51 protein-coding genes (1 of these 51 only partly in view) are annotated in these 56,754 nt (G+C 74.2%); 31 read left to right on the top strand and 20 right to left on the bottom strand.

The window, feature by feature from the left end:
* The 5 genes from AB0J08_RS21090 to AB0J08_RS21070 all read left to right on the top strand — a co-directional run.
* Positions 1-161, top strand: partial view of a hypothetical protein gene (locus AB0J08_RS21090; RefSeq protein ID WP_360636135.1) — the final stretch only. 397 nt of this gene lie to the left of the window's left edge; 161 of the gene's 558 nt are visible here — the last part of the coding sequence; the start codon falls outside the window, past its left edge; it ends in the stop codon at positions 159-161.
* Positions 148-1,041: a class F sortase gene (locus AB0J08_RS21085; RefSeq protein WP_360636132.1), complete on the top strand. Its 894-nt coding sequence runs from the start codon at positions 148-150 to the stop codon at positions 1,039-1,041. The genes AB0J08_RS21090 and AB0J08_RS21085 overlap by 14 nt, the downstream gene beginning before the upstream one ends.
* 178 nt (positions 1,042-1,219) lie before the next feature.
* Positions 1,220-2,086 carry a hypothetical protein gene (locus AB0J08_RS21080; RefSeq protein ID WP_360636129.1) on the top strand — a complete coding sequence of 289 codons (867 nt, stop codon included), beginning with the start codon at positions 1,220-1,222 and terminating at the stop codon, positions 2,084-2,086.
* Positions 2,083-2,919, top strand: coding sequence for a response regulator (locus tag AB0J08_RS21075; protein ID WP_360636126.1), 837 nt, complete (start codon positions 2,083-2,085; stop codon positions 2,917-2,919). Before AB0J08_RS21080 ends, AB0J08_RS21075 begins: the two co-directional genes overlap by 4 nt.
* Positions 2,916-4,262, top strand: a complete 1,347-nt coding sequence (locus tag AB0J08_RS21070; protein ID WP_360636123.1) for a HAMP domain-containing sensor histidine kinase — start codon at positions 2,916-2,918, stop codon at positions 4,260-4,262. Before AB0J08_RS21075 ends, AB0J08_RS21070 begins: the two co-directional genes overlap by 4 nt.
* A gap of 243 nt (positions 4,263-4,505) precedes the next feature.
* Here AB0J08_RS21070 and AB0J08_RS21065 read toward each other — a convergent pair whose 3' ends face one another.
* The gene (locus tag AB0J08_RS21065) at positions 4,506-4,712 is read right to left on the bottom strand and encodes a hypothetical protein (protein WP_360636120.1); all 207 of its coding nucleotides are present in this window, start codon (positions 4,710-4,712) and stop codon (positions 4,506-4,508) included.
* A gap of 344 nt (positions 4,713-5,056) precedes the next feature.
* Between AB0J08_RS21065 and AB0J08_RS21060 the strand changes: the two genes are divergently transcribed.
* Positions 5,057-5,980, top strand: a complete 924-nt coding sequence (locus tag AB0J08_RS21060; protein WP_360636117.1) for an alpha/beta hydrolase — start codon at positions 5,057-5,059, stop codon at positions 5,978-5,980.
* Positions 5,981-6,151: 171 nt separating this feature from the next.
* Here the strand turns inward: AB0J08_RS21060 and AB0J08_RS21055 are convergent, their stop codons facing one another.
* The 3 genes from AB0J08_RS21055 to AB0J08_RS21045 form a co-directional block, all read right to left on the bottom strand.
* Positions 6,152-6,877 carry a DUF2071 domain-containing protein gene (locus AB0J08_RS21055; protein WP_360636114.1) on the bottom strand — a complete coding sequence of 242 codons (726 nt, stop codon included), beginning with the start codon at positions 6,875-6,877 and terminating at the stop codon, positions 6,152-6,154.
* Positions 6,874-7,206, bottom strand: a complete 333-nt coding sequence (locus AB0J08_RS21050; protein WP_360636111.1) for a metalloregulator ArsR/SmtB family transcription factor — start codon at positions 7,204-7,206, stop codon at positions 6,874-6,876. The genes AB0J08_RS21055 and AB0J08_RS21050 overlap by 4 nt, the downstream gene beginning before the upstream one ends.
* A gap of 350 nt (positions 7,207-7,556) precedes the next feature.
* Positions 7,557-7,985 (bottom strand): hypothetical protein, encoded by a 429-nt coding sequence (locus tag AB0J08_RS21045; RefSeq protein WP_360636108.1) that lies wholly within the window; start codon positions 7,983-7,985, stop codon positions 7,557-7,559.
* A gap of 475 nt (positions 7,986-8,460) precedes the next feature.
* On the opposite strand from AB0J08_RS21045, the gene AB0J08_RS21040 reads away from it, so the two are divergent.
* The 10 genes from AB0J08_RS21040 to AB0J08_RS20995 all read left to right on the top strand — a co-directional run bounded on the left by AB0J08_RS21040 (position 8,461) and on the right by AB0J08_RS20995 (position 21,016).
* On the top strand, positions 8,461-10,122 hold the full coding sequence (locus AB0J08_RS21040) for an AMP-binding protein (protein WP_360636273.1): 1,662 nt from the start codon (positions 8,461-8,463) through the stop codon (positions 10,120-10,122).
* Complete coding sequence (locus AB0J08_RS21035; RefSeq protein ID WP_360636105.1) at positions 10,119-10,433, top strand: acyl carrier protein; 315 nt, start codon at positions 10,119-10,121, stop codon at positions 10,431-10,433. Before AB0J08_RS21040 ends, AB0J08_RS21035 begins: the two co-directional genes overlap by 4 nt.
* A 95-nt stretch (positions 10,434-10,528) precedes the next feature.
* Positions 10,529-11,836: an FAD-dependent oxidoreductase gene (locus tag AB0J08_RS21030; RefSeq protein ID WP_360636102.1), complete on the top strand. Its 1,308-nt coding sequence runs from the start codon at positions 10,529-10,531 to the stop codon at positions 11,834-11,836.
* 195 nt (positions 11,837-12,031) lie between these two features.
* A complete protein-coding gene (locus tag AB0J08_RS21025; protein ID WP_360636099.1) occupies positions 12,032-13,738 on the top strand; it encodes a class I adenylate-forming enzyme family protein in 1,707 nt (568 codons plus the stop codon).
* Positions 13,739-13,744: 6 nt separating this feature from the next.
* Positions 13,745-15,163: a lysine 2,3-aminomutase gene (locus AB0J08_RS21020; RefSeq protein ID WP_360636096.1), complete on the top strand. Its 1,419-nt coding sequence runs from the start codon at positions 13,745-13,747 to the stop codon at positions 15,161-15,163.
* Positions 15,160-16,242 carry a hypothetical protein gene (locus AB0J08_RS21015; RefSeq protein WP_360636093.1) on the top strand — a complete coding sequence of 361 codons (1,083 nt, stop codon included), beginning with the start codon at positions 15,160-15,162 and terminating at the stop codon, positions 16,240-16,242. The genes AB0J08_RS21020 and AB0J08_RS21015 overlap by 4 nt, the downstream gene beginning before the upstream one ends.
* Positions 16,239-17,471 carry an AMP-binding protein gene (locus tag AB0J08_RS21010; RefSeq protein ID WP_360636090.1) on the top strand — a complete coding sequence of 411 codons (1,233 nt, stop codon included), beginning with the start codon at positions 16,239-16,241 and terminating at the stop codon, positions 17,469-17,471. The genes AB0J08_RS21015 and AB0J08_RS21010 overlap by 4 nt, the downstream gene beginning before the upstream one ends.
* Positions 17,468-18,817, top strand: a complete 1,350-nt coding sequence (locus tag AB0J08_RS21005; protein ID WP_360636087.1) for an MFS transporter — start codon at positions 17,468-17,470, stop codon at positions 18,815-18,817. Before AB0J08_RS21010 ends, AB0J08_RS21005 begins: the two co-directional genes overlap by 4 nt.
* Positions 18,814-19,683: an SDR family NAD(P)-dependent oxidoreductase gene (locus AB0J08_RS21000; protein WP_360636084.1), complete on the top strand. Its 870-nt coding sequence runs from the start codon at positions 18,814-18,816 to the stop codon at positions 19,681-19,683. The genes AB0J08_RS21005 and AB0J08_RS21000 overlap by 4 nt, the downstream gene beginning before the upstream one ends.
* Positions 19,684-19,750: 67 nt before the next feature.
* A complete protein-coding gene (locus AB0J08_RS20995; protein ID WP_360636081.1) occupies positions 19,751-21,016 on the top strand; it encodes a phenylacetate--CoA ligase family protein in 1,266 nt (421 codons plus the stop codon).
* Positions 21,017-21,110: 94 nt separating this feature from the next.
* Here the strand turns inward: AB0J08_RS20995 and paaI are convergent, their stop codons facing one another.
* Positions 21,111-21,548: a hydroxyphenylacetyl-CoA thioesterase PaaI gene (gene paaI / locus AB0J08_RS20990; protein WP_360636078.1), complete on the bottom strand. Its 438-nt coding sequence runs from the start codon at positions 21,546-21,548 to the stop codon at positions 21,111-21,113.
* Between the two features lie 279 nt (positions 21,549-21,827).
* Between paaI and AB0J08_RS20985 the strand changes: the two genes are divergently transcribed.
* The 5 genes from AB0J08_RS20985 (at position 21,828) to AB0J08_RS20965 (ending at position 26,131) form a co-directional block, all read left to right on the top strand.
* Positions 21,828-22,202 carry a hypothetical protein gene (locus AB0J08_RS20985; protein ID WP_360636075.1) on the top strand — a complete coding sequence of 125 codons (375 nt, stop codon included), beginning with the start codon at positions 21,828-21,830 and terminating at the stop codon, positions 22,200-22,202.
* 234 nt (positions 22,203-22,436) lie between these two features.
* Positions 22,437-22,877 (top strand): SH3 domain-containing protein, encoded by a 441-nt coding sequence (locus tag AB0J08_RS20980; RefSeq protein WP_360636072.1) that lies wholly within the window; start codon positions 22,437-22,439, stop codon positions 22,875-22,877.
* Positions 22,878-23,211: 334 nt separating this feature from the next.
* Positions 23,212-23,949, top strand: a complete 738-nt coding sequence (locus tag AB0J08_RS20975; protein ID WP_360636069.1) for a DUF4232 domain-containing protein — start codon at positions 23,212-23,214, stop codon at positions 23,947-23,949.
* A gap of 115 nt (positions 23,950-24,064) precedes the next feature.
* Positions 24,065-25,012, top strand: a complete 948-nt coding sequence (locus tag AB0J08_RS20970) for an MBL fold metallo-hydrolase (protein ID WP_360636066.1) — start codon at positions 24,065-24,067, stop codon at positions 25,010-25,012.
* A 192-nt stretch (positions 25,013-25,204) separates the two neighbouring features.
* A complete protein-coding gene (locus tag AB0J08_RS20965; RefSeq protein WP_360636063.1) occupies positions 25,205-26,131 on the top strand; it encodes a hypothetical protein in 927 nt (308 codons plus the stop codon).
* Positions 26,132-26,208: 77 nt separating this feature from the next.
* On the opposite strand, the gene AB0J08_RS20960 is transcribed toward AB0J08_RS20965, so the two are convergent.
* From AB0J08_RS20960 to AB0J08_RS20940, 5 genes are all read right to left on the bottom strand, one after another.
* A complete protein-coding gene (locus tag AB0J08_RS20960; protein WP_360636060.1) occupies positions 26,209-26,931 on the bottom strand; it encodes an AIM24 family protein in 723 nt (240 codons plus the stop codon).
* Positions 26,932-26,961: 30 nt separating this feature from the next.
* Entirely contained in the window at positions 26,962-27,654 is a 693-nt protein-coding gene (locus AB0J08_RS20955) for an AIM24 family protein (protein ID WP_360636057.1), read from the bottom strand.
* Positions 27,655-27,687: 33 nt separating this feature from the next.
* Positions 27,688-29,022 carry a TerD family protein gene (locus AB0J08_RS20950; RefSeq protein WP_360636053.1) on the bottom strand — a complete coding sequence of 445 codons (1,335 nt, stop codon included), beginning with the start codon at positions 29,020-29,022 and terminating at the stop codon, positions 27,688-27,690.
* Between the two features lie 198 nt (positions 29,023-29,220).
* The gene (locus AB0J08_RS20945) at positions 29,221-30,585 is read right to left on the bottom strand and encodes an FAD-dependent oxidoreductase (protein WP_360636050.1); all 1,365 of its coding nucleotides are present in this window, start codon (positions 30,583-30,585) and stop codon (positions 29,221-29,223) included.
* Positions 30,586-30,742: 157 nt separating this feature from the next.
* On the bottom strand, positions 30,743-31,243 hold the full coding sequence (locus AB0J08_RS20940) for a MarR family transcriptional regulator (RefSeq protein ID WP_360636047.1): 501 nt from the start codon (positions 31,241-31,243) through the stop codon (positions 30,743-30,745).
* Positions 31,244-31,357: 114 nt separating this feature from the next.
* Here AB0J08_RS20940 and AB0J08_RS20935 point away from each other — a divergent pair, with 114 nt between their 5' ends.
* Positions 31,358-32,599 (top strand): alpha/beta hydrolase, encoded by a 1,242-nt coding sequence (locus AB0J08_RS20935; RefSeq protein ID WP_360636044.1) that lies wholly within the window; start codon positions 31,358-31,360, stop codon positions 32,597-32,599.
* Between the two features lie 53 nt (positions 32,600-32,652).
* On the opposite strand, the gene AB0J08_RS20930 is transcribed toward AB0J08_RS20935, so the two are convergent.
* Positions 32,653-33,132: a hypothetical protein gene (locus AB0J08_RS20930; protein WP_360636041.1), complete on the bottom strand. Its 480-nt coding sequence runs from the start codon at positions 33,130-33,132 to the stop codon at positions 32,653-32,655.
* Between the two features lie 327 nt (positions 33,133-33,459).
* Between AB0J08_RS20930 and AB0J08_RS20925 the strand changes: the two genes are divergently transcribed.
* Complete coding sequence (locus AB0J08_RS20925; protein ID WP_360636038.1) at positions 33,460-34,506, top strand: histidine kinase; 1,047 nt, start codon at positions 33,460-33,462, stop codon at positions 34,504-34,506.
* A gap of 525 nt (positions 34,507-35,031) precedes the next feature.
* A complete protein-coding gene (locus AB0J08_RS20920; protein ID WP_360636035.1) occupies positions 35,032-37,383 on the top strand; it encodes an ATP-binding domain-containing protein in 2,352 nt (783 codons plus the stop codon).
* Between the two features lie 113 nt (positions 37,384-37,496).
* Here AB0J08_RS20920 and AB0J08_RS20915 read toward each other — a convergent pair whose 3' ends face one another.
* Positions 37,497-38,480 carry an aldo/keto reductase gene (locus AB0J08_RS20915; protein ID WP_360636032.1) on the bottom strand — a complete coding sequence of 328 codons (984 nt, stop codon included), beginning with the start codon at positions 38,478-38,480 and terminating at the stop codon, positions 37,497-37,499.
* 102 nt (positions 38,481-38,582) lie between these two features.
* Positions 38,583-39,518, bottom strand: coding sequence for an NADP-dependent oxidoreductase (locus tag AB0J08_RS20910; RefSeq protein WP_360636270.1), 936 nt, complete (start codon positions 39,516-39,518; stop codon positions 38,583-38,585).
* A gap of 80 nt (positions 39,519-39,598) precedes the next feature.
* On the opposite strand from AB0J08_RS20910, the gene AB0J08_RS20905 reads away from it, so the two are divergent.
* Complete coding sequence (locus tag AB0J08_RS20905; protein WP_360636029.1) at positions 39,599-40,555, top strand: helix-turn-helix domain-containing protein; 957 nt, start codon at positions 39,599-39,601, stop codon at positions 40,553-40,555.
* On the opposite strand, the gene AB0J08_RS20900 is transcribed toward AB0J08_RS20905, so the two are convergent.
* The gene (locus tag AB0J08_RS20900; protein WP_360636026.1) at positions 40,531-40,821 is read right to left on the bottom strand and encodes a WhiB family transcriptional regulator; all 291 of its coding nucleotides are present in this window, start codon (positions 40,819-40,821) and stop codon (positions 40,531-40,533) included. The two genes, AB0J08_RS20905 and AB0J08_RS20900, sit on opposite strands and share 25 nt — an antisense overlap.
* A 164-nt stretch (positions 40,822-40,985) precedes the next feature.
* Complete coding sequence (locus AB0J08_RS20895) at positions 40,986-42,614, bottom strand: AMP-binding protein (protein ID WP_360636023.1); 1,629 nt, start codon at positions 42,612-42,614, stop codon at positions 40,986-40,988.
* Positions 42,615-42,950: 336 nt separating this feature from the next.
* Here AB0J08_RS20895 and AB0J08_RS20890 point away from each other — a divergent pair, with 336 nt between their 5' ends.
* The 4 genes from AB0J08_RS20890 (at position 42,951) to AB0J08_RS20875 (ending at position 49,051) form a co-directional block, all read left to right on the top strand.
* Positions 42,951-44,111 (top strand): peptidoglycan recognition family protein, encoded by a 1,161-nt coding sequence (locus tag AB0J08_RS20890; RefSeq protein WP_360636020.1) that lies wholly within the window; start codon positions 42,951-42,953, stop codon positions 44,109-44,111.
* A 94-nt stretch (positions 44,112-44,205) separates the two neighbouring features.
* A complete protein-coding gene (locus AB0J08_RS20885) occupies positions 44,206-45,078 on the top strand; it encodes an NAD-dependent protein deacetylase (RefSeq protein WP_360636267.1) in 873 nt (290 codons plus the stop codon).
* 641 nt (positions 45,079-45,719) lie between these two features.
* Positions 45,720-46,217, top strand: a complete 498-nt coding sequence (locus AB0J08_RS20880; RefSeq protein ID WP_360636017.1) for a hypothetical protein — start codon at positions 45,720-45,722, stop codon at positions 46,215-46,217.
* The gene (locus AB0J08_RS20875) at positions 46,214-49,051 is read left to right on the top strand and encodes a M56 family metallopeptidase (protein ID WP_360636014.1); all 2,838 of its coding nucleotides are present in this window, start codon (positions 46,214-46,216) and stop codon (positions 49,049-49,051) included. The genes AB0J08_RS20880 and AB0J08_RS20875 overlap by 4 nt, the downstream gene beginning before the upstream one ends.
* A 307-nt stretch (positions 49,052-49,358) precedes the next feature.
* On the opposite strand, the gene AB0J08_RS20870 is transcribed toward AB0J08_RS20875, so the two are convergent.
* The gene (locus AB0J08_RS20870) at positions 49,359-50,270 is read right to left on the bottom strand and encodes a glutaminase (protein WP_360636264.1); all 912 of its coding nucleotides are present in this window, start codon (positions 50,268-50,270) and stop codon (positions 49,359-49,361) included.
* Positions 50,271-50,357: 87 nt separating this feature from the next.
* Complete coding sequence (locus AB0J08_RS20865; protein ID WP_360636261.1) at positions 50,358-50,912, bottom strand: MBL fold metallo-hydrolase; 555 nt, start codon at positions 50,910-50,912, stop codon at positions 50,358-50,360.
* A 145-nt stretch (positions 50,913-51,057) separates the two neighbouring features.
* On the opposite strand from AB0J08_RS20865, the gene AB0J08_RS20860 reads away from it, so the two are divergent.
* Positions 51,058-51,966 carry a helix-turn-helix domain-containing protein gene (locus AB0J08_RS20860; protein WP_360636258.1) on the top strand — a complete coding sequence of 303 codons (909 nt, stop codon included), beginning with the start codon at positions 51,058-51,060 and terminating at the stop codon, positions 51,964-51,966.
* A 22-nt stretch (positions 51,967-51,988) separates the two neighbouring features.
* Here the strand turns inward: AB0J08_RS20860 and AB0J08_RS20855 are convergent, their stop codons facing one another.
* Positions 51,989-53,047 carry an NAD(P)-dependent oxidoreductase gene (locus AB0J08_RS20855; RefSeq protein ID WP_360636011.1) on the bottom strand — a complete coding sequence of 353 codons (1,059 nt, stop codon included), beginning with the start codon at positions 53,045-53,047 and terminating at the stop codon, positions 51,989-51,991.
* 93 nt (positions 53,048-53,140) lie between these two features.
* On the opposite strand from AB0J08_RS20855, the gene AB0J08_RS20850 reads away from it, so the two are divergent.
* Positions 53,141-53,977 carry a DUF1963 domain-containing protein gene (locus tag AB0J08_RS20850; protein WP_360636008.1) on the top strand — a complete coding sequence of 279 codons (837 nt, stop codon included), beginning with the start codon at positions 53,141-53,143 and terminating at the stop codon, positions 53,975-53,977.
* 43 nt (positions 53,978-54,020) lie between these two features.
* Here AB0J08_RS20850 and AB0J08_RS20845 read toward each other — a convergent pair whose 3' ends face one another.
* Both AB0J08_RS20845 and AB0J08_RS20840 read right to left on the bottom strand, forming a co-directional pair.
* On the bottom strand, positions 54,021-55,028 hold the full coding sequence (locus AB0J08_RS20845; protein WP_360636255.1) for an MsnO8 family LLM class oxidoreductase: 1,008 nt from the start codon (positions 55,026-55,028) through the stop codon (positions 54,021-54,023).
* 152 nt (positions 55,029-55,180) lie between these two features.
* Positions 55,181-56,632, bottom strand: coding sequence for a GH1 family beta-glucosidase (locus tag AB0J08_RS20840; protein WP_360636005.1), 1,452 nt, complete (start codon positions 56,630-56,632; stop codon positions 55,181-55,183).
* Between the last annotated feature and the right edge of the window lie 122 nt (positions 56,633-56,754).

Raw genomic sequence — 56,754 nt, 5'->3', positions numbered from 1 at the left:
AGGTCACGACCGTGCCCCAGGGCGCCGCCCAGGCCGGAGACGGCAGCGGCACCCTCGACGACGCCGGCACCAGGCTGATCGGCGGCAGCGCTGCGGCCGCCGTCGGCGCGGGTGCGCTCGGCTTCGCCCTGCTGCGCCGCCGGTCCGGTGCGCGCGGCTGATCCCGGTTCCGGGCACCGCGACGGCTCGGCGGCGGCAGCCGCTCCCGCCGGGTCCCCCGTCGTCCGGCCCGCGTACGACGCCGTACGCGGGCCGGGCGACGGTCCCGGCCGGGCCGGAGCCGGGCCCGGAACCGACCACGAGACGCGGCCGACCGCCGACCGCCGACGGCCGCTGCGGGCCGTCGGCTCCGGGGCGGCCGGCGTGCGCCGGGCCGCTCTCGGCGCCGGTGGCGTGCTCTGCCTCGTCCTCGGCGCCTCGGTGGCACTGTCCGGCGGGCAGAGCCCGGTGGTGCGCATCCAGCCGTCCGTGAACCACGCGGACCCGGCCGGCTCGGCAGCCGCCCCGGCCGCCGACCGGACCGGCGGGTCGGCTGCGGCCACCGGGGCGGCCACCCCGGCGGCGCGGCCCTTCGCCGCGTCGGCGCCGACCAGACTGCTCATCCCTTCGGCCGGGGTGGACGCCCCGGTCTCCGGGCTGGGGCTGAACCCGGACGGCACGGTCGAGGTGCCGTCCTCCGACCGGGCCGGCGAGGTCGGCTGGTACCGCAACGGGCCCACGCCCGGGGAGACCGGACCGGCCGTCCTGATCGGGCACTACGACACCGCGCACGGCCCGGCGGTCTTCGCCGGGCTGCCGAAGCTCCGCCCGGGCGACCTCGTCCGCGTGCAGCGAGCCGACGGCAGCACGGTGGAGTTCAAGGTCCGCGCCCTGCTCCAGGCGGGCAAGGACCGGTTCCCGACCGAGACGGTATACGGCAACACGGCCGCCCCCGAGCTCCGGCTGATCACCTGCGGGGGCCGGATCGGCGCGGACGGGCACTGGACGGACAACATCATCGTCCTGGCCGACCTGGTCGCCCCGGGCGGCCCGACCGGCTGAACGGACCGGCTGAACGGGGTCGCCGTCGCGCACAACACGTGACGGCGGCCCCGCCCGGCCGGGGCGCGTTGCGCGCAGCCGGCCGGTGCTCCGGCGGAACCACCCGGTACCGTTCGAGCGACCTACCACCCGTGGCCGGAGCGGCGCATCACCGCAGACCAGGAGGAGAACGAGCACCGTGGCAGCAGCACTCCCACCCCGCCGAGGGCCGGCGGCGGCGCGCGGATCCGCCGTCGCCCTCCTGGGCCTGCTCGTGGCGCTGGCCGGGTGCGCGTCCCCCGGGGAGCTGCGGGACGGCGGGGCGGCCCGGGCGGTGACGCCGCCACCCGTGCCGCAGCCGCTCTGGCCGGGCCTGGCCGCCGCCCCGTCACCGACCTCCCCGGCCACGGCGACGGCCGGCCGCACCGAGCCGCCACCGACGCCGGTACCGGACGTCGCCGTCCCCGGCCCGGACCTCACCTCGGTGGACCTGCGCGGCCTCCTGGCCAAGGACCCGGCCGTGACCGCGGACGAGCGACGCGCGCTGGCCGGCTGCCCGGACTGCGAGGTCCGCAGCCCCGAGTTCCGCGACCTCACCGGTGACGGCCGCGCCGAGCTGCTCGCCGCGGTCGTCACGGGCGGCTCGGTGGTCCTGCACGTCTACACCCTCGGCGGCGGCGGGGTGGTGCCCGTCCTGCGGGTGGCCGTGCTGACGGGCTTCAGCGCCGAGACCGTCGCCGGCGACCTCTGGCTGCACGAGCAGAGCACCGTGTTGTCCCGCAAGAGCAGCCACTACCGCTGGGACGGCGCCCGGCTCTCCCTGCTGGAGCAGCGGGTCCAGGCCATCGGACCGATCGCGGAGCCCGGTCAGGGCGTCGCCGCGACCGCCGATCCGACGATCACCGCCCGGCCGAGCTCCGGACCGGCCCCGGCCAAACCCGCCGTCTCGCCGCCGACCGAGGCCGTCACGCCCCGTCGCACCGGCGAACCGCAGTCCGTCCCCCGTCCTCCCGCGGCGGCCCCGACCGCGGCGACCCCGACCGCGATCCCGGAACCGAGGCCATGACCGCCGCCGCCCCCACCCACCCGCACATACTGATCGTCGAGGACGACGAGGTGATCCGTGAGGCCACCCGGATGGCCCTGGAACGCTACGGGTTCCCCGTCAGCACGGCCGCCGACGGGCTGGAGGGACTGGAGGCGTTCCACACCGCCCGACCCGACCTGATCCTGCTCGACGTGATGCTGCCGCTCCTCGACGGCGTCGGCCTCTGCCGGCGCATCCGCGAGGAGAGCCAGCTGCCGATCCTGATGATGTCGGCGCGCACCGATCCCGTCGACGTCGTGTCGGGGCTGGAGGCCGGTGCGGACGACTACGTCGTCAAACCGTTCGAGAGCGCGGTGCTGGTGGCCCGGATCCGTACGGTGCTGCGCCGGGTCCGGGTGGTGCCGGCCACCGAGGCGACCACCACCGGCGCACCGACCGCGCCCAGCCCCACCACCGGCGCACCGACCGCACCGACCGCACCCACCGGCACGCTGGCCGCGGGCGCCGGGGGGCCGGTGGTGGCCACGGCGGCGGAGCCCGGGCCGACGCCGGCCGCCCGCGCGGTGCGCGCCATCGACGGCCTGGAGGTGGACACCGACAGCATGGAGGTCCGGGTGGACGGCCGCCTCGTTCCGCTCACCCCGACCGAACTGCGGCTGCTGCTGGAGTTCACCGCCGCGCCCGGCACCGTGCTGGAACGCTCCGTTCTCCTCGAACGGGTCTGGGACTACGACTGGGGCGCCGACACCCGGGTGGTCGACGTCCATGTCCAGCGGCTGCGCGCCAAGATCGGCTCCGGCCGGATCGAGACCGTGCGCGGCTTCGGCTACAAGCTGCGGCGCCCGGCATGACCCTGCGCCGCCAGATCGCCACCGCCGTCGCCGCCATCTCCGTCCTGGTCGCGCTGAGCGTCGGCCTGCTGGTCCACCAGGCGATGGTGCGCCAGCACGTCGACCAGGCCCGCCGGTCGGCACTCGGCGCGCTCGACTCCGCCCTCGCCTCCTACGGCCGCAGTGGCGAGGTCGCCCGCCAGGGCTCCGCGCTCGACGACCCGGCGCTGCCGTCCCGGCTGCGCGCGCTCGCGGCGCAGGGCCGCCAGGGTTCCGTCCTGGCCACCGGGCCGCAGGGCGAGGCGATGTGGGCGGCCGGGCCCGTCGAGGGCGCGGTGCTCTCCGTCCGGGTGGACTTCACCGCGGACCGCAGTGCCATCGCCGACCTCGACCGGATCATCCTGATCGCCGTCACCGCCTCGGTCTTCACCACCGTCCTGGCCGGCGTGCTGGTCGCCGACCGGATCAGCCGCAGGCTGCGCACCGCCGCGACGGCCGCCCGCGAGATCGCCGCCGGACGGACGGACACCCGGATCGGCGAGCTGGGCGACGGCCGGGACGAGGTCGCCGACCTCGCCGCCGCCGTCGACTCGATGTCCCAGGCGCTGCACCGCCGGCTGGAGAACGAGCAGCGGTTCACCGCGGACGTCGCCCACGAGCTGCGCACCCCGCTCACCGGGCTGGTCACGGCCGCCGAACTGCTCCCGCCCGGGCGGCCCACCCAACTGGTCCGCAACCGCGTCCAGGCGCTGCGCTCCCTGGTGGAGGACCTGCTGGAGGTCTCCCGGCTGGACGCGGACGCGGAGACGCCGTACCTGTCGGCCGTGCCGCTCGACCGGGCCGTCCGGCGGACGGTCGGGATCACCGGCCTGACCGTCACCCTGTCCGTGCGGGCCGGGGGCGACGCCCCGACCGGCCGGCTGACCGGGCCGGGCGGCCGTCCCGAGGCCGGCGCCGGTGGACCGGTGGTGCGGACCGACCTGCGCCGGCTGGACCGGATCCTGGCCAACCTGCTGGTCAACGCCGACCGCCACGGCCACGGCCCGGTCCTGCTGAGCGTGGACGGGCTGCGGATCACCGTCCGCGACCACGGCCCCGGCTATCCCGACGACCTGCTGCAGCACGGCCCGCAGCGCTTTCGCACCAGCGTGCGCGAGCGCGGGCGCGGGCACGGTCTCGGCCTCACCATCGCCGAGGGCCACGCCCGGGTGATCGGCGCGGAACTGACCTTCGCCAACCACCCGGACGGCGGCGCGGTGGCGACCCTCGTCCTCCCGCCCGGCACCGACGCCGAGCACACCGACGCCGAGTGCGCCGACGACGCCTCCGACGGTCTCGGCCTGCCGGACGGCGCGCACCCCTAGGCGCCGACGGGTCCCGTCGCACGGCGTTCGGCGCCGGCCGGCCAGCGGTGGCGGCATGGGCGGCCGCCGGTGGCGAGGTGGTGCCGGTGGAGCACCCCGCTACTCGGCGCTCCTCGGCATGACAACGGGCAGGCCGCGCACCGCGGTTCCCCCTACCGCGGGATCCGCCGACCGGCGGACACGACACCGGGCACCCCGGCCGCTCGGCGCGGTCGAGGTGCCCGGGAGTCGGGAAGCCGTCGGTCAGCCGTTGCTCTTGCTGAACGCCTCCAGCCAGGCGAGCTTCGGGCCGAAGAGACCGACCGAGGCCTGGCCCGACGAAAGACCGGACTGCGACGAAGGCTGCGGGCTCTCGCCGTGCGCCAGCGCCACGGTCGGCACGGCGACTACGGCCGCGGCCGCCAGAACCGCGGTGACGGCGAACTTGCCAAGGTTTCCACGAACGGACATCTCACGCCTTCCAGGCCATCTGCTCTCAACCCGCCCTCGTGGCCGGGCCGGGCCCGGAACGGGCCCCGGAGACGCCCGGTGAGGGGCACCCGGCAAACGTTTGTACACGAACGCGGGGCGTCCGCCCGATTTGCCACCCGAGCGGTACGAACGGGTGACAGACATGCCCCGGGCGGGTGAGGAGGACGGGCGAACGGCCCAGTCGGGTCGGGGGCCGGCCACCGGCGACCCGCCGCCCGTCCTTCCGGTCCCCGGGAGGAGCCGAACTCCCGTTGTGCTCGTCGCCGGCGTCCTGCCAGGATCGGATCAACCCGACCCGGGTCCACTTCAGGGGGATTACCGTCATGGCAGCATCATCCGCAACCGCACTTCCCACCCCCGGGCACGGCCCGGCCGCCGTACCGGAGCTCCCGCAGATCAGGCACCGCTTCGCCGAGGTCGACGGCCTGCGGATCTTCTACCGGGAGACCGGCCCGGCGGACGCACCCGTTCTCCTGCTGCTGCACGGATTCCCCTCCGCCTCGCACCAGTTCCGCCGCCTGTTCGACGCGCTCGGCTCCCGCTACCGCCTGATCGCCCCCGACTACCCCGGCTTCGGGCACAGCGACAGCCCCGCGCCCGGCGACTTCAGCTACCGCTTCGACACGTTGGCCGACGTCGTGGAGGGCTTCTGCCAGGCCCTCGCCCTCGACCGGTTCGCGCTCTACGTCTTCGACTTCGGCGCCCCGGTCGGCCTGCGGCTGGCCACCCGCCACCCCGAGTGGATCACCGGCCTGGTGGTCCAGAACGGCAACGCCTACGAGGACGGACTCTCCGACCTGGCCCGGGAGTTCATCGCCAACCGGCACGGCGTCGAGGGCGCCGCCGAGCGCGCCCGCGCGATCCTCACCCTGGAGATGACCCGCGGCCAGTACGAGGGCGGCACCGGCGACCCGGAGCTGGTCTCCCCGGACGGCTGGACGCTCGACCAGCACTTCCTCGACCTGCCCGGCCGCAAGGACATCCAGGTCGAACTCGCCCTCGACTACCACAGCAACGTCGCCCACTACCCCGCCTGGCAGGAGTGGCTGCGCACCCACCGGCCGCCCACGCTCGTCCTCTGGGGCCGCAACGACGCGTTCTTCACCGAGCCCGGCGCCCGCGCCTTCCTGCGCGACGTACCGGAGGCCGAGCTCCACGTGCTGGACACCGGGCACTTCGCGCTGGAGGAGCTGTTGCCCGCCATCGCCCCGCTGATCGACGACTTCCTCGCCCGCACCCAGAAGTAGCGCGCCCACCGCGGGAAGCCGGGAGGCCGGGAGCGCGGGAGCCCGCCTGTCGTGGGGCCGGGGCGGCCGCCGGCCCGCCCCTCCCCGCCGACCACCCGAACCACCGGAGGGCGCGGGCATCCGCCCCGCGCCCTCCGGCCGCCAGGTCGGCGGGCCTGCGGATCACCGGGCTCAGGCGACGGCCAGGGCCGGGAGCGGGCGCCAGCCGACGGGGACGTTCCGCATCACCAGGGCGCAGTCCAGGGTGGCACTCCCCGGCGGAAAGCGGTCCGGGTCGTCGAAGAAGGAGGACGTGGCAGAGCTGATCAAGCCGGCCTCCACGTGCCAGGCGGTGCTGTGCAGTTGCATCCCGTCCAGGTGGCGGCCGGCCCCGGTGGCCGAGTAGCCCTTGGCCCCCTCCCGGAAGAAACGGGAGGCCTCGGCGAGGTCGGCGAAGAGGCCGCTGCCCCGCAGTTCGTCGGCCAGGTCGACGGTGACCTCGACACGGGCTTCGCCGTCCCGCGTCGCGTAGGCGACGTGCAGACGGTCGGGTGTCTCCCGGACGTCGAAGTCGGCGCGACCGTGCTCACCGGGGAAGAGCCGGCCGCCGGCCCAGGCGGTGACCCGCGACCCGGTGTCCCGCCGGGGGATGTAGACGCCGGTCTCGACGCCGTCCGGGCCGTCCCACTCCACGGCGATCCGGTGCGCCGCGTTCTCGCTCCGCAGCCCGAACGCCCCGGGCAGCCCGGTCGGCCGCACGCGCCCCAGCCGCAGCAGGCAGACGCCGGCGACCGCGTGGCCACGGACGAGCTGCGGCCGCAGCGGCGCGGGGAGCAGACGCCGCGCGATGTCCGGGTCGACCCGGTAGTTCACCAGCAGCCGCCGTTCGACGACGCTGGAGAGCCGTGGCTGTCTCATGAGTCCTCCTGCTGTCCGGCGGGGCGCCAGGCGGTGTGGCGCAGCACGATCTGTTCGGGGCAGACGGCGCTGAGGAAGCGGCCGACGCCGATCGCCAGACGCTCCTGCACCAGTGAGTAGAGGATCCGGTTGCCGTCACGGCGTTCGGTGACCAGCCCGGCGCCCTTGAGCACGCCGAGATGGCGGGAGATCGAGGGTGCGCTGATCGCGAACCGGCCCGCGATCTCACCGGCCGCGAGTTCGCCGGCCCGGAGGTCCTCCAGGATCTGGCGCCTCGTCGGGTCGGCGAGCGCACGGAAGAGTCCCGACTCACCTTGGGTGTCTGTCACACGCCATATTTAGCATCTTGGCTAAGTGCCTAACAAGTGGCGACCGAGGATCGGGGCGATCACGACACTGCCGAGCCGGTCGCTCCGATCGCCGCCCCGGCCCGGGTCACGGCCCAGCGCTCCGCCCACCGGGCCCAGGCGCCGCGATCCCCGGCGCCTCGGCCCTCCGCACCGTCAGGAGTTGGAGTCCGGCAGCCCCTCCGATCCGCGCGCGGCATCCCCTGCGGTTCGGCCGCGCAGCGGCCACGGCCCGTGCCGTCGAAGACCGTCGCCGTCCGCCGCCCGCCGCCCGCGCGCCTGTCCGCCTGTCCGCCCGCCCGCCCGCCCGCCGAGCTCGGCTCCGGGCGGCCTCAGGCGTGCGGTTCGGCCGGGCGGCCCGGCGCGCGGGCCGGGCCGAGCGGGGCCAGGACGGTCGCGGCCGCAGTCACCGCCTCCGCGACGATCGCCGCGGTCCGGGCCGCCTCGTAGAGGTGCTCCCTCGCATCGCGCGCGGCCCGCAGGGCGTCATGGGCCCGCTCGCCGTCGAGCCCTTCGCCCCGGGCCGGGCCGATGCGCCCCGCCGCCTGTTCGCTGCTGAGGAAGGAGGCCAGCTGGTCGAGGAGTTCGGGCAGTCGCGCGGTCACACCGGCCAGCGCCGCCACGGCCTCCGCCGCGTCCACGGGGAGCACCAGGCCGGGTACTCCCCCGGGGGCACCGCTGTGCACGGCGGCGGTGAGCAACTCCGCGGCTCCCGAGGACAGTTCGGCAACGGACAGTGAGGGCTTCAGGGGATCACTCACGGCGGTTCCTCCCTCGTGATCGACGACCGGGTACGGTCGGCGCCCGGTTCGTCTCGCGCGTTCGTCTGCCCCGCGGGCGCGAGGTCAGGCCTCCGTCGGCCGACCGTGGCAGGAACCGGTCAGCACCGGCCCTCGGGCGGCAGCGCGACCGCCGACCGGACCGCCGGACCTCCCCGTCCTCCCCACCCTCCCGGAAAGGACCGCTGCCGGTGTGACCGCCGCGCGCGCTGCGGCGGTCACACCGGCAGCCGGTGCGGCTCCGCCGGCACCGGGCACCAAGGGCCGGCCGCCGTTCACCGGGCATGGCTCGGCGCCATTCTTTCCCACCGCCACCGATGTCAATCCGGCCGCGGCGGACATTCTTCGGCAGCGCGGTACCCGTTCACCATTCAGCCACACCATCGCGCCGCAATATCCTCAACATCCATTGTGGCACCGCAAGTTCGAAGGTAGAGTCCCGGTCCGCCGAGCGCGAATGAGCGCTTGCGGCCATTCATTTGGGGCGGGCATGTCACACGACAACGGCACCACTGGAGTTACTTCCGACTTACTTGACGCGTTCACGGAAGCCGTCTCTCGCTTTCCGGAACGTCCGGCGATTGTCCGGCACGGGCGGGCCCTGAGTTACGACCGGCTGCACGCGGCGGCGAACGACCTGGCCAGGCGCCTGGGGACCAGTCCGGGCGTGGTCGCCGTGCAGGCGGGCCACCATCCGGAAACGGTCGTCGGGCTGCTCGGCGTCCTCGCTGCCGGAGGGGTCTACTGCCCCGCCGATCCGGCATTCCCGGAGCAGCGGTTACGGGCGATGCTCTCAGTGGTGGAGTGCCGCACAATGGTCGCGGCCGATGCCGCATCGGCACACCGGCTCGGCCTGGAATGCGTCCCGCCGACCCCCCTGCCGGAATTCGCCGCGAATCCGGCGACAAGCGCCCGGAGCGGCCCGCCCGAATCACCGGATGCCACGGCCGACCCCCCGTCAGCCACTCCTCGGCAACCGGGGTCCCCGGTCCTCGGCCGGAACGGCTGCGACGCCGAGGATCCGGCCTACGTTCTCTTCACCTCCGGCTCCACCGGGCAGCCGAAACCCGTACTCACTCCCCGTCGGGCCCTGACGGCCGTGGTGCCCGCGCTGCGCGAGCTGTTCGGCCTGACACCCGAGGACCGCGTGCTGCAGTTCGCCTCCCTCAACTGGGACACCTGTTTCGAGGAGATCCTGCCGACGCTCGCCACGGGCGCCGCCCTGGTCTTCGACGACGCGGCGCACAGCGGGTCGTTCCCCCGCTTCCTGCGGATGGTCGAGCGCGAGCGGATCACCGTCCTCGACCTGCCCACCGCCTTCTGGCACGAACTGGTACTCCACCTCGCCGAGGACCGGACACCCCTGCCCGGCTGCGTCCGGGTCCTGGTGATCGGCGGCGAGCCGGCGAGCGCGGCCCGGCTGGCCGACTGGGCCGCGCTGGACACCGGGCGGATCCGCCTGATCAACACCTACGGCTGCACCGAGACCACCCTGATCACCCACGCCGTCGACCTGCACGGCCCGCAGGCGCCCCCGACCGGCTGGGACCGGCCCGGCGGCGTTCGAGCCCCGATCGGCCGAGCCCTCCCCCATGTCGTCCAACTCATCAGCGAAGCAGGCGAGTTGCTGATCGGAGGACCATCGGTCGCGCTGGGCTACCTCGGTCTGCCCGAGGCCACCGCCGCCAGGTTCGCCGTCGTCGACGGCAAGCGCTGCTTCCGCACCGGCGACCTCGTGAGCAGCTCGCCGGACGGCCTCCTCACCCACCGGGGCCGGCTGGACGGCGAGACCAAGGTCCGGGGCGTCCGGGTCGATCCGGCCGAGGTCGAGGCACACATCGCGGGCCACCCCGGGGTGCACGCGGCGGCCGTGGCCGCGGTGACGCTCGCCGGCCGGTCCGCCCTGGTCGCCTACGTGGTGGCGCGGGCGGGCGCGGAGGCCGAGGCACTGGACACCGACGTCCTGACGTACCTGCGCGGAAGGGTCCCCGAGCACCTCGTGCCCAGCCGGATCACCGTCGTCCCCGCACTGGTGCTCACCGCGAGCGGAAAGGTCGACCGAGCCGGCTCGCACCGGCGGCACGCAGCCCATGACCAGGTCGAAGGAGACCCTCGTTGAGCGTTGACACCACCTCCGCCGCCCACCCCGTCCCGTCCGGCCCCGACCCGTCCGGCCCCATCCCCTCCGCCGCCCACCCCGTCCCGTCGGGCGCCGCGACCGACAGCCTGGTGGCAGTCTTCCGCCGGGTGCTGGAGACCCCGGAGGTCGCGGCTGACTCCGACTTCTTCCGGCTCGGCGGCGATTCGCTGATCGCCACCCGGGTGCTCAGCGCGATCGCCCGTGACCACGGCGTGGAGCTGTCCTTCGACGACTTCCTGCTCGCGCCGACCCCCCGGGCGCTCGCCGAGAAGATCGCGGCGGGCAGATGACCGGCCCGGACCATTCCACGGCGCCCCCCGACCCCTGCGCCACGGCATCGGGAACACCCGCGGCAGCCCGGGCCGGCCGCGTCAGCACCGCCGTCGTGGTCGGGGCCGGGCTCGCCGGGCTCACCGCCGCGACCGGGCTGGCCGCCCGGGGCATCGACGTCACCGTGCTGGAGGCCCGCACGCGGGTCGGCGGCCGCACCCACGGGCTGCTGGTCGCACCCGGCCGTCAGGTCGACGCCGGAGCCGCCTACCTGGGCGAGCGCCACACCGAACTCCTCTCCCTCGTCGAGGAACTGGGGCTCGACACCACGCCGACCGCGATGCACGGCGCCAGCCGGTTCGTCCTCGGCCCCGAGGGCACCACCCGGGACGGCCGGTTCCCACCGCTGAACGCCGTGGCCCTCGGCGACCTCTTCGAGCTGCTGGACGAGCTCACCGCGGCCGTCCGGCCCGACGCGCCGTGGCTCACCCCGGACGCCGCCCGGCTGGACACCCTCACCGCCGCCGACTGGGCCGAGCAGACGCTGACCCACCCGGACGCCCGGCTCTTCTTCCCGCTCTTCCTCGGCGAGATGATGGCCGCCGACCCGGCCGACATCTCCGTCCTGCACATGGCGTTCTACCTCCGCTCCGGCGGCGGCCTCCGCTATCTCAACGCCTTCGAGGGCGGCGCCCAGCAGGACCGGATCGCCGGCGGCGCCCACCAGGTGTGCGAACGGCTGGCCGGGCGGCTGGGCGCGCGGGTGCGGCTCGGCGAGGCCGTCCGGGCGGTCCACCAGGACGACGACGGGGTCACCGTCCACTCGACGGCCGGCGCGTACCGGGCGGACGTCGCGGTGATGGCGCTGCCGCCGCTGCTGGCCGATACCGTCGAGTACCGACCGTGGCTGCCGGTGCGCCGGGCCGGCGACCGGACGGCCCGCGGCTGCGCCGTCAAGGCGACCCTGGTCTACCCCGAGCCGCTCTGGCGCGAGCACGGGCTCTCGGGCTGGTCCGTGAACGCCGAGGGCCCTCTGCTGTCGACGGTGGACGACTCGCCGGCCGAGGGCGGGGTCGGCGTCCTGACCGGCTTCGTCACGGGGCGCGAGGCCCGGCGGTTCGGCGCGCTCGACCCGGGACGCCGGCGCGCGGCCGTGGTCGAGCAGGCCGCGCGGGTGTTCCCGATGCTCCCCCCACCGACCGGCCTGCACATCACCGACTGGGTCAACGAGCAGTACAGCCAGGGCTGTTACGCAGCACTCCGGGGGCCCGGCGACTGGCTGCGGCACGGCCCGACACTGACCGCACCGCACCGGCGGGTGCACTGGGCCGGCACCGAGACGAGCACCGAGTACTTCGGGCTGATGGAGGGCGCCGTCCGCTCCGGCCACCGGGTCGTCGCCGAGATCCTCGCCCGGGGCTGACCCCGGCACCACCGACGGGCCCGCCCCGGCCGGGCCGCCGCACCCCGAGCCACCGGTCCTCTCGCACACCGCACACCGCACACCGCACACCGCACACCGCACACCGCACACCGATCCACCCGTACCGCCGTCCCCGCCCCAAGCCCTGCCCGGTTCCACAAGAACCCCGCCGGGCCACCCCCTCAGGAGACCGCCATGAGCGACCGGAGTCCCATCGCGCCCCTCGCCGCCAGAGAGCGGCTGATGACCGAACCCGCCCTGGGCGCAGGCAACTTCCTTGACCACGCCCTCGCGGTCAACCCGAACCGCGCGGTCCCGTTCGCCTACAGCCACCACACCGACCACCGCGGCGCCGTCGTCCTGCGCGGCCACAGCCTGCTCGACCTCGCCGCGCTGCGCGACCGCTACGCGACCTGGTACCGGGCCAACGGCGTGCGCCCCGGCGAGCCGGTCGGCGTCGTCGTCGGCGAGGGGCTGGAGCCGCTGCTGCACTTCCTGGCGCTCACCGCCCTCGGCGCCGTCCCCGCCCTGGTCAACGACGCCATGCGGCACGACGTCATGGTCCGCTACCTCAACCACGTGGGTGTGGTCGGCATCGTCGCGGACGACCCCACCCGGCTCGCCTCGGCCTACCGCGAGGACCCGCGGCACCGCCCCCGGTTCATCGCGATGGCGGCCGAGATCCAGGCCTTCGACGCATCGGCGGCCCGGCTCCCCGACGACTACCCGTACCGGCACGCCGACGACGACGTGGTCGCCCTGATCCACTCCTCCGGCACCACCGGGACGCCGAAGTCCACGATTCTGGCGCACCGTCAGTTCTGGGACGGCAAGCAGCCGCGGATGGTGCGCTTCCCCGCGGAGCCGTCCGACCGGCTGATGTCGATGATGCCGCACACCCACGCGGGCGGTCTCAGCTACTTCCTCACCGCCACCCTGCTCGGCCTGCCGACGGTGGTGATGTCCGACTGGCGGCGCGCCGCCGTGGAGCCGGTGATGGAGGCCTTCCGGCCGACCATGGTGGCCTCCTTCCCGCGCACCTTCGTCGAGCTGGCCACCGGCGAACCGCCGACCCGGGGCGCGGCCGAGGTGCATTCCTGGTTCAACACCGGTGACAGCGCTCACTACGGGCACATCCGGCGGCTGGTACGGCTCGGCCGGCGGCCGGCCGGGCTGATCAGACCCTGGCTGCTGCCGCAGCAGCAGGACGAGCAACCCGACCTGCCCGGTTCGCAGTTCATCGACGGCCTGGGCTCGTCCGAAATGGGCATGGCACTGTTCGGCCAGGTGACGACACCGGAGAGCACCCGTGACGACCGCTGCGTCGGCAAGCCGCTGGACGTCGTCCGGCGGGCCGCGGTGCTGAGCGAGGACGGCGAGGAACTCCCGGACGGCACCGTGGGGTTGCTCGGCGTCGTCAGCCCGTCCCGGACTCCGGGCTACTGGAACGACCGCCGGCTCACCGCCACCTTCGAGCTGGCCGGCTACTGGCTCACCGGTGACGTGGCCCGCCGCGACACCGAGGGCAACTTCTACCACCTCGACCGGACGGTGGACGTCATCGACACCCTGGACGGCCCCGTCTACAGCCTGCCGATCGAGGAGGTCCTGCTGGCCGACTGCGGCGACCTCGTCCAGGACTGCTCGGTGATCGGGGTGCCCGGGGCGCCCGGCGAGGGCCAACGGCCCCTCGCCGTCGTCCGGTTGCAGGCCCACGCCGGCGACCCGACCGCCGAGGAGGTCCGGGAGGCCGCCAACAAGGCGCTGGCCGGCGCCGGACTGTCCGCGCTCGCCGCGGTGAGCATCGCCCGCACACCGGAGGACTTCCCGCTCGGGCCGACCGGCAAGGTGCTCAAGCGCGAGCTGCGCACCCGCTTCGCCACCCTCTTCACCGGCCAGTAGCACCCGATGGACCCCCACCCGACCCGGCAGCCGTACCAGTACGTCCGGACTCCGCTCGCCGAGCCCGACTGGCGCCGGCTGCCGGGCTGGCGCCACGTCACCACGGCCCAGTGGCGGGACGCCCAGTGGCAGCGGGCGCACTGCGTGCGCAACCCCCGGCAGCTGCGGGCCGTCACCGAAGCACTGCTCACCGACCGGTTCTTCGCCGAACTCGCCGCCGACCAGCAGCAGTTCGCCACCATGTCGATGCTGCTGCCGCCGCAGATGCTGAACACCATGGCGCCGCACGCAGCAACCGGGCCGGCGGCCTTCACCGAGGCGTTCCTGGCCGATCCGGTCCGCCGCTACATGCTGCCCGTGCGCGCGGACCGCCACCCGCGGTGGCCGAGCCACCCCAAGGCCGAGCGCGACTCGTTGCACGAGGCCGAGATGTGGGTGGTGGAGGGCCTCACCCACCGCTATCCCACCAAGGTGCTGGCCGAGTTGACCGCGACCTGCCCGCAGTACTGCGGCCACTGCACCAGGATGGACCTGGTCGGCAACTCCACGCCCCAGGTCACCAAGACCAGGCTGGCGCTGCGACCGGTGGACCGGCAGGAGCAGATCCTCGACCACCTCAAGCGGACCCCGTCGGTGCGTGACGTGGTGGTCTCCGGGGGCGACCTCGCCAACGTGCCCTGGCCGCAGCTGGAGACGTTCCTGCTGCGGCTGCTGGAGCTGGAGTCGGTGCGCGACATCCGGCTGGCCAGCAAGGCGGTTGTCGGCCTGCCGCAGCACTGGCTCCAGCGCCGGATCGTCGAGGGGCTGGGCCGGGTGGCCGCCGTCGCGGCCCGCCGCTCGGTCAGTCTCGCCGTGCACACCCACGCCAACCACGTGCAGTCGGTGACGCCCCTGGTCGCCGAGGCGGCGCGGGCGCTGCTGGACGCGGGGGTCCGGGACGTCCGCAACCAGGGCGTGCTGCTGCGCGGCGTCAACGCCACCCCGGAGGACCTCCTGGACCTCTGCTTCGCGCTCCAGGGCGAGGCGAACATCCTCCCCTACTACTTCTACCTCTGCGACATGATCCCCGGCGCCGAGCACTGGCGCACACCCGTGCACCAGGCCCAGCGGCTGCAGGAGGCGATCATGGGTTACCTGCCCGGCTACGCCACCCCGCGGATCGTCTGCGACGTCCCCCAGGTCGGCAAGCGCTGGGTGCACCAGGCGGTGGCCTACGACCGCGAACGCGGCATCTCCTCCTGGACGAAGGACTACCGCACCGCACCGGAGGCCCGCGAGAGCGGCGGCGCCGACCTGGACACCGTGCTCGGCCGGCGCCACCTGTTCTACGACCCGGTGGACACCCTCCCGGAGCCCGGCCGCCGCTGGTGGTCGGAGCAGCCCGGCGGCCCCGCGTCCCCACCCCCTCGGAAGGACTCGCCGTGACCCCACCCTGTACGACGGCCGGCCCCGCCGACCTCCCCGCGGACCTCCCCGCGGGCGGCGGCGGACCGCTGCGCCGGATGTGCTGGATCTTCCCCGACCGGGAGTCGACCAGGATGGCGGCGATCTGGCACCCCTTCTTCTGGGACCTCTACGAGGAGGTCGCCGAGAGCCTGGGGATGAGCTGGACCAGGCACGCCCCCGAGGCGGTCACGGTCGACGGCACCGTCCGCGGGCGGCCGGTGGTCTACGTGGACGACGAACCGGTCTCGCCGCAGGACACCCTCTTCGTCACCGCGCTCTACTCGCTCCCCTACCAGTCGATGGACGTCTTCAACCAGTACGCGCTCTACGCCGTGCTCGAACAGGCCGGCTTCTACCTGCCCTTCCCCCCGCAGATGTCGCTCATCGGCAACGACAAGCTGGCCACCCTGCTGCACCTCGCCGGCTCCCCCGTCCCGCCGATCCCGTCGGTCCGGATCGGCACCGGCCGCGACATCGCCAAGCACCAGTACGAGGTGGCGCTGGGCAACATGACGTACCCGGCCATCGTGAAACCGGCCGGGTGGTGCGGCGGCGGCGGGATCAACCTGGCGCGCGGCGCCGAGGACCTCCGGGGCCTGGCCAGCCTGGCGCAGGGCGGGGACACCACGCTCGTGGTCCAGCCCTACCTCGGCGACGGGACGGTCGACTACCGGGTGTACGTCGTCGCCGGCGAACCGTACGCCGTGATGAAGCGGATCCCGGAGCCGGGCTCGCCGGTGGCCAACGCCAGCCGGGGCGGCGCCATGGAGTTCCCCCCGGTTCCGGCCGAACTCGCGGCTGCCACAGCCTGGTTCGCCGAGCGGCTGCCGATTCCTTTCTTCTGCGTCGACTTCCTCTTCGACGGGGAGCGGTTCTGGTTCTCCGAGCTCGAACCGGACGGGGTGATCGCCCCGGACCTGGACGACCCGCAGCGCACGCTCCAACGGGACGTCACCCGCGCCCGGTTCACCGCGTACCGGGACGCCCACGCCAGGTGGCTCGCCGACGGCGGCGCCCCCGCCACGTCCCCCTCGGAAACGGAGCACCGGACACGATGACGGACTTGTTCTCGCTGCCCGCGGCAACGGCGGGGCCGCAGCTGCACGTTGCCCGGCGCACGTTCGAACGGCTGCGGAGCGTACCGGAGTTGGCGCGCCGCTACGCGGACTGCGGCGCGCCCCGCTCGCTCGACGACCTCGCCGCGCTCCCGCCGCTGGACAAGGACGCTCTCAACACCGCCCTGGCCCATCTGGAACCCCGGGCCGAGCGGGGCGCCGGCGCGACCTGGCTCTTCCAGAGCGGCGGCAGCACCGGAGCACCCAAGGTCGGCCACGCCCCCACCGGCTTCTACATGACGGGGGTGCACGCGCAGTGGCAGCCGCTGGACCACGACGACGTCTTCGTCAACGCCTGGGGCGCCGGCCGGATGTGGGGCGCACACTTCCTGGCCGCCGCGCTGGCCGACCTCTCCGGGTGCCGGATCCTCGCGGTGGGCTCGGTCACCACGGACGAGTACGCCGACTGGCTGACGTTCTTCGCCGCAGCCGGGGTCACCGCGATCGGCGGGACCCCGAGCGTGCTCCGGCTCTGGTTCGCCCACGCCCGGGCCGCCGGACTTCAGCTGCCGGCCCTGCGCAAGGTGCTCTGGCTCGGCGAGGCCTGGCAACCCCAGCTGGCGGCGGACCTCGCCGCGGTCGCGCCGCGGGCCCGCCGCTGGGGCATGTTCGGCAGCACGGAGACCTGGGTGGTCGGGACCAACACCCCGGACTGTCCGGCCGACACCTTCCACCCGCTGCCCGAGCAACTGGTGCACGTCGGCGCGGAGGACCTGCTGGACTTCACCACGCTCAACCCGGACATGCTCAACCCGGTGCTGCGCTACCGAACGGGAGACGCCGGCACGCTGCTGGCCTGCCCGTGCGGCCGGCCGGGGCCCGCGATGCGGGTGCTGGGCCGGCGGGACAGCGTGGTGCAGGTGCGCGGGCTCGGGCTGCACGTGGACGAGCTCATCGCGCGGGCCGAGCGCGAGCCGGGGGTGAACCGGGCCCAGGTCCTGATCACCGAGCAGCGCGGCCGGGCCGCGACGGTCGAGTTGCTGCTGCTCACGGGCCCGGACGGCCCTGCGGACGTCGAGCGGCTGCGCCGGGACCTGCTGTCCGCGACCTTCACGCTCAGCACCGCCTTCCAGCACGACCCGGAGTCCTTCCGGGTACGCCCGGTCGACGAACTGATCAGCAACGACCGGACCGGCAAGACCGCCGGCCTCGTCGTCCGGGAGGGGTCGTGAAGCTTCGACGACCCGTCTCCCTCGGGCGGGGGTTCAACCTGTTCTGGGCCGGCCAGACGGTCAGCACCGTCGGCGACCGGGTCACCGTGTTCGTCGTCCCGACCCTGATGATCTTCGTGCTGCACGCGAGCGCCCTCCAGGTCGGCGTCGTGGCGATGGCCCAGTACCTGGGCATCCCGCTGCTCGGCCCGGTCGCCGGGGTCCTGGTCGACCGCTGGGACAAGCGCCGGACGATGCTGGTCTGCGACCTCGTCCGGCTGCTGGCCGTGGCCGCCATCCCGCTGGCGTACTGGCAGGACCGGTTGTCCACGCCACTGCTGGTGGGCTGCGTGGCGGTGATCAGCGGCGCGACGATCTTCTTCAACGTCGGCTATCTCGTCGCCGTCCCGGCCGTCGCGCCGAAGGACGGACTCGTCCGGGCCTACTCCCGACTGGAGGGCAGCGGCTCGGTGTCCGAGGTGGCCGGGCCCTCGATCGCGGCCGGCCTCTACAGCGCGCTGGGCGTCGCCGCCCTGCTCGTCGACGCGGCCAGCTACCTGGTCTCCGCCGCCTGCTTCCGCCGCATGCGGCCCTGGGGCGAGCGGACGATCGCCGCCGGGTCCGTCCGGGAGCGGCTGACGGCGGGGTTCCGCCTCAACTGGGCCGACCCGGTGCTGCGGCGCGTGGTGGTCGCCGCGGTGACGCTCAACTGCGGCGGACCGGTCTTCGTCACCGTCCTGCCCGTGCTCGCCTACCGGGGCCTCGACGTCTCGGTCGGCGCCTTCGGTGCGGCCATGTCGGTCGCCGCGGTGGGTGCGCTGACCGGCGCGGTGGTCGCCCCGAGGATCAGTGAACGGCTGGGCCTGGGAAGGACGCTGGCCTGGGCGCTGCTGCTGCACTGCCTGGTCGGGCTCGGCGTGCTCGCCGCGCCCGCGCTGCCGGCCGGGCCGGTGATCGCCGTCACGATGGGCTGCTACGGCTTCTTCATGTCGTGCATCAACGTCTGCAGCGCCCCCACCCGGCAGTCCCGGATGCCGGAGCGGAACCAGGGCGTGATGCACGCCGCCTTCCGAACCGTCACCTGGGGAGTGATCCCGCTCGCCGCCCTGGTCGGCGGCCTGGCCGTCTCGCTGCTGACCGAGCCGCTGGGGATCCTGGACGCGGCACGTACGGTGATGGCCGGCGGCACCCTGCTGGCGGCGCTCTCCTTCCTGCCGGCGCTGGGGATCCAGCCGCTGCTCGACACCGCCGAGCGGGACTGGGCACGGTCGGACGGCGGCGAGCCGGCGACGGGCGAGCCGGTCGCCGGAGCCCCGTCGGCCCCGGGCGAACCGGTCGCCGGAGCCCCGGCGGAGAGCGCCTCATGACGCCGGACCGGGGTGTCGTGCTGGTGACCGGGGCGTCCTCCGGCATCGGGCTGGCCGTGGCGGTCACCGCGGCCCGGGCCGGCTTCACGACGGTGGCGACCATGCGCGAGCCCGGCCGGGCCGACGCCCTGCGCGAGGCCGCGGACCGCGCGGGCGTCAGGGTGGACGTCCGCCCCCTCGACGTGACCGACGCCGGCTCCGTCGCCGCCTGCCTCGACGGCGTACGAGGCGCGTACGGGCGGCTGGACGCGGTGGTCAACAACGCCGGCGTCTCTAACTCCGATCCCACCATGGAGATGTCGACCATGGCCGCGCTGCGGGCCACTGTCGAGGTGAACTTCTTCGGCGTCGTCGCGGTCAGCCGGGCCGCGATGCCGCTGCTGCGGGCCGCCCGCGGGCGCCTGGTGACGATCGGCAGCGTGCACGGGGTCGTCGGCCAGCCGTTCAACGAGGCGTACTGCGCGGCGAAGTTCGCCGTCGAGGGGTTCATGGAGAGCCTGGCCCCGGTCGCCGCGGCGCACGGCGTCCGGGTGTCGGTCGTCGTGCCGGGCTTCGTCCCGGACACCTCGTTCGGCGTCTTCCCGGACATCGACCGCTCGACCATCCGGGCCGCCTCCGGACCGTACGCGGACACCTTCGCCGACTACCTCGACCGGATCGGCGTCCAGGGCTGGGAGACGGCCGGTCAACCGGCCCAGGAGGTGGCCGAGGTCGTCGTCCGGACGCTGCTCGCCGAGCGGCCGCCCTTCCGCGTCCCCACCAACCGGTGGGCCGCCGCGTACCTGGACCGGAAGCTGGCCGACCGGGACGGCTCGACCGTCCAGACGCTCGCCCACACCTGGATCGGGCGCCCGGACCTCTCCTGAGCCGAACTCCACGGAACAGGAACGGAATCGACGCCCATCACCGCACGACCGACCGACAGGAGACACAGTGCCCGCGAAATCGCTTCAGGAGCTCGTCGACTTCGCCCGCAGCCACTCGCCGTTCTACGCGCAGGCGTACCGCGACGTACCACGGACGATCTCGCACCTCACCGAACTCCCGCTCATCGACCAGGGCGCGTTCTGGGCCGCGAACACCTGGCCGGACAACCGCCTGCTGACCGGCCCGCTCACCGACGCGGGCGTCTACAAGACCGGCGGCACCACCGGCGTCCCCAAGTTCTCCCCCTGGTCGCGCACCGAGCACGCCGACTCGGTCACCGCGTTCGGCGCGGGCATGGTCCGGGCCGGGCTGAAGCCCGGCCACCGGGTGGCCAACCTGTTCTGCGCCGGCGAACTCTACGGCGGCTTCCTCTACATCGAGAACGCCCTGCACCACGCACCGGTGGAGAACGTCCGCCTGCCGGTCGGCTGCGCCGCACCCGACGACTACGTCGTCGACCTGATCACCGGCTTCGGCGTCCACGTCCTCGCGGGCGAGCCGATGAAGCTCAGCGCGGTGGCCGAGTGCCTGCTCCGGCGGGGGCGGAGCGCCGACTCCGTGGAGCTGCTGCTCTTCGGCGGCGACCTGCTCTTCGCCGACCTGCGGCCGATCCTGTCGCAGGCCTTCCCGAAGGCCGCCGTCTCCTCGCTCGGGTACGCCTCGAACGACGCGGGCCTGGTCGGCTCGCCGGTGCCGGGCGACGACGTCCGCGTCCACGAGGCCTTCCCCGAACGCACGGTGGTGGAGCTGGTCGACGAGGTGACGGGGGAGCCGATCACGGCTGCCGGCGTGCCCGGCCGGGTCGTGGTCACCAACCTGTTCCGCACCCTGATGCCGATCCTCCGGTACCCGACCGGGGACCGCGCCGAGTGGGTGGACCCGGGGTTCGGGCGGTTCCGGCTGGTCGGCCGGTCCAGCGAGGGCGCGCGCGTCGGCACGGTCGCCATGCCGACCGAGGAGATCCGCGCGGTACTGCTCGCAGCCGACCCGGACGGCGCCATCTCCGGCCTGCAGATGGTGCAGCGCCGCTGGGAGGGACGGGACGGCCTCGTCCTGCGCCTCGGGTACAGCGGGCAGCCGCCGGCCGAACCGGACGCACGGGGCGAACGGCTCGTCGCCGCCGTGTACGCCGCCCTCCCGCTCTATCCGGCCGAGGTGGCCGCCGGTGCCATCCACCACCTCGCCGTCGAGTGGGTGCCCCGGTCCGAGCTGGCCACGAACCCCCGGACGGGCAAACTCCGGCAGGTGGTGGACGAGCGACCCCGGGACTGACCCCCTCCGGCCGGACGGGCGGGGGCGGGCAGCCGGCCGACCACGGGCCGGTCAGCCGGACTGCGGGCGGCCGGTCTGCGGTCAGCCGGGCCGGTCAGCCGGACTGCGGGCGGCCGGCGAGCACGAAGCTCTGCCCGCGGAACTCCGCGACGACCCTCCCCGCCGCCTGCCGGACGGTCACGTCGTAGATCCCCTGCCGCCCGGAGCGGGTCCGCTCCACCGCCTCGGCGACCAGCTCGTCGCCGACCTCGGCCGGGGCGAGGAAGGTGACCTGTGCGGCCTGGGCGACCGTCACCGGTCCGTGGCTGTTGCAGGCGTAGGAGAACGCGGCGTCGGCGAGCAGGAACAGGAATCCGCCGTGCGCCGTCCCATGGCCGTTCACCATGGAATCGGCCACCCGCATGCGCATCACCGCCCGACCGGCGGACACCTCGTCCAGCGTGATGCCCAGCGCATGGCTGGCCCGGTCGCGCGCGTACAGCGCGGCGATCGCCGATCCTCCGGCCGGGCCCGGTCCGGTCTCCGCGTCCACGACGTCCCGCCTTTCCGGGAGCGGCCGCACGGACCGGTCGTCCCGCTGCCGCCCCTGTCTTCCCGCGCACCGGATTACACCGAGTCGCGCCACCGCCTGTCAATGACCTCCCGCAGGCCGCCGCCGGGCCGGGCCCCGGGTCCCGGGCGCGGTCGGGCGACGGTCCCGGCCGGGCCGGGCGCGCCTTCCCGCTCGAACGACGGGACGCTACTGTTCGGTAACCATGGCCGGACACGGCCCGCCGTACCCGCCGTACGACATTGCCCCCCAGGAGTGACCGTGAAACGATCGAGCCTCTCCGCCCGGCTGCTGAGCGGACTTCTACTCGGCGCAGGAGTGATGCACTTCGCCGCGCCCCGCCCGTTCGATGCGACCGTGCCGAAGCGGCTTCCGGGCAGCAGGCGGGGCTGGACGTACGCGAGCGGCGTCGCCGAACTCGCCATCGGCACGGCGGTCGCCGTGCCGCGCACCAGGAGGGTCGGGGCCCTCGCCGCCGCGGGCTTCTTCGCCGCCGTGTTCCCGGCCAACGTGAAGATGGCCTACGACTGGCGGCACCGGCCGGCCCCGCTGCCGGCCCTGGCCGTGGCCCGGCTGCCGCTCCAGGTGCCGCTCGTCCTGTGGGCGTGGCGGCTCGGGCAGCGCACGCACGGCTGACGGACCCCGGGGGTTCGGCGCCGCCCGGGCGCGATCGGAGCACGGCGCGGGACGCGGGCACCCGGGCACCCGGGCACCGCCGGCCATCGGCTTCAGCTTCCCGGCCCCGGACACCACCCGATCGACCGAGTCGGCAGCGGCCGTCCGGGTGACCCCGGGCGGAAACGGTCCGCACACGCAGGGCCGGATCGTTCTGCCGTACATTCCCACACAGAACGATCCGCCGAGGCCCCGGTGCGCCTGATCGGACGGGCCGCCTCGGCGGTCCTGTCCCTGACCATCCTGATCCTCCCGGCGGTGGCCGCCGGCGGCGACCACCAGAGCGGCGCCGGCCCCGGACCCCGGCCGCCCGAGAACGGCCACGCCGGCTGGGAGGTCGCGGCGGGCGCCGCCAACGTCCGCCGCGACCACTCGGTCAACGACACGGTGCTCGGCCTGACGCACTGTGGCGACCGGGTCGAGATCGTGGACACCTGGACCTCACCGCTCGGCACCCGCTGGGGCAAGGTCGTGGTCACCCGCACCGGGCTCACCGGCTGGGTGCTCTGGTCCCTGCTCACCCGCCACGAACCGACCGTCACGTCCGTCGCGAACTGTCCGCCGCGGGAGTGCCGCCGCGCCTCTCCCCCGTGCGTCACCGGCGGCTCCGTCGAGATCGGCCCCGTCCGAATCTGAGGCGCCCACCCTGACCCGGGCGCGGCCACGGCGACGCCTCCATCGGCGATCCGGACGCTCTCCTCGCTCTCGGGCCGGCCCGTCCGGCCGCCCCTCGGGGGATACCCCAGGGGGGCATTTCTCCGTCCCCGCCCGATCCGGCCCGGAGCCCGACCGTTCCGTTCCGCCGTTCCAGGCAGACGCGTTCCCGCAGGTCAGAGGCCATAAATCATTCCGGCCTCCCAGATCCGCGGCCGGCCCTGGCGGCTGGGACGGTTCCCGGGCCAAGGTCTTGCCAGACCCGGCAGACCGGGTTCTCTTGCCCGCACCGCACGACACACCGGGGGACATCCCAATGCGCATCCACCGCAGCCGCACCACCGTCCTGGCCGCGACCGGCACCGCCGCGCTCGCCCTCGTCCTCACCGCCTGCGGCCCGGACGCCACGGACACCAAGGCCGCCACCGCCCCGACCCCCGCGACCCCCGCGACGGCGCCGTCCACGCCCGGCACCACCCCGAACACGGCCGGCGGGCAGGGCGCGGACAGCACACCCGACACGGGGGCCGGGAAGAGCACCGACGCCGCACCGGGCGCCGGCACCGGGAAGGGCTCGCCCACCGCACGGCCGACCGGTGCCTCGCCGGCGCCCGCCGACCCGGCGGCGGCGAGCGCCCCGCCGTGCACCGTCAAGGACGTCGCCGTCACCGCCGCCCTCCAGGACGGCCCGCCCTACACCCACCTCGTGCTGACCGCGAAGAACACCTCGGGTCACAGCTGCCGGCTCAACGAGTACCCGCAGATCCGGTTCCTCGAAAGCCACCGCGAGAACGTTCCCGCCGTCGCCAAGAGCAAGCCCGCCGCCCCCGTCGTCCTCACCGCCGGCGCCCCCGCCTACGCCGTCGTCAGGCTCTCCAACGGCGGCGTCCACGAGAACAACGAGCCCGTGACCGCGTTCTCCGTCACCCTCGCCGGCGGCAGCGGCGCGGCCACCGTCAAAGCACCCGGCAACGGCGGCATCGCCGTCGACCCCGCCGTCTGGGCGACCGGGTACTGGACGCCCGAGCTGCGCAACGGCGCCGACGAATTCTGATCCGCCCCACCCACCGCGCCTGGTAGGTTCGCGACGGCGGCTCCCGGCCGAGCCGACGCCGGACGAGGGCGGGTGGCGCACTCGGCCGGAGCGAGCGACACCCACGGGAGAGCGCATGACCTCCGGCCCGCACCCGATCGCCTCGGTGAGCCCGGGCGGTTCCCCCCACGCGATCAGCTCCGCGGCCGCGATCGACTTCGCGGCCGCGGACCGGGCCGCGCACGCTGCGGGGCGCTCCCTCGACGTGCGCTGGATCCACGGGTCGGAGTCGGCGAAGCACAACACCGACCCCGAGCTCCAGGTCCACCACTACGACGAGCACACCGTGATCCTCCGGCAGAACATGGCCGTCGACTACGAGGCGCCGTTCCTCTTCCTGTTCTTCGGCAACGAGCGCGCGGTACTGATCGACACCGGCGCCACCGCGTCCCCCGAACACCTCCCGCTCCGCCGCGTCGTCGACGAGCTGGTCGCGGGGTGGCTCGCCCGCCATCCGCGCACCGCCTACCAGCTGCTCGTCCTGCACAGCCACGGTCACGGCGACCACATCGCGGGGGACGCGCAGTTCGCCGGGCGGCCCGACACGGTGGTGGTGGACGCGGCGCCCGACACCGTCCGGTCGTTCCTCGGCCTGGACGACGACCCCGACCGGCCGGCCCACCTGGACCTCGGCGGGCGGGTGCTGACCTGCCTGACCAGTCCTGGTCACCACGAGGCGGCCATCACCTACTACGATCCGTTCACCGGTTTCCTGCTCACCGGTGACACCGTCTACCCGGGACGGCTCTACATCGCCGACTGGGACGCCTACGTCGCGACGATCGACCGGCTGATCGCCTTCGCCGCCGCCCATCCGGTCAGCCATGTGCTCGGCTGCCACATCGAGATGACCGATCAGCCGGGGGTGGACTACCCGATCCGCTACACCTACCAGCCCGACGAGCCGCCCCTGCAGATGACCGTCGCCCAGCTGCACGACATCCGCCGCGCACTCGACGAGGTGGCCGCCCGGCCCGGGCGGCACGCCTTCGACGACTTCGTGATCTCCTACCGCACGGGCTGACCGGGACCACCAGGCCGGACCCACCGACCGGGCTCACCGGCCGGGCTCACCGCCCGACGAGCCGAGGAGTCCGGACCGCGGGCCTCCCCGGTGACCCGCTGCCACGCGAGCCGCCCGGCAGGACCGTCACGGTTGCGTCACACGACCACCGCTCCCCGACGGAGCGGCCCGCCGCACTGCCAGACTCACGCCATGACAAGCCCCTCTCCGTCGGCCGGACAGCGGCCCCGGGTGCTCTCCTCGATCGCCGCCCTCCTGCTCGCCGGGGCGGCCGTCACCGCGTGCACCTCCACCGGTCCGACCCCGACCGGTCCGCCGCCGAGCCAGGCCACGTCCGCAGGGCGGACCGCCGCCGTCTACACCCCCGACCACCCGCTGGACGAGGGGCAGCTGAAGCAGGCCGCCGAGCAGCTCCGCAAGCGGGCCGAGGCGCGCGGTCTGCAGGACGCCCGGGTCACCTCCACGGCCGCCGCCCTGCGGCTCTCGGTCGCCGGGCAGGTGGCCGGAGACCGCCTCGCGGCGCTCGGCCGCCGGACCGCACTGGACTTCCGGCCGGTCCTGGCCGTGGCGGCCGGTGCCGCCGACCCGGCAGCGGGCTCCGCGGACCCCGCCCCGACCGGCACGGTGCCGCCGGAACTCGCCTCCCGCTTCGCCGCGCTGAGCTGCGCCGGCCCCGACACCGCGCTCGCCGCCGCCATCGATCCGGCCGCCGCCCTGGCGATCTGTGGCGCCGCCACCAAGGCGGACCCGGTGGCGATGAGGTTCGCCCTGGCACCGGCCGCCGTCCGGGGCACCGACATCGCGAAGGCCTCGGCGGCGTTCGACAGTCAGTTCGGCGCCGGCTGGCAGGTCACGGTGGAGTTCACCGCCGGGGGCGGCAACGCCTTCGCCGACCTGACCGGCAGGATCGCCCCGCAGCCCGCGCCAGCCAACCAGCTCGCCATCTCGGTGGACGGCACGGTCGTCTCGCACCCGTACGTCGCCCAGGCGATCACCGGCGGAGCGGCCGTGATCAGCGGTTCGTTCACCGAGGACGAGGCCAAGGACCTCGCCGCCGCCCTGAGTTCGGGCAGCCTGCCCGCCCATTTCACGGCCGCGGTGTCCACCGAGACCGACTGACCCCGGCGCCGCGGCGGGTGCCGTCCGCCTAACGCCCGCACCCACGGCGGTCGGCGCCGTGGTACCCGCCGCGGCGGTCAGCGCAGCGGCACCCGCTGCGGCGGGAGCAGTTCGCTGGGCTGGACGATGACGAAACCGTCGCCGGTGAAGGACAGTTCCCAGCCCTCGGTGGCGGTGCCGCGGCGTCGCCACGCCTCGGTGTTGCTGCTCTGGGCCTGGAGTTGGACATCGAGGGCCGAGGACCAGCCGACCACCGCGTCGGCGTCCGCGTAGACGTACTCGCCCGCGCGTACCGGCATCACCAGCGGCAGGCCGGAGGTCATCACCACCAGCGTGCCGCTGCCGGACAGCTCCAGGCTGTGCCGGCCGACGCCGGAGATCCGCTCACCGCCCTCGATGTCGACCGCCCGCCACTCGATCGTGGTGTCCAGGGCGAGAACGTAGCTGCTGGTGATCGTCAGCCGTTCGCGCCGGAGTTCGAGGATGTGCAGGTGCTGGGCCAGGTTGGCGAGGTAGACGGTGCCGGTGCCGGCGCAGCGCATCAGGTCCAGGGCGGGCGGCTGCGGCCGTGCCTGCCGGTGCTGCTGCGGCGGATGTGGCGGCTGCTGCCGGTTGCGGCTGCGGCGGCCGGGCTCGGTCCAGCCGGTGAACTGCACCCGGCCGGTGTGCGCGACCATCGCACCGCTGCGGGCCAGCACCTCGGCCCGCCCGTCCAGCGCGACCCGCAGCAACTGCGGGTTCTGCAGGGCGAAGCGCTCCTCGCCGGCCAGGGCGGTGTGGTCGAGAAGGGGACTGTGCACGGTGATCACTGCTCCTTGGCCGCAGACTGTTCAGCCGCGGATCTTGAGTCGGTCGGAGGTGTCCTCGCTGGGCTGGACGACGACGAAGCCCGAGCCCTTGAAGCCCAGTTGGACCGCCTCGCCGCTGCCCCGGCCGATCAGCGAGCCGACCTTGAGGGTCCGCCGCACCTTGATCTCCATCCCCGTCGTCCAGGCCACCAGCGCGTCCGGATCGACGAACGTCTCGGCCTCCGCGCAGTCCAGCACCACCGGGACCCCGCGCGAGGTCACCGACACCCAGCCGCTGCCGCTCACCGTCACGTTGTACAGGCCCGTACCGGCCATCAGTGCCGGCCCCTTGACCTTCTCGACGGCGCAGCCCAGCGACGCGTCGAGGGCCAGCAGGTGCGAGCCGTTGACGGACAGCGACTCGTCGTCGAGCTGGAGGTTGAGCACGTCCGCGCCGAAGTCGGCCAGGTAGAGCGTGCCGTCGCCGAACCAGCGCAGCAGCGGGCTGCGCTCGCCCGACGCCCACTCGCCGAGCGAGCGGCGCAGCGACTGCGAGACGGCCTCGTACTGGAGGAACCCGTCGTAGGCCACCATCGCCCCGGGCTTGGCGAGCACGTCCTGCCCGCCGGTGACGGCGACCCGGCACATCGCCCCGCCGTGGTTGCTCATCCGCGCCGTGACCGGGGAGGCCGTGTGCCCCTGCAGGAACGTGCCCGAGAGCGCCTGCCGCTCCATTCCAACCTCCTTGTACCCGGGCGCTGCGCCCGCTCAGACCTCGAACGGCTGGACGACGACGAAGTTGCCGGGCCCGCCCCTGAACTGAAGGCTGTACGACTCCGCGGCGTGCCCCGCGTAGGCCGAGCGCCGGATCCGTACCGGGGCCGTGGTGATCACCTGGGCGCCGCGCGACCACGCGACCAGCGCGTGGACGTCGGCGTAGGTCTCGGGCGCCGGGGTGACCGGCAGCACCACCGGGATGCCGTTGGTCTTCACCACCACCGTGCCGTGGCCGCTGAACTGGAGCGTGAAGAAGCCTCCGTTCGGCAGGCCCTCGCCCTCGATCCGGCGGACTTCGTGCTCCAGGTCGGCGTCGAAGGCCAGCACCCGGTCGGAGCTGACGCAGATGGCGTCGCCCTCCAGCCGCACCACGTGGAGGTGGGCGGCCTCGTCGGCCAGGAACACCTGGCCCTCGCCGGAGACCCGCATCAGCTTGAGCGTCTGGCCGGTGAGGTTGCCGGTCAGTTTGCGCAGCATGCCGGAGCTCTCGTGGGCGAACTCGGCCCGGCCCTGGTAGGCCACCATGCTGCCGTGCAGGGCGAGGACGTCGTGGCCCTTGCTCAGGGTGTAGCGGACGAGGTGGTCGTTCTGCTGCGCCCACCCGGTCCGCTCGGGGACTTCGGCGTACTTGACCAGGGAGACGCGGACGCCGGGCGGCGCGGGCGGCTGCTGGGCGGGTGGCTGCACGGGCAGCTGCGGCGCGGGCACCGGAGCAGGCAGCACCGGAGCGGGCTGCACCGGAACGGGCTGCACCGGAACGTCCCCGACCTCGCCCCCGCCCTCCTCGGTGTCCTCGTCGAGCGCCTCGCCGCCGAAGTTCTCCAGCAGTGCCCGCAGGCCTCCGTCGAAGCCCTGGCCGACCGGTGAAATGCGCCACTCGCCGCCGCGCCGGTAGATGTCCGCCAGCATCACCGCGCGTTCGGTGCTGAACTCCGAGCCGGTGAAGGAGTAGCGGCCGACCTCCGTACCGTCCACGACGAGCCGGACGTACCCGGAGGTGACCTGCGACATCCGGCCCTCGCCGTCGATGGTCGCGGTCAGGCTCAGCCGGTCGATGGCCGGCGGGACGTCCGGCAACACGATCCGGAACGCCTCCGTGTCCCCGGACTGCGCGCCCAACAGCTGCACCGAGCCCTCGGGGCTGGCGGGCTGGTTGAAGAAGACGAAGTAGCGGTCGTCGCTGAGCCGCTGATCCGCGTCCAGCCCGAAGCAGCTGATGTCGAACACCAGACCCGGCGCGCTCAGCCGCACACCGAGATAGAGGTCCGTACCCGGCGTCAGATCGGCTATCCGCACGCGCGAAGCCTTGGCAAGTTCCCTGGTCATGGCGCCGGGCCGACCCTCCCCCTACGTCGACGGGTGTGGTCCGGCGACCCTACCCCACCTCGTCCGGACGCAGCAGACCCCCACCCGGTTGCGCACCCCGGCCGCCGGGCGCCGGCGGTGGGCCCCCGGCCGGTCCGCCGAGGGTCCGTCAGGAGTCGTCAGGGCCCGTCAGGATTCGTCAGGAGCCGCCTGGGCCCGTCAGGCGCCGCTGTGGCGGAGCATCTCCTCGCGGTCGACGACCTTGACGCGCTCGCGCCCCTCGGCGGTGCCGAGGCCGCGCTCGTGGGCGTCGAGCTCCTTCCAGCCCTCCCAGGTGGTGAACCGGACGCCCTGGTCGCGCAGGTGGGCCACCACCGCGTCGGGCTCGGGCTCGACGGCGCCGGGGAGGCGGCCGGCGGCGTGGTCGGCCAGCAGGCAGGCGACGGTTTCGTTGGCGTCCCCCTTGGTGTGGCCGATCAGGCCGACGGGGCCGCGCTTGATCCAGCCGGTCACGTAGGTGGCGGCCTGATGGGAGCCGTCGGCGGACAGGACGCGGCCGGCCTCGTTGGGGACGGTGCCGCTGATCGGGTCGAAGGGCACCTTCGCCAGCTCGTCCGAGTAGTAGCCGATGGCGCGGTAGACGGCCTGCACGTCCCAGTCGGTGAAGCGGCCGGTGCCCCGGACGTTGCCCGTGCCGTCGAGCTCGGTGCGCTCGGTGCGCAGGCCGCTCACCCGGCCGTTCTCGCCGATCACCTCGACGGGGGACTCGAAGAAGTGCAGGTGGACCCGGTGCGGGCGGTCGCCGACGTCGCGGATGGCCCAGTTCTCGATGGTGGAGGCGACCATGTCGGCGTGCTTGCTGCCACGGCGTTCGGCGATCGAACCCTCGTCGTACTCGATGTCCTCGGGGTCGACGACGACCTCGATGGTCGGGGAGTGGTCGAGTTCGCGCAGTTCCATCGGGCTGAACTTGGCCTGGGCCGGGCCGCGGCGGCCGAAGACGTGCACCTCCACCGCCCGGTTGGCCTTGAGCCCGGCGTGGACGTTCGGGGGGATCTCGGTGGAGAGCAGCTCGTCGGCGGTCTTGGCGAGGATGCGGGCCACGTCCAGGGCCACGTTGCCCGCGCCGAGGACGGCGACCTTCTCCGCCTCCAGCGGCCAGGTCCGGGGGACGTCGGGGTGCCCGTCGTACCAGGAGACGAAGTCGGCGGCGCCGTGGGAACCGTCCAGGCCGGAGCCGGGGATGTCGAGGGCCCGGTCGGCCGTCGCGCCGGTGGCGAAGACCGCGGCGTCGTAGAAGCGGTGCAGGTCGTCCAGGGTGAGGTCGCCCGGGTAGTCGACATTGCCGAACAGGCGGATGCCGGGCTTCTCCAGCACCTGGTGCAGCGCGGTGACGATGCCCTTGATCCGCGGGTGGTCGGGGGCGACGCCGTAGCGGATCAGCCCGAACGGGGCGGGCATCCGCTCGAAGAGGTCGATCGAAACGCCCGGGTCCTGGGCGGCGTCGGACTTGAGCAGGGCGTCTGCGGCGTAGATGCCGGCGGGGCCGGCTCCGACGATCGCTATGCGGATCGGGCGGGACATGTCGGGTGGTCCTCCGGGCGGGCGAGCGGCAGGCGGATGGTTGAAGCAAACCCGGGCAGTGTGCACCGGTGTAGGGGGTCCGGAGCTATGACCTCATAGCTCCAACCTATGGGTTCGGCTCGGGCGGCAGCGGGCGGGCGCACGGCACGCGGCGGCGTCAGAGCCGGTCGTAGATCCCGGCGAGTCCGCGCAGCACCGCGGCCGCCGCCTCGACGGTGGCGTCGTCCAGCCCGGTGACCAGGCGGTCCAGGTCCGCGTGGAGCGCCCGCTGGCGCTGGAGGTGCCGTTCGCGACCGGCCGCGGTGAGGGTGACGAGGACGGAGCGCCGGTCGTGGGCCGGCCGCTCGCGGATGACGTACCCGGCCTCGACCAGCCCGTTGACCAGCTGCGTCGCCGCCGCCGCGGTGGTCTCGGCGCCGGCCGCGAGCCGGCTGACCGGGATCGGCCCCTCGTCGGCCAGGACGCGCAGGGCTCGGGCGTGGGTGAGCGAGAGCGCCCCCGGGGACCGGGTGGCGCGCCCGCGCAGGCGGGCATCGGCGGCGCTGAGACTGTACGCGGCACGGGCGAGCGCGTCGAGCGCGTCGGCGCGATCGACGCGCTCCGCTGCGGGCCGGGCCCGGTCCGACCGGGCCGGCCGGTCCGCATTCGGTTCGGTCATGGGGTGATCCTCTCCCGTCGAACGCCGGGGTTGACAGCCGGGTCAAGCATAAGTACTTAATCATTAAGTACTTACCAACTACCGACCTCTGCCGAATCCGAAAGAGAGCGCACCATGACCGTCCGATCGACCGGACAGAGCTGGGCCCTGGACATCGCCCTCGCCCAGGGCGGCTTCGACGCCCTGCACCCGCAGGCCAAGGGCACGATGGAGCAGCTCGGCCACGACCACACCGACTTCGACAAGGTCTTCGCGCTGGTCCGCAGCGGCGCCATGCTGCCCAAGGCGTGGGCCACCGTCGCCGGCCAGGCCGAGCAGCGGGCCGCCCACCACGAGCGCGAGGGCTTCGGCCGCACCGCCGCCGACCTGTACCAGCGGGCGGCCGTGATGTGGGGCCGCGCCCAGTACTCGTTCCTCGACGCCGCCGACCCGCGCAAGACGGCGTTCCGCGAGCGCGCCGACCACTGCGTGGCACGGCTCGGCGAACTGCGCGGCCACCGGGTGCGCCGGGTGGAGCTGGAGTTCGAAGGCCGGCACGTCTACGCCCTGCTCCACCTGCCGCCCGGGCACGTCGAGCAGGCCTCCGCGGTCATCCTGGGCCCGGGGATGGACATGATCAAGGAGGACTACATCTTCGCCGCCGAGCGCTACTACACCTCGCGGGGCATCGTGGCGCTCTCCATCGAGGGCCCCGGCCAGGGCGAGTCCCGGGCGAACGGGCTGACCCTCGACCTCACCAACTACGAGCGGGCGCTGAGCCGCTGCATCGACTACCTGGCCGGCCTCCCCGAGGTCGATCCGCAGCGGATCGGCATGTTCGGCATCAGCATGAGCGGCTACTGGGGCATGCGGGCCGCCGCCACCGACCCTAGGCTCGCCGCGCTGGCCGCCTTCGAGGCCGTTACCGGCGACTTCGACACCATCTTCGAGCGGGCCCAGCCGAGCTTCAAGCACAACTTCATGTACATGGCCGGCTACACCGACGAGCAGGCCTTCGACCGCGAACTCGTCGACCGGCTACCGCTCGGCGACCTGGTCACCCGGATCACCTGCCCGGTCCTGGTGGGCATCGGCGAGTTCGACGAACTGACCCGCCTGGAACAGGCACTGGCCGGCTACGAGCTGATCGTGGCGCCCAAGGAGATGCGGGTCTACGAAGGCGAGTTCCACCCGCTGGGCGGAGTCGCGGCCGAGGTCTTCCGCTTCGGCGCGGAGTGGCTGGAGCGCGCACTGGCCGGCGAACTGACCGAGCCCGGCCGGGACGCCCGCTACTACGTGCACAGCGACGGCCGGACCACCGACGGCACCGCCGACCCCACCTGGTGGCTCGGCGCCGACCCGGTGACGGCGCGCTGAGCCGTGCGGCCGGGCCCCGGCCGACCCGGAGTACCGTCCGGGCCGGCCGGGGCTCACTCGATGCCCAGCGGGCCGATGCCCAGGTCCTCGCGCATGAGGCCGCGCATCCGGCCCATCGCCGAACGGCGCTGCGCGATCAGGGGCGCGTCCTCGGCGGAGCCGACGGCCGCCCCGGCCGCGTAGGCGTCGCGGATCCGGCGCAGGCTGAGGAACGCCTCGTTCCCGGCCGCCACGACCTGCGGCGGCCCGACCAGCCAGAGGCGCTCGCTCGCGGTGTAGAGGCCGGTGGACCGGAACGCCTCCCGCACGGCCGCGTCACGCGCCGACTCGGTCAGGTGGTCGCCCAGCGCGACCGCCCGGATCTCCTCACCCGCGGCTTTGAGCGCGCTGACGAACTGGGTGTACACCTCGCGCCGCACCTCCAGCGCGTGCCGGGACTCCTCGCGCCGCCAGCGGTTGCGGTCGGCGACCAGGGTCGCGGCGATGCCGATCACGGCACCGGTCAGTGTGGAGAGCAGGGGCATCCAGTCCATGCGCGGCAGCCTGTCGGAACGGGCGCGGCGGCACCAGTGACTTTTCGGCTGCGCCTGCCCCGGCCGGGCGCAGGGCCCTGGCTACCCCGGCCCCGGCCGGACACGCTCCGGTTGGGACCAGGGGCTCATGTGTTCGGGGCGCGGAAGGGGAGACCGTGGAGGAAGAGTTCCACGGTCGCGCAGCCCCCGTCGGGCGACTGCGCGGCGGTGCTCCGACCGCCTCGGTGCGGACGGTCCGGCGAAGCGCCGGATCCGCTCGGCCCGGCCCGGCCGCCCCCGAGGCACCCGACACGCACCGCCAACCGTGGCCGACCCCGAGGACACGCCATGAACGACCGCTCCACCCCGACCTTCGACGTCGCCGTGCACCAAGCCGGAGCTGGCGGCGGCCCCGGCCCGGAAGTGGCCCACGGCTTCCTGCTCAGTACCCAGACCGTCATGGTGCCGCAGCCGCCCGAGACCCTGTCGAGCCCCTGGCAGCGCCTGGTCGTCCGCATCACACGGAGCGCGGACCCGGCTCCGGACCCGGGCCCGGAGACGATCAACGTCGCCGGCCTCGCCCTGTCCGCGGTCGCCACGGACGGTGTCACCGCGGCGGCGGCGCTGCTGACCCTGAACAAGCCCTCGCGGCACACGGACGCGCTCAGGGAGCACGACCGACGCGACCTCACCGAGGCCCGCCGGGCGGTGGTGCGCGAGCGCACCCGCATCGCCCGCGAGCTGCACGACATCGTCGCCAACGCCGTCGCCGTCATGGTCATGCGGGCCGAGGACGCCAGGAGCACGACGCCCGCCGAGCAGACCGGCACCATCGAGGCGTTCGGCCACATCGAGGACGTCGGCCGGTCGGCGATGACCGAACTGCGCCGCATGCTCCGGGTGCTGCGCAGCCCGGACGCCCCCGTCGAGGACATCGGCCGGCACGGCCTGGCCGATCTGCAGCCGAGGCTGGAGGACGGCCGCCGGACGGGCATCGGGATCGACCTCGACGTCCGCGGCACCCCGCTCCCCCTCGACGACAGCGTCGACCGCACGGCCTACCGGCTGGTGCAGGAGGCCGTCACCAACATCACCAAGCACGCCGGGCCGGGCAGCCACGCGGCCGTGCGGATCACCTGGTCCGACGCCCTGCACATCGAGGTGGTCGACGACGGCGCCGGCCGTACCCTCGCAGTGCGGCGGGACCTCTCGACCGGCCACGGCCTGATCGGGCTCGCCGAACGGATCGCGGTCTTCGGCGGCGAGCTGACCGCCGGTCCGCACCGGTCCGGCTTCCGGGTGGCAGCCACCCTGCCGATCTCACCGACGCCGGGGGCCGGCGCCCCGGCTCCGGCCGTCACCGGCGGCGGGCTTCGTCAGCGCGGCGGACTGTGAGAGGCTCCGGGAATTCCGGCACCGCGGCCACGTGGTGACAGGCCCCGACGGCCGGACGCGCGATCGGCGCCCCCGGGAGGCGAAGGAGACCCGGGATGAGGGCTCCCCGGAGCGAAGGACTTCCCGGCGCGGACGGCACCGCGGTACGCGGCGCACCGCGCTTCGTGAGGGGGTGGTCCGACCAGGGCGGACGAGAACGGGAAAGGGGGCGTACCCACTCCTTTCCAGTCCCAACTTATAGCGCACGGGGGGGCTTGCGGCAAGGCCCCGGTCGTGCCGCAGAATTGTCGGCCTGGGCCGCCGCCCGCGGACCTGGAAGGTGCCGCAGCCCGTCCTCGTCCACTCCCCGACGGTGCGCCGAAGCACCGACCTCCAAGATCATTATGCTGGGAGCCCCACCCCGGGGCCGTCGCGTGCGCGCAGGCCCCGCCCCCGAGCTTTGTCGTGTCGTACATGGCGGTGTCCCTACCGCCGCCGCCCTCGGTCGCCCGGTCGACCGAGGGTCCTGAGTCAATGGAGCTTGCCTTGGTCCCCACGTCGCCGTCCTCGTCCGAACCCACCACCGCCGCAGCCGGGACGAACCCGGGCGGCGGCGACGCGCCGTCCGCCGACGACCGGCGGACCCGGGAGCTGCGGGCGGAGAACGCGTACGTCGGCCGGCTGTACGACCGACTGGAAGGCCTGCGGGAACTCGCGACGGCCCGGCTGCGCGAGATCCACCGCCAGGACCAGGGCGGCACGCTCCAGTCCCGCCTGGAGCGCGACACCATGGAGCTCCACCACACCCGCCGGCTGGCGGAGCTCTACGCCGCCGAGTACGGGCTCTGCTTCGGCCGGCTCGACACCGCCGACGGCGAGCGGCAGTACATCGGCCGGATCGCCCTCGCCGACGACGACCACGATCCGCTGCTCACCGACTGGCGGGCGTCGGCCGCGGAGCCGTTCTACCGCGCGACGCCCGCCGCCCCCGGCGGGGTGACGGGGCGACGGCACCTCCGGAGCAAGGGCCGCACCATCGTCGACTTCGACGACGACGCCTTCGGCGTGGGCACCCTGGACGGCCGGGCCGGCTCCGACCTCAGTGGGGAGACCGCGCTGCTCGCCTCGCTGACGGCGGCCCGGACCGGGCGGATGGGCGACATCGTCTCCACCATCCAGGCCGAGCAGGACCGGGTGATCCGCTCCGAGCTGGGCGGCGTGCTGGTCGTGCAGGGCGGTCCGGGGACCGGCAAGACCGTGGTGGCGCTGCACCGCGCCGCGTACCTCCTCTACACGCACCGCGACCGGCTGGCCAAGCGCGGCGTACTGGTCATCGGGCCGAACACGACGTTCCTGCGCTACATCGACCAGGTCCTCCCCGCGCTCGGCGAGAGCGAGGTCGTGCTGAGCAGCATCGGCGCGCTCTACCCCGGCGTGACCGGGACGGACGCCGAAACGCCCGAGGCGGCCGCCGTCAAGGGCGACGCACGGATGGCGCGGGTGCTCGCCACCGCGCTGGAGGGCCTGCGGCAGCTGCCGGAGGAGTCCTGGACCATCACCGTGGGCCGGAGCTCGCCGCACCAGGAGGAACTCGTGATCGGCCGGGCCCTGTGCGAGCGGGCCCACGCCGCCGCTCACAGGACCGGCGAACCCCACAACGCGGCCCGGGCCGCCCTGGTCGAGCGGCTCTCCTCGGAGCTGGCCCTGCGGATCGCCCGGGACCGCGGCGGGGAGATGGAACTGGACGACGTGGTGGACCTCGCCGACTCGCTCGTCGTCGAGCGCGACTTCCAGGCCCTGGCCGAGAAGCTGTGGCCGCTGCTCGGCCCGGAGCAGCTGCTCACCGCGCTGTACGGCTCCCCGGAGCTGCTGGCCGAGGCCATGCCGGACTTCTCGGAGGCCGAACGCGCCGCCCTGCTGCGCGAACAGCCGGGCCCGGACCAGCAGCCCTCCTGGACCACCGACGACGTGCCGCTGCTCGACGAGGCCGCCGAGCTGCTCGGCCCGCTGCCCGGCAGCGCCGTCTCCCGGCGGGCCGACGCCGCCGCCGATGCCGAGGAGCTGGAGTTCGCCAAGGTCGTCCTGGAGGACTTCGGCGCGGGGCTGGCCGAGATCGACGCGGAGATGCTGACCCGCCAGTACCGCGGCGAGGGGGAGTTCCGCCCCCTCGCCGAGCGCGCGGCCGAGGACCGGACCTGGGGCTTCGGGCACATCATCGTCGACGAGGCGCAGGAACTGTCCCCCATGGCCTGGCGGCTGCTGACCCGGCGCTGCCCCGGCCGTTCCATGACGATCGTGGGCGACCTCGCACAGACCGGCGCTCCCGCCGGGCTGAACTCCTGGGGCGAGGCGCTCGACGAGTACACGGCCGGGCGCTGGCGCACGGTGGAACTCACCATCAACTACCGGACCCCTGCCGAGATCATGCGGATCACCGAGGGCGTCCTGCGGGCGGTCGACCCGGCGCTCACCGCCCCGACCGCGGTGCGCAGCGGCGGGAGCCGCCCGTGGAGCCTGCGGATCCCCGCGGACGACCGGGGCGCGGCCCTGCGCGCCGTCGTCGAGAAGGAGGTCGCAGGGCTGGAGGGCCGCCGGATGGCGATCCTGCACGCCCCGGGCTTCCCGGCCGAACTGATCGACCGGCTGGCCGAGGTGGAGGGCGTCGCACGCGCCGACGGTCCCTCGTCGCTGGACTCGCCCGTCGTGCTGATGACCGCCGCCCAGTCCAAGGGGCTGGAGTTCGACGCCGTCCTCGTCGTGGAGCCCGCGGAGATCCTCGCGGCGCACTCCCGCGGCGGGAACGACCTCTATGTCGCCCTCACCCGTGCGACGAAGAGCCTCGGGGTCGTCCACAGCGGGGACCTGCCGGAGATGCTGGAGGGCCTGGACCCCCGCTGAGCGGCCGGGGGGTGCGCGACGGCCCGGCAGGAGCGACCTGCCGGGCCGTCGGGTGTTCGCGGCCGGGTGGAGACCGCCGGCCCTGTCACGGGCGGTGCGTCACCGGCGGTGCGTCACCAGCGGTCGTGGACCTGCGGCCGGATCCGGCGGTCGTACAGGCCCTGCACGGCGGCGAGGGTCGTCGCGGACAGCGGCGGGAGGGCGGCGGCGGCCGCGTTCGCGCGGGCCTGCCCGGGGTTGCGGGCGCCGGGGATCACCGTGGTCACCCCCGGCTGCTGGATGATCCAGCGCAGCGCGGTCTGCGCCGGGGTCGCGCCCTGGGGCGCGAGCGCCGCGAACTCCGAGGCCGCCTCGACCCCGGTCGCGTAGTCCACACCGGAGAAGGTCTCCCCCTGGTCGAAGGCCTCGCCGTGCCGGTTGTAGCTGCGGTGGTCGTCCGCGGCGAAAGCGGTCTGCGCGGTGTAGCGGCCCGAGAGCAGCCCCGAGGCGAGCGGGACGCGGGCCAGGATGCCCACGCCGGCGGCCGCGGCGGCGGGGAGGACCAGCTCCAGGGGCTTCAGCCGGAACGCGTTCAGGATGATCTGGACACTGGCGACGCCGGGCCGGGCGATCGCGGTCAGGGCCTGCGCGCAGGTCTCGACGCTGACGCCGTACGCGGCGATCCGCTCCTCGGCGACCAGGGTGTCAAGCGCGTCGAACACCTCGTCGGTGGCGTAGACCGGCGTCGGCGGGCAGTGCAGCTGCACCAGGTCGAGCCGGTCCACGCCCAGATTGGACCGTGAACGATCCGACCAGGCGCGGAAGTTGTCGAGGTTGTAGTGCTCCGGGCGCTGCTCGACCCGGCGGCCGAACTTGGTGGCGACGAAGACCTCCGCGTCCGGGCGTCCCTTCAGGTAGCGGCCGATCAGCTGCTCGCTGCGGCCGTCCCCGTAGACGTCGGCGGTGTCGAAGAGGGTGACGCCGGCCTCGACGGAGGTGTCCAGGACGTCGAGCGCGTCCTCCTCGCGGACGTCACCCCAGTCCGCACCGAGCTGCCAGGTGCCGAGCCCGACGACGGAGACGAGTCGGCCGGTACGGCCGAGTGCGCGCTGTTCCATGGGGCGAGCCTCTCACAGGCGACGGCCGCGTTCACCGGCACCGCCCGCCCGGCACCGCCCGCCGGGCCCGTCGGAGCCCGGCGGCGGTGCGCGCGGCCCGGGCTATTCGTCGACGGTCAGCACGATCTTCCCGGTGACCCGCCCGGTGTCGCCCAGGTCGTGGCCCTTGGCGGCGTCGGCGAGCGGGAAGACCGCCTCGACGACGGCCCGCAGCTCTCCGGCGGCGACCAGCCCGGCGATGGCCCGCATTCCGGCCTGGTCGGCCTCGACCAGCAGCGGGTCGGCCCGCACGCCCCGGGCGGCCGCCTGCTCGACGAGGTCGGCGGGCAGCGCGCCGAGCGCGATGGTGACGAGCCGGCCACCCGGCTTCAGGGTGTCCAGCGAGCGGATCGCGGTGTCGCCGCCGAGGGTGTCCAGCACCAGGTCCACCGGGGCGATCCGGGTGAAGTCCTCGGTGCGGTAGTCGATCAGCTCGTCGGCCCCCAGCTCGCGCAGCAGCGCGTGCTTGGGGGCGCTGGCCGTGCCGATCACGTACGCGCCACGGGTCTTGGCGATCTGCACGGCGAGGTGACCGACGCCGCCGGCCGCGGCGTGGATCAGGACGCGCTGGCCGGGCCGGACGTCCGCCGCGTCGACGAGCACCTGCCAGGCGGTCAGGGCGGCCAGCGGGATCGCGCCCGCCTGGACGTGGTCGATGCCCGCCGGCTTGCGGACCAGCGCGCGGGCCGGGGCCACCACGTACTCGGCGAACGCGCCGACGCCGTACGGGTAGGGCAGCATCCCGAACACCTCGTCGCCGGGGCGGTGGATCGTGACGCCGGTGCCGACCGCCTCGACGACGCCGGAGACGTCCCAGCCGAGTACCAGCGGGAGGCGGTCGAGGAAGCCGGCGTACTGGCGGTGCTTCCAGTCGGTGGGGTTCATGCCGGCGGCGCGGACGCGGATCAGCACCTCGGACGGGCCGGGCGCCGGGCGGTCGAGTTCGACCTCCCGCAGGACGTCGCTGCCGCCGTAGGTGTTCTGGGTGATGGCCTTCATTGTGCTCATGCGTCCAGGATGCGGCGGCCTCCACCTGCGTCGATAGCGGCCCGAAGGCCATGCTGTGCAAGAATCGGGCCATGCATCGCGTCGTCGTTCTCGCCCTGGACGGGGTCATCCCGTTCGAGCTGAGCCTCGCCTCCCGGCTCTTCGGGGCCGCCACGGACCCCGCGGGCCGGCCCCTCTACGAGGTGGTCACCTGCTCGCTGGACGGCCGGCCCGTCCGCACCGCCGCGGACTTCTCCATCGCCGTCGAACGCGACCGCACCGCGCTGGCCGAGGCCGACACCCTGGTCGTCCCCGCGTCCGAGGAGTTCACCGGGATCGTCGACCGGGACTCCCTGTCTCCGCGCATCACCGAGGCACTGGCGCTGCTGCGCCCCGACGCCCGGATCGCGGGCATCTGCGTCGCCACCTTCCTGCTCGCCGCGGCCGGCCTGCTCGACGGCCGCCCCGCCGCCACCCACTGGTGCCACGCCGACCGGTTCCGGCAGGTCTACCCACAGGTCGACCTCGCCCCCGACGTCCTCTTCGTCGACGCCGGGCGCATCCTCACCTCGGCCGGGGCCGCGGCCGGCATCGATCTGATCCTGCACCTGATCCGCTCCGACCACGGCAGCGCCGTCGCCAACCTGGTCGCCCGGCGCTGCGTCGTCCCGCCGCAGCGCGAGGGCGGCCAGGCGCAGTACGTGGAGCGGCCGGTCCCGGCGACCACGGACGCCGGGACGTCCGCCACCCGGGCCTGGGCCCTCGACCGGCTGCACGAACCACTCCAGCTGACCGACCTCGCCGGCCACGCGGGCATGAGCCGGCGCACCTTCACCCGGCGCTTCCGGGCCGAGGTCGGGCTGAGCCCGGGCCAGTGGCTCACCCAGCAGCGCGTCGACCTGGCCCGGCACCTGCTGGAGAGCAGCGACCTGCCGGTCAACCGGATCGCCGAACGGGTCGGCTTCGGCACCGGCGCGTCCCTGCGCCAGCACCTGCACACCGCGATCGGCGTGCCGCCGGGCGCCTACCGCAGGACCTTCCGGGCCTGACGCCCCAGCCGCAGGCGTTCGTGCTCGCCGAGACCGCCCCAGACCCCGTACCGCTCATGGGCCTCCAGGGCGTAGCGCAGGCATTCGCGTAGGACGGGGCAGCCCGCGCAGACGGCCTTGGCGGCGGCCTCGCGCGATTCGTGGGCCTCGCCGCGTTCGCCGACCGGGTGGAAGAAGAGACTGCTGTCGGCGGAGCGGCAGGCGCCGTGCAGCTGCCAGTTCCACCGGTGGTCGAGGGCTCCGGGCAGGCGTGCGATGTTCGTCATGACACGGGCTCCGTTTCCGTCGAAGTGGGGGGGTGGGCGCGTCCTCGGCCTCCGGCTGCCCCGAACGCGCCGCTCCACACCCCTCCCGGCCCTCCCGGCTCTCCCGGCACGAGTCGCCGCGGGCCGGCCGCGCGGGCCGCCGGACCTGCTCGACGCCGGGCCCGTCAGGCGAGGTCCAGCAGGGCGACGGCCTGTTCGCGCATCTCCACCTTGCGGACCTTGCCGGTGACGGTCATCGGGAACTCGTCGACGAGGTGCACGTAGCGCGGGATCTTGTAGTGCGCGATCCGGCCGGTGCAGAACTCCCGCAGCGCCGGCGCCGTCAGTTCGGGGGCGCCGGGGCGCAGCCGGATCCAGGCCATCAGCTCCTCGCCGTACTTCGCGTCGGGGACCCCGATGACCTGGGCGTCCAGGATGTCCGGGTGGGTGTGGAGGAACTCCTCGATCTCACGCGGGTAGATGTTCTCGCCGCCGCGGATGACCATGTCCTTGATGCGGCCGGTGACGGTGAGGTAGCCCTCCTGGTCCATCACCACCAGGTCGCCGCTGTGCATCCAGCCGTCGCCGTCCAGGACTTCGGCGGTGCGGTCGGGCTGCTCCCAGTAGCCGACCATCACCGAGTAGCCCCGGGTGCACAGTTCGCCGGGCGTGCCGCGGGGGACGGTGCGGCCGGTCTGCGGGTCGACGACCTTCACTTCGAGGTGCGGGCCGACCCGGCCGACGGTGGAGACCCGGCGCTCCAGCGGGTCCTCGATCCGGGTCTGGACGGACACCGGGGAGGTCTCGGTCATGCCGTAGCAAATCGACACGTCGCGCATGCCCATCCGCTCGACGACCTGCTTCATCACCTCGGTGGGGCAGGGCGACCCGGCCATGATCCCGGTGCGCAGGCTGGAGAGGTCGTGGTCGGCGAAGGACGGGTCGTTGAGCTCGGCGATGAACATGGTCGGGACGCCGTACAGGGAGGTGCAGCGTTCGGCGGCCACCGCGCGCAGGGTGGCGGCGGGCTCGAACCCCGGGGCCGGGATCACCACGCAGGCCCCGTGAGTGAGCGCGGCGAGGTTTCCCATGACCATGCCGAAGCAGTGGTAGAAGGGCACCGGCACGCAGATCCGGTCCAGTTCGGAGTAGCCGCACAACTCGCCGACGAAGTAGCCGTTGTTGAGGATGTTGCGGTGCGACAGGGTCGCGCCCTTCGGGAAGCCGGTGGTTCCCGAGGTGTACTGGATGTTGATCGGGTCGTCCGCGCCCAGCGACCCGCCGGCGGCGTGCAGGGGGCCCCGGTCGGCGTGCTCGGCGCGGGCGAGCAGGTCGTCCCAGGCCGGTGAGCCGATCAGCAGGACGTCCTTCAGCGCGGGGCAGCGCGGGGCGGCCTCGGCCAGCATGGCCGCGTAGTCGGAGGTCTTGAACGACTGCGCGGCCACCACCGTGCGGGTGCCCGACTGCCGCAGGACGTACTCCAGTTCGTGCGCGCGGTAACCGGGGTTGACGGTCACCAGGACGGCGCCGATCCGCGCGGTGGCGTACTGGGTGAACACCCACTCCGCACAGTTCGGCGCCCAGATCCCGACCCGGTCGCCCCGGCCGACGCCGAGCGCCAGCAACCCGAGCGCCACCCGGTCCACCTCCCCGGCCAGCTCCCGGTACGTCCAGCGGCGGCCGGAGGGCAGGTCGACCAGGGCCTCGCGCTCGGGGAAGGCGCGGACGGCGCGGACGAGGCTCGCGCCGATGGTGTCGTCCAGCACGGGGGTGGCCGAGGAGCCGGCGTCGACACTGAGGGACGGGGTGGGCATACGACGACTCTCCTGGACTCGCCCGGACAGATGGCGACCGAGTCTATGCAAGGACGCGCCTGACGTCATCGGCCACGCGGGGCTGGGACGATGACCGGACGTCACCGATCCGCTCGTCGAAGGAGGGTCGGCCCGGCGGGCCGCCGGGCACCTCGCCGCTCACCCAGCCCCCTTCCGACCTGCACTTTCGGGCAAAGATTCCTAGGAATCGAACGGATGCACGGGGGCAATTGTGTACATTCAACCTTGACTGATCTTCTGTCAGCGGGGGGCCGCGACATCCGGAGCGGGTTCCCGGGCCCTCCGTTCCCGATCACGCCCGAGACAGGACCACGCATGCCCAATCCGAAGCCCGCCGTCACCCGGCGCACCCTCGTCACCGCGATCGGCGCCACGGCTGCCGCGCTCGCCGTCACCCCCGCCGCGTCGGCCGCGACGGCCGCGACCACCGGCGCCGCTGCGGCCGGCACCGGCGCGGGCGGGGCCCGGCCGGTCGCCGCCCGGACGACCCGCGTCCCGGTCACCCGGGCGCAGTCCGCGGCGGGCCGGGCGGCCACCACCGTGCGGGCGGACTTCCCGATCCGCTACGTCGGCGTCAGCTGGGACGGCCCCACCCGCGGCGCCGCCATCCGCCTCCACCGCGAGGACGCCACCCCCGGTACGTGGCAGCCGCTGCCCGGCGGCTGCGCGGGCGGCCCGGACCACGAGGACCGCGTGGGCGGCGTCGCCACCGCGCTGATCGCCGCCGACGGCGCGCCCGGCTACGACCTGCGCCTGCCCGACGGGGCCGCCAACGTCCGCTCCGCCGCCATCGACACCGTGCACGGCCCGGCCCGCACCGTGGTGATCGCCGCGACCACGCCCACCACCTTCTGCGGCGTCGAGTACGTCTCCCGGGCGGCCTGGGGCGCCGACGAGTCCAAGCGCTTCAAGAACGGCGTCGAGAACTCCCCCGCGAAGTACTACCCGCTCCAGACCCTGACGGTGCACCACACCGACACCCCCAACGCCGACCCGGACCCGGCGGCGACCGTGCGGGCGATCTACGAGTACCACGCGATCACCAACGACTGGGGCGACATCGGCTACCACTTCCTGATCGACGAGGCCGGGCGGATCTACGAGGGCCGCTGGTCGGGCGACGACGGCATCCCGGCGCACGACGCGTCCGGGAACGTCGTGACGGCCTTCCACACCGCCGGCTTCAACTCGGGCAACCTGGGCATCGCCCTGCTGGGCACCCTCAGCAGCCAGGAGCCGACCGCGGCCGCCCGTGCCTCGCTGACCGCGCTGCTCGCCGCGGTGGCCCGCGGGCACAACCTGGACCCCCAGGCGCACGTCACCTTCGTCAACCCGGTCAACGGCGTGACCAAGCCGGTCGAGATGATCAGCGGCCACCGCGACTGGCTGGCCACCGACTGCCCCGGCGGCACGATGTACGCCGGCCTGCCGGCCCTGCGCGCCGACGTGGCCGCCCTCGGCACCGCCGGGCACTGACCCCGGCCCGGTGAAGCGGCGCGGGCCTTGTCGGGGTGCACCCCCGACAAGGCCCGCGGCGCGTCGCTAGGCTGTGGGCATGGCTGTGGATCCGATGCCCGAGCCGCCGGCGGCCGGTGCGAGCGAGCCGCCGGACGCCGCTCTGGGCGAGATCGGGCGGCTACTGGCCGGCCGGGGCGTGGTGGTCCTGACCGGCGCGGGGCTGTCGACCGAGTCGGGCATCCCCGACTACCGCGGCCCCACCGGGAGCCTGCGCCGCCGGACACCGATGACCTACCAGGAGTTCGTGGGCAGCGCGCAGGCCCGTCGCCGCTACTGGGCGCGCAGCCACGCCGGGTGGCAGTCGATCGCCCGGGCCCGCCCCAACGCCGGGCACCGGGCGGTCGAGGAGCTGCGACGGGGCGGCCTGGTGTCGGCGGTGATCACCCAGAACGTGGACGGACTGCACCGCGCGGCCGGCACCCTGGACGCCGTGGAACTGCACGGCGGCCTCGACCGGGTGCTCTGCCTCGGCTGCAGGCGCACCAGCACCCGCGCGGACCTCGACCGGCGCCTGCACGCCCTCAACGACGCCTTCCGCGACGAGGGCTCCCCGAAGAACGCCGACGGGGACGCCGAACTGCCCGACGCACTGGTGGCGGCCTTCCGGGTCGCGGCCTGCCGGGCGTGCGGCGGGATCCTCAAGCCCGACGTGGTCTTCTTCGGGGAGAACGTGCCCAAGCCGCGCGTCCGGCACTGCTTCGACCTGGTCGACGAGGCGCGGGCACTGCTCGTCCTCGGCTCCTCGCTGGCGGTCATGTCCGGTCTGCGCTTCGTTCGGCACGCGGCGCGGGCCGGCAAACCCGTCGCGATCGTGAACCAGGGCGAGACGCGCGGGGACGCCTACGCCACCGTCCGGGTCGGCCTCCCGCTCGGTCGGACGCTGACGGCGCTGGCGGACCGGCTCGCCGCCGCGCCGCCGGCCTGAGGGGACGCGGCGACGCGGCGACGGACCGGGCACGGCCGCGGGGCGCCCACAGCCGGCTCCCGCGTCGTGGATGCGCGCGCTGCCGCCGAGGGGCGCCTGGTGACCCCCTCGCCGGTAACGGACTGATCCTGACCGCCGACAAGAACGACGACGGCGGTGCGACGGGCCGGACCGAGTGAGACCGGGCCGCGTTCATGGCGACCCGCACGGATGACGACTGCCCGCCGCAGCTCAACGCACTTCTCCAGCAGGTCCGCGACACCGAGGGCGACGTCACGCCGTCGCCGTTCCCGGTGCTCGACGTCATGCAGGCATGGGAGGTGTGGTCGATGCTGCTGGGGCCGCGCGCACACGGAACCCAGCAGCCGCATCACGACCGTCCACCAGGGCGGCCCCCGCCGCCTTCACACCCTCCTCGAAGCGATTCCACCCTGGCCCGAGGCGACTGGTCCGTCACTCTCTGAGCTTGTTCTCCAAGGTCACGCCCGCCCCCGCCGTACACGAGCGGGGGCGGGGGCGGGGGGCGTACGGCGGGAAAACGGTGGAAATTCTGCGATGCCGCCATCAGATCCGTACTGCGGTTCCATGATGGTGCTGCTGTGGTCGGCGGAACCCGTGCGGGACGGCGTGAGAGGGAACGTATGCGTGCGACCGTGATGGACGTGGTGCGGGACGTCGTGGACCAGCGGGCCCCGGAGGAGCGCCCGTTGGTCGACGATCTGGCGGGGTTGGACTACGAACTCGTCATACAGCGGGTGCGACGGGCGAGCGACGGAAGGGGCGGTGACCCCCTCGGCTTCGGACTTTCCGATGCCACGGCGCTTGTCACGCCCGTCGTGCTGTTGGCGGTCCACGAGGCGTGCCGGGCCGCCGTGGCGGACGCGACGGGCCGCCTGCTGTCCCGCGCCACCAGCGCCCTGGGGCGCCTGCGCCCGTCGGGTCGGCGCCAGATCGCCCCGCCTGAGATCCCGGACTTCGACCGGGACCAGTTGGCGGCCGTACGAAGCCGGGTGCGTGGGGAGGCGGTACGACGTGGACTCCCCGAGCCGGACGCGGAGGCTCTGGCGGACAGTGTGGTCGCGAAGCTGGCGACCGCCGGAGCGGCGGAACCCGAACCGGACGGAACGTCGGCGACATGAGCGAGGACACCGCGACCACGGCACCTCGTCCGGGTGCAGGGGCCGTCCCCTCCGCGTCCGCCGGAGCGGACCCTGGCGCGTTACCCGCGGGCACCAGCCTGCGGTTCCTCGTGCTGGCCGTCGCCATGGTGGTAGCCACCGTCGCGATGCTGAGCGGTGTCCTGCGGCCGTTGCCGTACAAGGACGTGGCGAGGGTGTGCCAGTTCGCCGCCGGGTACGACCCCGGGGGCAAGCTGATCGACGACCTGTTCCGGGACCAGGCACAGGATGATGCGGCGCGGGCATGCCTCGAGAAGACGGAGCCGGTTCCAGGCTGGTACGGGCTGGCGGGCACCGCTGTCGTGTTGCTGGCGGCCGGTGGACTGTATCTGCTGATCCCGCGCTGGAAGCGGAGCCGGCCCGGCGTGGAACCGCTGCACACGCGGGACCCGCGGGGTGAGGTGCGGGCCGAGATCGTCGCATTGGCAGGGCGTGCCGGGGTGCGGTCCCTGCCCAATCTCGTGGTCGACCGGTCCGCGCTCGATCCCGGCGCGGTCGTCTACGGCCGGGCCGGCTGGCGCACGCTGTGCCTGAACAGCGGCCTGCTGCACACCCGTCGTGTGGACACCGCTCGCTTCGAGGCCGTAGTCCTGCACGAACTGGCCCACATCCGCCACCGGGACGTGGACATCGCCTACGCCGTGACCGCGTTGTGGCGGGTCTTCCTGACGCTGGTCGTCGCCCCCTACACGCTCCTGCTCGGCGAAAGCCTCGTCACGGCACAGTTCTTCGGCGGGTTCTCGGGCCTCGACGAGGTCTTCTGGCCGGCCAGCCGACCGTCCATGATCAAGGCCCTCGGCGTCGCCGCGTTCCTGTTCCTGCTGGTCGTCCTGGCTCGCGCCGACACCCTGCGCCACCGCGAGCTGTACGCCGACCGGGGCGCGGTCGCCCTGGGCGCCGACCCGGGTGTCTGGCAGGCGCAGGCGGAGGGGCGCGCACAGGGACGGCTGGCGCTGCGGGCCGTGGCCGCGCTGTGGCGCAACCACCCGTCCTGGTCCGAGCGCTGGCGTTCACTACGCAACCCGGCGGAGCTGTTCGCCCTGACCAGCATGCCACTGTTCCTGCTCGGTGTCGTCACATTCGTCACCGGAAACAGCCTGAGCGCGGTGTGGGACAAAGCCGTCGCCGCCTGGGTCGTCGGAGGCCTGGCCGCGTGCGTCGTGACGGTCGCCGTCTGGCGGGCAGCCCTGTACGCCGCCCACAGCCAGGCGGCCGGCCCCAGGGGTATCCGGGCGGGGTTCGCACTCGGGTCCGGTCTAGTCTGCGGGGAGTTGCTGTCCGGGCCGACCGCGGCGCCCGGCTGGACGCCCGAGCACGCCGAACCCCTTCTCGTCCTGCTCCTCGGCTCCGTCGCCTACGTCAGCTGGCTCGCCCAGTGCGCCAGACTCCATCTGTGGGCCGTACCGGACGGGCGTTCCGTGACACGCCGGGCCGTCCTCGCCGCGGCCGCCGCGGGCTCCGTGGTGGCCGCGGCCGGAATGTACTGGTGGTTGCACGACGGGCAACTGTGGATGACAGGTAACTTCCTCAAGGCCGGCGGTATACCCCAGTACGCCAGGGAGCTCTTCCCCGGCCCCTGGGACAGCCTTCCCCAGTACGAGTCCGTGCTGCCCTGGATCGGCTCGGTCCTAAACCCCCTGTCTGTCGCGGGCGAGGACCTGCCGACCGTCGCGGGCGCGGTCGTTCTGTGGGCATACCCGGCGCTGCTGCTGTTGTGGCGGCCCAGGACGGCAAGGCTGCGCTCCACCGCGCTGGCCGGGCTCGCCGGAGGGGTCGTGGGCGTCGCCGCCGTAGCGGCGGCGATGGCATACGTCCATTCCTGGCGCCCCGCGCTGGAGGAGCGGACCCTCGCCTTCCAGGCGGTCTACGCGTGGTGGCTGACAGTTGCCCTGTGGGCCGGGACAGTGGGCGCGGCGGCCGTGGTCGCCGCGACCGCCCGTACACACCGCCTGCCCCGTGCCCTGACAGCGGCGGTCATCGCACATCTCGTCATGGTGGCCGGCTACTTCGTCCTCCAGGCCGCCGACGGCTGTGTCGGTCCGCTGCGGGTCATGGGCAACACCTGCCACTGGCTGCCCGGTACCTCCTGGATGCTGACCGAGATGCTCATCCATCCGGCGACACCGGCCTTCTTCGGGGCCGCCCTCGCCGCGACCGTCATGTCCCAACTGCCCCGCGCGAAACGCACGTCGTTGCCCGCCGACACCGACACCGCACGACGCTCCTGGCCGGCCCGGGCCGTCGTAGCCGTCGCGGTGGTGGCCGGGCTCGTTCTCACGGCCGCTGTCATCGGCCCGCAGCGGACCGGTGGCAACCCGCTCCGGGCTGTCCCGGTCCGACCCGAACCGGTCGGCACCAACGACAAGGTACGCGACATGCAGCTTCTAGCCTGGTTCTCGGTGGGCGGCCAGGACGACATGGGGGCGCTGTCCAGCCGCTACATCGAACTCGCGATGTGGATGCAGAACCTGAACACCGAGGACGGAACCGGCAACTCCGACGCTCTTCGCCCTGTCTGCGCCGGGCTCGCCCGCGACACGGCCACAGCCCGCCGCCATCTGCGGGTACCCGACGCCGACCTGGATCAGAAGTGGTCCACTCTGCTGGACCGAGGCAAGAGCGCGGCTGCGGAGTGCAAGGCGGTACTGGATGGCTCGGCGAACGACGTGGCCCGTAACACCAGGATGCTGAATCAGCTCGTCGCGGCCGTCGAGCAGGCCGGCGCGACGCTGTCGCCCCTGACAGAGCGCGTCGCCGCCGTACAGGAGAGGTGGCCACAATGGACGGACGGCTGATCGGTCACGGGCCGGCATACGCCGATCCGTCGGAGGCCGGAAACCGTCCGCTCCGTGGCCCCGGTGGACGACCCACGCGAACGCCGGGAGAAGCTCGGGCCCGTGTCGTTCAGAAGACCTTCTGCCTCCCTCACCAGACCAACGCCACAACCCCGAGAGCGAGAGAGTCTGCTTCCAGAACGGTGTCGTCCACGTCATGGCGTCCCAGCCTCGTCTTTCAATGCACGGTCAGCGTCTCCGACGCCTCCCGAACCGCGACCCGGTACTGTCGGCCGGCGGCGGGGCGTCACCACGGGTCGGACGGGCGTCAGAAGACGGACCAGCCGGTGGCCGTCGTCAGCGCGTCCAGGGCCGCCACCCCCAGCACCGAGTTCCCGGCCGCGTCCAGGCCGGGGCTCCAGACGCAGACCGTGCCCCGGCCCGGCAGCACCGCCAGCACTCCCCCGCCGACCCCGCTCTTGCCCGGCAGCCCCACCCGGTAGGCGAACTCCCCCGCCGCGTCGTAGGTGCCGCACGTGAGCAGCACCGCGTTGATCCGCTTGGCCTCGCTGCGCGACAGCAGCCGCGAGCCGTCGGCGCGGGTGCCGTGCCGGGCGAGGAAGAGCCCGGCGAGGGCGAGGTCGCGGCAACTCGCCTCTATCGCGCAGTGCGCGTAGTAGTGCGCGAGCACGCTGTCGACCGGGTTGCGCAGGTTGCCGTAGCTGGCCATGAAGTGCGCCATCGCGGCGTTGCGGTGGCCGTGCTGCGCCTCGGAGGAGGCCACCGAGTCGTCCACCGCGACGGCCGGGTTGCCGGACTCCGCGCGCAGGAAGTCCCGCACCGCGCCGACGGCGTCGCCGGTCAGCTTGAGCAGCCGGTCGGTGACGACCAGCGCTCCGGCGTTGATGAAGGGGTTGCGCGGGATGCCGTGCTCGGACTCCAGCTGGACCAGCGAGTTGAACGGGTTGCCGGACGGTTCGCGGCCGACGCCCCGCCAGAGGTCGTCGCCGCCGTCCGCCAGCGCCAGCGCCAGGGTGAACAGCTTCGACACCGACTGGATCGAGAACCGGTGCTGCCAGTGCCCGGCGCCGAACACCGCACCGTCCACGGTGGCGATCGCCATCCCGAAGGCCGTCGGGTCGGCCTGGGCGAGGGCGGGGATGTAGTCGGCGACCCGCCCCCGTTCGGGCGCCCGGCGGGCCGCGTCCATCGCCTCCTGCAGGAGCACCTGGTAGTCCATGTCGTTCACGCTGCCATTGTCGGCCACCCCGTCGGCGGGGGCAGCGCCGGGGCCGACCCGGCGCAGGCCCGGCCGGCGGGCCCCGGGCTAGCGGGGCGCGGTGTCGTCGGCGGCGAACGCGGGGCCGTGACCGGGCACGATCAGGTCCGCGGCGGCCAGCACCCGGAGCCGGGAGGCCCGCAGGACCTCGTGGTCCGGGGCGACCGGGTCCTCGACCGGACCGTTCGGCCGCCACCACAGGTCGCCCACGAAGGCGACGACGCCGGCGGCGGTGCCGGCCAGCAGCGTGATGTCCTCGCGGCTGTGCCCCGGTGTGCGGATCAGCCGAAGCGACGGGGTGAGCGCGTGGCCCTCCGCGTCGCGATCGGTCCACTGGTCGTGCCGGTAGATCGCCTTGTGGTCGTGGACCCGGGCCTCGCCGAACAGGCCGACGTTCATGGTGTTGTCCGGGTGGTGGTGGCTGAGCACCACGTCGGTGATGTCGTCGGGGCCGAGACCGAGGTCGGCGAGCGGGCCGAGGATCCGGTCGCGGCCGGCCACCATGCCCGGGTCGACGATCACATGGCGGTCCCCGTCGCCGAGGTAGGAGACGGTGGCGGCGACCCCGGGGCCGGTGGAGAGGGTGTAACCGGTGGTCAGAATCTGTCATGCCCTCAGTCTTCCGGGCGGCCCGCACCGCAACGAGTGGCCGTGCTGCCATCGATCGCAGGATTCGTGCCACTCGTGCCACACTCCTCCCGTGCAGCCCTTCACCACGATCGCCGCCTACGCCCCGCCAGGAGTCGGCATGCTCGGAGCCGGCATCGTCTCCGAGGTCTTCGACGCACGCGGCCAGGGGCTGCCCCGGTTCGACTTCGCCCTCTGCACCGACCGGCCGGGACAGGTCCGCACCGACACCGGGCTGCCCCTCGTGGTCGAACACGGCCTGGACCGGCTGGCCGTGGCGGACCTCGTCATCGCCCTGCCCTGGGCCGACTTCCGGACCCCGCCGGGGCCCGCCGTGCTCGACGCGCTGACCGCCGCCCACGAGCGCGGGGCACTGGTCGCCGGCCACTGCGTCGGGGCGTTCGCGCTCGCCGCGGCCGGGCTGCTCGACGGGCGACGGGCCACCACGCACTGGCGCTTCGCCGCCCTGCTGGCCGACCGCTACCCGGACGTCGCCGTGGAAGCCGACGCGCTCTACATCGACGAGGGCCGGATCGCCACCGGCGCCGGTGCCGCCGCCGGGTTCGACCTCTGTCTCCACCTCCTGCGCCGGGAGTACGGTGCCGCGACGGCCAACGCCATCGCCCGCGACCTGGTGCTGCCGTCCCACCGCGACGGCGGCCAGGCGCAGTACCTGGCCACTCCCGTCCCCGAGGACTGCCAGGACGAGCGCCTCGCCGACGTCCTCGCCTGGGCCCGCGCGCACCTCGACCGGCCGCTGCCCGTCGCGGAGCTGGCCCGGCGCTCCCTGATGAGCCGCCGCTCCTTCGCCCGCCGCTTCACCGCCGCGACCGGCACCACCCCGCACGCATGGCTGCTCGGCCTGCGGCTGAGCAGCGCCGAGGAACTCCTGGAGACCACGGACCTGCCGGTCGAGGAGATCGCCCGCCGGGTCGGCTTCGGCAGTGCGGCCGTCCTGCGCGCGCAGTTCGTCCGCCGTCGCGGCGTGCCACCGCGCTCCTACCGCCGCTCGTTCTCGCGCACGCCGTAGTCGTCCGCGGCGGCTCCGGACGTCAGCCGGCCACCACGGGGATGCCGTCCGGCCGCCCGGCGAGCAGGGCGGCGAGGTGGTCGGCGCAATGGCGGGCCGCGGTGGCCATGGCCCCCCTGGTCATCCCGGCCGCATGCGGGGTGAGCAGGGCGTTCGGCACCCCGAAGAGGGGTGAGGCGAAGGCGGCGTGCTCGTGCTCGAAGGTGTCGACGGCGGCCGCCGCGAGCGGGTGCCCGGGGTCGCGCAGCGCCTCGGCCAGCGCCGCCTCGTCGACGATGCCGCCCCGGGCGGTGTTCAACAGGATCGACCCGGGCCGCATCAGCGCCAGCTCCGTCCGACCGATCAGCCCCCGGGTCTGCGGGGTGAGCGGCAGGTGCAGCGAGACGACGTCGCTGGTCGCCAGGAGTGCGGGCAGCGAGGGAGCGGTCGGCACCGGGGCGCCGCCCGGATGCCGGGCGAGGCCCAGGACCGCCATCCCGAGGGCACCCGCCCGTTCAGCGAGCGCCGAGCCGATCCGGCCCAGCCCGACGATGCCCAGGGTCAGCTCGGACAGTTCCACCGCCGGCTCGGCCGGCGGCCGCCACGTGCCGCGGTGCGCGGCCGCGTTCTGCGCCGGGAGGTCGCGGGTCAACGCCAGCAACTGGGCCAGGGCGAACTCCGCGACGGCGTTCGCGTTGGAGCCCGGAGTGTGGGTGACGGCCACCCGGTGCCGGGCGGCGGCGGCCAGTTCGACGTGGTCGGTGCCCGCCCCCGCCCGGCCGATCACGCGCAGCCGGTGGGCGAGCGAGGGGTGCGTCGCGGCCGCGAGGAAGGCGGCGCGCAGCGGCACCGCGGCCCGGGACTTGACGGCGTGGTAGCCGCGGCCGTCGCGCACGGTCGCGGCGATCAGCGCAGGCTCGTCGAAGGCGTCGACGTCGACGAAGTCGACCCGGCCGGCCCAGGCGGCCCGTGTGCCGGGGTGGTCGGCCACCCGCCGCAGGTTCAGGGTGACCTCCAGCCCGTGACCGAGCAGCCGCTCCAGCTCCCCGGCGAGCAGCTCGCCGGGAGCCGCGTCCAACAGCAGGACCCGCGCGCGATCCATGTCCCCTCCTCGTTCCGCCCGTTGCGCGGACCCTACCGGCCTCCGCCGACGGTCCGGCCGCCCGGTGTCGGCGCAGGGTCCTAGAGTGGCGGCATGATGCGTCCCAACCCCGTGACCACCGACGACGAGCGGACGCTCCGGCGGCTGCTCGGGGAGGCCGGCCTCGCGCCCTGGGCGGGCGAGTTGGTGGAGGTCGCCGAGCACGGCATCGCGCTGGGGACACGCCCCGCCGGCTTCGATGGCCCCGAGCCGTTCTCCCGGTGCGGCGGTGTGCCGGCCGTCCCGCCCGGCTTCGTCTGGCCGGGCACCGAGTCCGGTCCGGAGGCGGTGCCGGACTGCTTCGTCGCACAGATCGACCTGACCGAGGTCGCTTCGGCGGACGTCAACGGCCTGCTGCCGCCCCGCGGCCTGCTCTACTTCTTCTTCCCCGGTGACGACGGCTTCCGCGGCCGCGACCCGGTGAGCGTCCTCCACTTCCCGGACCACACCGCCGCCGACACCGCGCCCTACGACGTGGCCTCCGACCCGGCGTTCGCCGACCCCGAGGCCGGCTGGGGCGCCCCGCCGTGGGAGTTCACCGGGCCGCCCGCCCCGCTGTACGCCGCCGGCAAGGCCCTGCTGGCGACGGTCTTCCGGTTCCACGACGAGCCGCTCGTCGACCTCCCCGAGGAGGCGATGGACCGGCTCTTCGCGCTGCCGGCCACCGCCCTGGACGTCGCGCCGCAGCACCGCGCCTCCATGGTGCTGCTCGGCCCCGACCGGGATCCGGACCAGTACGTGGTGCCGCCGCACGGCCGCGGTCCGGAGCGCGTCCTGCTCGCCGCGGGCCGCCCGGACTTCACCGGCTGCCCGCTCTACTACGTCATCCGTGACGAGGACCTGGCCGCCGCCGACTTCGGTGGGGTCGAGGCCGTCACCGTCCAGCACTGACCCGCTCCGGGGCGGCGCGGGTGCGCCCGGCGCCCGGACCCGGTCAGAGCGGGCGGACCGCCTCGGCGAGGAGGCGGTAGGAGTCGAGCAGCGCCGTGCGGTCGTAGCTGCTGGTGGTGACGAGGAACTCGTCGGCGCCGGTCCGGGCCACCAGCGCGGCGAGCTCGGCGGCGGCCCGCGGCGGGGTGCCGGCGATGTGCCCGCGCAGCGACTGCTGAAAGGCGGCGCGCTCACGCGCGCTCATCTGCCGGTTCAGCACCTCCTCGGCGGGGGCGAGCGGCGGGAACTCGCCGTGGGTCCGCGCGTAGGCGCTCGACCAGGCCTCGGCGACCAGGAGCCGCTCGGCCTCCTCGGTCGTCCCGGCGACCGCCACCGTGCCGGATACCACGACGTACGGGCGAGCCGCCTGCGCGGAGGGGCGGAACCGGGCGCGGTAGCGGTCGACGGCGGCCAGCATCCGCTCCTCCCCGCGTACGGCCCCGATGACCAGCGGGAGCCCGGCGTCGGCGGCGATGTCGGCGCCCGCGCCGGTGGCCAGGACGAAGGCCGGGACGTCCAGGCCCTCGGCGGGGCGGGCGTGGACGTCCTGCCGGGTGCGCCCCGACCCGTCGAAGTAGCCGAGCAGCTCCGCCAGTTGCTCGGCGAAGCGGTCCGCGGCGTCCTTGTCCCGGCCGAGCGCCCGCCGGACGCCGTCGGTGAAGGCCACCGAGCGGCCCAGTCCCATGTCGATCCGGCCGGGGAAGAGCGCGGCGAGCACCCCGAACTGCTCGGCCACCACCAGCGGCTGGTGGTTGGGGAGCATCACGCCGCCCGTCCCGACCCGGATCCGGGTCGTGGCCGCCGCCACCGCCGCGGCGAGCACGGTCGGCGCCGACCCGGCCACGCCGGGGACGCCGTGATGCTCCGACACCCAGAACCGGTGGTAACCGAGCTGCTCGGCGTGCCGGGCGAACGCCACCGTGTCCCGCAGCGCCTGGGCCGGCTCCTTCCCCTGTCTCGTCCGGGAACGGTCCAGTACCGAGAGGCGGATCGCAGGCGCGGCAGTAGTCACCTCTGCCGCAACGACCGCCGTCACGGATCGCATTCCCGAGCGTCCGGCGCCCGGAGGCCGGCGCCGGGTCAGGACGCCGGACGCCGGACGCCGGGGTCAGGACGCCGGACGCCGGGGTCAGGACGCCGGGGTCAGGACGCCGGACGCCGGGGTCAGGACGCCGGCCCGCCCGGACGGAGTTCGCCGGTGCGGACGACCTCCGCGTACCAGCGGGCGCTGTCCTTGGGCGTGCGGCGCTGGGAGGCGAAGTCCACGTGGACGATCCCGAAGCGCTTGCCGTAGCCGTACGCCCACTCGAAGTTGTCCAGCAGGGACCAGAGGAAGTAGCCGCGCACGGGGGCGCCGGCGGCGATCGCCCGGTGGACGGCGGTGAGGTGGGCCCGCAGGTAGGCGATCCGCTCGGGGTCGCGCACGGCACCCGAGGGGTCGCTGTAGTCGTCGTAGGCGGCGCCGTTCTCGGTGATCAGCAGGGGCAGGCCGGGCAGGTCGTCGCGGAGCCGGGTGAGCAGCTCGTAGAGACCCTCGGCGTCGACGGGCCAGCCCATCGCGGTGCGCTCGCCGTCGGCCGGGAGGAAACGGATGCCGTGGTCGGCGGGCCAGGGGGACCGTTCGCCGCCGTGGCCGTCCTGGCGCGGGGCGGGGTCGGCCGGGTCGTCGGCGGCGACCACCGTCGGGGTGTAGTAGTTGATGCCGAGCGCGTCGACGGGCCGGGCGATCTCGGCGAGGTCGCCGTCCTGGACGAAGGACCAGTCGGTGACGCCGGCGGTGTCGGCGAGCACGTCGGCCGGGTAGCGCGCGTGGAACACCGGGTCGAGGAAGATCCGGTTGGCCAGGCCGTCGATCCGCCGGGCGGCCTCCCGGTCGGCCGGGTCGTCGGTGTGCGGGCGCACCGCCGCCAGGTTGAGGGTGAGGGAGATCCGGGCCTCGGCGGGGAGTTCGGCCCGCAGCGCACCGACGGCGAGGCCGTGGGCGAGCAACAGGTGGTGGTGGGCGGTGAGCGCGGCGGCCGGGTCGGTGCGGCCGGGGGCGTGGACACCGCTGCCGTAGCCGAGGAACGCGCTGCACCACGGCTCGTTGAGGGTGGTCCAGGCGCCGACGCGGTCCCCCAGACGGCCGGCGACCAGGGCCGCGTACTCGGCGAAGCGCCGGGCGGTCGAGCGGTCCGTCCAGCCGCCGCCCGCGGCGGAGCCGCCCCCGGCCGGGGTCTCCAGCTCCTGCGGCAGGTCCCAGTGGTAGAGCGTGGCGACCGGGGTGATGCCGTGCTCCAGCAGCCCGTCGACCAGCCGGTCGTAGAAGTCGAGCCCGGCCTTGTTGACCGGGCCGCTGCCGCCGGGCTGGACGCGCGGCCAGGAGATCGAGAACCGGTAGGCGGGCAGGCCGAGTTCGGCCATCAGCGCGATGTCCTCGCGGAACCGGTGGTAGTGGTCGGTCGCGATGTCGCCGGTGTCGCCGTTGCGGACCTTTCCCGGCGTCCGGCTGAAGGTGTCCCAGATGGACGGGGTGCGGCCGTCCTCCCCGGCCGCACCCTCGATCTGGTAGGCGGCGGTGGCCGCGCCCCAGAGGAAGTCGGCGGGGAACGCGAGGGGTCGGGCGTGGTCGGTCATGTCGCCTTCCGGAGGTGTGGGTCGGGGGGATGCTCTTATGGATGTCAAGCAGCGGTGGTGAGCTGCTCAGCGGTGATGCGTGTGGTGCTGGACGTGGTCAGGACCTGGTAGATCTCGCGGGC

The organism is Kitasatospora sp. NPDC050463 (assembly GCF_040655255.1).
Classification (GTDB): Bacteria; Actinomycetota; Actinomycetes; order Streptomycetales; family Streptomycetaceae; genus Kitasatospora.
The sequence above is the reverse complement of the archived record's forward strand: the minus strand, read 5'-3'. Positions and strand labels throughout refer to the sequence as shown.

What these genes read in the sequence shown, in the direction of transcription:
- AB0J08_RS21075 (WP_360636126.1), top strand. Translation starts at nt 2,083, where the DNA reads ATGACCGCCGCCGCCCCCACCCACCCGCACATACTGATCGTCGAGGAC.
- AB0J08_RS21070 (WP_360636123.1), top strand. Translation starts at nt 2,916, where the DNA reads ATGACCCTGCGCCGCCAGATCGCCACCGCCGTCGCCGCCATCTCCGTC.
- AB0J08_RS21065 (WP_360636120.1), bottom strand. Translation starts at nt 4,712, where the DNA reads ATGTCCGTTCGTGGAAACCTTGGCAAGTTCGCCGTCACCGCGGTTCTG.
- AB0J08_RS21060 (WP_360636117.1), top strand. Translation starts at nt 5,057, where the DNA reads ATGGCAGCATCATCCGCAACCGCACTTCCCACCCCCGGGCACGGCCCG.
- AB0J08_RS21055 (WP_360636114.1), bottom strand. Translation starts at nt 6,877, where the DNA reads ATGAGACAGCCACGGCTCTCCAGCGTCGTCGAACGGCGGCTGCTGGTG.
- AB0J08_RS21040 (WP_360636273.1), top strand. Translation starts at nt 8,461, where the DNA reads ATGAGCGCTTGCGGCCATTCATTTGGGGCGGGCATGTCACACGACAAC.
- AB0J08_RS21025 (WP_360636099.1), top strand. Translation starts at nt 12,032, where the DNA reads ATGAGCGACCGGAGTCCCATCGCGCCCCTCGCCGCCAGAGAGCGGCTG.
- AB0J08_RS21020 (WP_360636096.1), top strand. Translation starts at nt 13,745, where the DNA reads ATGGACCCCCACCCGACCCGGCAGCCGTACCAGTACGTCCGGACTCCG.
- AB0J08_RS21010 (WP_360636090.1), top strand. Translation starts at nt 16,239, where the DNA reads ATGACGGACTTGTTCTCGCTGCCCGCGGCAACGGCGGGGCCGCAGCTG.
- AB0J08_RS21000 (WP_360636084.1), top strand. Translation starts at nt 18,814, where the DNA reads ATGACGCCGGACCGGGGTGTCGTGCTGGTGACCGGGGCGTCCTCCGGC.
- AB0J08_RS20975 (WP_360636069.1), top strand. Translation starts at nt 23,212, where the DNA reads ATGCGCATCCACCGCAGCCGCACCACCGTCCTGGCCGCGACCGGCACC.
- AB0J08_RS20970 (WP_360636066.1), top strand. Translation starts at nt 24,065, where the DNA reads ATGACCTCCGGCCCGCACCCGATCGCCTCGGTGAGCCCGGGCGGTTCC.
- AB0J08_RS20965 (WP_360636063.1), top strand. Translation starts at nt 25,205, where the DNA reads ATGACAAGCCCCTCTCCGTCGGCCGGACAGCGGCCCCGGGTGCTCTCC.
- AB0J08_RS20955 (WP_360636057.1), bottom strand. Translation starts at nt 27,654, where the DNA reads ATGGAGCGGCAGGCGCTCTCGGGCACGTTCCTGCAGGGGCACACGGCC.
- AB0J08_RS20950 (WP_360636053.1), bottom strand. Translation starts at nt 29,022, where the DNA reads ATGACCAGGGAACTTGCCAAGGCTTCGCGCGTGCGGATAGCCGATCTG.
- AB0J08_RS20945 (WP_360636050.1), bottom strand. Translation starts at nt 30,585, where the DNA reads ATGTCCCGCCCGATCCGCATAGCGATCGTCGGAGCCGGCCCCGCCGGC.
- AB0J08_RS20940 (WP_360636047.1), bottom strand. Translation starts at nt 31,243, where the DNA reads ATGACCGAACCGAATGCGGACCGGCCGGCCCGGTCGGACCGGGCCCGG.
- AB0J08_RS20935 (WP_360636044.1), top strand. Translation starts at nt 31,358, where the DNA reads ATGACCGTCCGATCGACCGGACAGAGCTGGGCCCTGGACATCGCCCTC.
- AB0J08_RS20930 (WP_360636041.1), bottom strand. Translation starts at nt 33,132, where the DNA reads ATGGACTGGATGCCCCTGCTCTCCACACTGACCGGTGCCGTGATCGGC.
- AB0J08_RS20925 (WP_360636038.1), top strand. Translation starts at nt 33,460, where the DNA reads ATGAACGACCGCTCCACCCCGACCTTCGACGTCGCCGTGCACCAAGCC.
- AB0J08_RS20915 (WP_360636032.1), bottom strand. Translation starts at nt 38,480, where the DNA reads ATGGAACAGCGCGCACTCGGCCGTACCGGCCGACTCGTCTCCGTCGTC.
- AB0J08_RS20910 (WP_360636270.1), bottom strand. Translation starts at nt 39,518, where the DNA reads ATGAAGGCCATCACCCAGAACACCTACGGCGGCAGCGACGTCCTGCGG.
- AB0J08_RS20905 (WP_360636029.1), top strand. Translation starts at nt 39,599, where the DNA reads ATGCATCGCGTCGTCGTTCTCGCCCTGGACGGGGTCATCCCGTTCGAG.
- AB0J08_RS20900 (WP_360636026.1), bottom strand. Translation starts at nt 40,821, where the DNA reads ATGACGAACATCGCACGCCTGCCCGGAGCCCTCGACCACCGGTGGAAC.
- AB0J08_RS20895 (WP_360636023.1), bottom strand. Translation starts at nt 42,614, where the DNA reads ATGCCCACCCCGTCCCTCAGTGTCGACGCCGGCTCCTCGGCCACCCCC.
- AB0J08_RS20890 (WP_360636020.1), top strand. Translation starts at nt 42,951, where the DNA reads ATGCCCAATCCGAAGCCCGCCGTCACCCGGCGCACCCTCGTCACCGCG.
- AB0J08_RS20885 (WP_360636267.1), top strand. Translation starts at nt 44,206, where the DNA reads ATGCCCGAGCCGCCGGCGGCCGGTGCGAGCGAGCCGCCGGACGCCGCT.
- AB0J08_RS20880 (WP_360636017.1), top strand. Translation starts at nt 45,720, where the DNA reads ATGCGTGCGACCGTGATGGACGTGGTGCGGGACGTCGTGGACCAGCGG.
- AB0J08_RS20875 (WP_360636014.1), top strand. Translation starts at nt 46,214, where the DNA reads ATGAGCGAGGACACCGCGACCACGGCACCTCGTCCGGGTGCAGGGGCC.
- AB0J08_RS20870 (WP_360636264.1), bottom strand. Translation starts at nt 50,270, where the DNA reads ATGGACTACCAGGTGCTCCTGCAGGAGGCGATGGACGCGGCCCGCCGG.
- AB0J08_RS20860 (WP_360636258.1), top strand. Translation starts at nt 51,058, where the DNA reads ATGCTCGGAGCCGGCATCGTCTCCGAGGTCTTCGACGCACGCGGCCAG.
- AB0J08_RS20855 (WP_360636011.1), bottom strand. Translation starts at nt 53,047, where the DNA reads ATGGATCGCGCGCGGGTCCTGCTGTTGGACGCGGCTCCCGGCGAGCTG.
- AB0J08_RS20850 (WP_360636008.1), top strand. Translation starts at nt 53,141, where the DNA reads ATGATGCGTCCCAACCCCGTGACCACCGACGACGAGCGGACGCTCCGG.
- AB0J08_RS20840 (WP_360636005.1), bottom strand. Translation starts at nt 56,632, where the DNA reads ATGACCGACCACGCCCGACCCCTCGCGTTCCCCGCCGACTTCCTCTGG.